The following is a 57,671-nucleotide window of genomic DNA, read 5'->3' on the forward strand; positions in this document are numbered from 1 at the left end:
GGTGGCCAGCCCCGAGGCGGTGGAGGCAAGGGGCTTTTGGTAGGCGAGCCAAATATAGGCCCAGATATTTAAGTTCATGAGGATGGTCAGCGGCCAGATCGCCTTTTTAAGCCCGGTCTTTTTTATCCATATCCCGCCGATCGAAGTCCCCGCGATCGCGCCGAACGCGCCGAGGAGCCCGGACAGCCATGAGAGCTGCCCTTTGGTGACCCCGAGTTCACGCATGAGAAAAGGCGTCCCCATGGAAAACAGGATTTCGTCCCCCACTTTGTAAAAGACGATGAAGACGAGGATGAGAATGAACCGGTCCTGTTTGCTGTAAGTGACGAACGCGCCATAAAATTTTCTCAGGATTCCAACCAGCGAAATATTTTCATCCGGCCTTTTGTGCTCGACGCGGGGGAGATGCCGTAAATGGAAAAGAGTGCAGCCAAGCATTGCCAGGCCGGCGCAACCGAATGCCCAGCCCCACGGTGCGTAGTTATTGCCGGGATATAATCTGGAGAACGCAAACGCGGCGGCAATTCCAACGAGCCCGCTCCTCGCAAGGATCATGGCGATCCGGTAGGCGAAAACGCGGTAGCCCGTGTATGCGGCCTGGTCAGACCGGTCGGGAAGGCCCTCCATGTAATAGCCGTCTATCGAAATGTCGTTCGTGGCGGAAAGGAACGCGAGAATGACAAATAAGAGCGCGATGAGTGCGATAAATCCCGCCGGCGAGCCCTGAGCCGGGATGATGAAATTGATAAAAGCGATAAGGGCGGTGAAGAGCGTAATGAGCGCCTGAACGCCGATCATCCAGCCGCGTTTAGTGCCCAAAATGTCAATGAAGGGGGCCCAGATGAATTTCACATTCCAGGGGATGCCGAGGAAATTAAGATACCCGATATACCGTTCTTTCATGCCGATGTCGGTAAAAAACACCGACGACATGAGCCGGATGATGCCGAAGGGAAGCCCTTCGGCGAAATAGGTGGTGAAACACCAGATCGAAGGTTTTGCAAGCGGGGATTCTTTCATATCGGTAAATAAAAATAGGGTCCGCCATGGCGGACCCCGTGAAAAATCGAGTACGGAATTCTACTACTTCGCGATGAAAATATCCGGCCACCGGTCGTTGCCGGTGTGGTAGGTCAGCCGCACCGCCTTGTCCTGCGGCGTGCCGATTTTCCAGATATAAATTTCATAATCATAAATATCGTGCTCCTGGCCGAGGATCGTGGCGCCCCATACCATCCACTGGCCGTCGGCGCTGATCTGCGGGAAATACTCATGGGAACGGCGGCCGGGCAGGTCCATGAACCTGAATTTCTTGTCCACGGCCAGGCCCGCCGGGATCGCCAGTGGCTTTCCATTGGCGTCAACGTCGATCTTCAGCTCCTCGGTGCTGCCGTTGCCCTGGCCTTCGTTCATGCGGATAACGGCCTTGTTGTCGGGGAACCACGAGATCTCGCAGCCGGCGCCGGTGGTGTACCATTCTTTTCTGTCAAAATTCCATATGCCGGTCTGGCGCGAGGTGCCGCGCAGGGTGATGGCGAGGCATTTGCCGTTCGGCGATAGTTCCGGCTGCTGCGCCCAGGTGTTCTTCTTGAACTGTTTCTCGGCGTCGAAAATCTCCTTTTCCTCTCCGGAGGCGAGGCACTTGATGAACACCTTCGACGCGCGCGCGAACACGATGGAGTCTCCGGTGGGCCGCCACGTTCCCCACACCGCGTTCTCCGCGACTTTTTTCTCGCCCGTGCCGTCGGGCTTGACGGTCCAGAGGTCCCATTTGTCGTTCTTCTCGGCGTCTTCCTCCGGGACCCAGCCCGATTTGCTGCGGCAGAAGAGAATGGCGGCGCCGTCGGGCGAGAAGCGCGGGAACCAGTCGACGTTGTTCGGCGTGTTGGTGACGGGTTTCTGGTCGGAGCCGTCGGCGTTCATGATCCAAATATCGTGCTTGGTGTTGGCGCGCGAGGTCGACCAGACGATCTTTCCGTTCAGCTTTCCCTTGAACGCATCGAGAAGCTTCTGCTCGTCGCCGGACGGCTTGGCCGGTGATCCGAGCGGCGCTTCCTGGGCAAGAAGCAGGGAAAAGGATGCGAGAACGCAGCCCGCGATGAAAAGTAATTTTTTATGCATGTGGACTCCTTTGAAGTGAGATATGGTGATTGGATTACCTGAAAATAATTGTCACTGAATTGGATTAAAAGATTCTTTCCACTGTTACTTTTAAACAACCATCAATCCTTAGAGTGTCATTCCCACGAAAGCGGGAAACAATATCCATAAAGTTACCCTTAATTACTTCATTTCCATAGGCTGCCACAACTGGCCGTAATCGTACAGGTCGCGGGCCACCATCATGTAAACGACGACCCGCTTCTTGTCGAGCATGTTTTTACGCGCGCGGTACCACTTGTCGCGCACGAGCGGCCCGCCGCCCCAGCTCGTGACGATGTCGACGGGAATGCCCGTGTTTGCGGCGATATGCGCGCCCACGCCCGCCGCTTTGCAATCGACAAGCTCGAACACGCCGGTGAAGCTGTCGCCGATGAGCATGACCGGCGAATCGGGGTTGTTCCCTTTGTAAAGAGTGCCGTCCGGGTTGTGAACCTGTCTGGCGCTAAGCTCCACCGCGGCGAACGCGGCCTTGTCCGCTTCGGCGAGCTTGTCCACGATGTCGCCCATCCGCGAGAATGTGGTGTCTTTCTCGGTGTATTTCACCGGAGTCTTCGACGCGTCGCCGTACCATGAAAATTGTTTTATGCGATCGGCGATGAGTTTCGCGGCGATCTCAAGACCGCGGTCTGTCCAGTGCGTGTCGTGCCTTTGGTATACCGCTTCCTTGAACTTTGCGTCGTCTTTTTTCGCGGCAAGAAACGCGGGCAGCAGGTCGATGACCTCGACGCCCGCGGCCTGAAGGTCCTTGAGAAATTTCCTGGAATAGGGATGGATGATGCCGTAAAGGTCTTTTGGTGTATTGTCAACCGGCAGTTTTTCGAAGTAGATGTCGGATTTATTAGGCACAGGTACGAAAATCAAGGAAATATTCTTGCTTTTGAGGAATTTGTTGAATTCCACAAGCTGCGGAATCGGATTCTTGTCTTTTGCCTGGAGCGACATGTCGCCGCTGTTGAGGTAGAGCGGCTCCCCGCTGAAAAACAGCCAGTTGTCTTTTCCCTTGAAGCCTTTCTGTGCGGGCGGCAGCGTCTTTGCAAATGCGAGCACCGCCCGGCGGAACGGCTCGTCTTTCTTTGCCCAGACGGCGTAATCGCCGAATGCTTTCGTCTCCTGATCGAACCTGGCGTTGTTTTCCCTGAAATTTGCCGACACCGAGGTGTCGATGCCCGCCGGCACCGCGGCCGCTTGCGGCTGATTTGCCGGCGCGGCAGTAGGCGCCGCCTGTTTTTCCGCAGGGAAATCCACCAGGAAAACGTTGTAAAGGATTTTTCCCAGGGGATTGCCTTTGATGACGACAAGCGGATTGTCCACGGTCAATCCTTTGAGCTCCTTCACCGCGCCCTTGTCCATGTCGGGCGTGGGCCATTTGGCCTGTCCGTTCATGTCAACCACGTCGGTGTTGAGCTTTGGATACCAGTAGGAGGCGAGCAGGTTCGCCCAGTCGATCACCTGTTCCTTTGTCAAGACCGTTTTTGAATAGTCGTTGCGGATGTAGCCAAGGGTTTTCTGAATGACGGCCTTATCAACCGAGCTGATGTTCAGCTTTGCGTATATTTCTTTGAACCCGTCCCTGTCCTCATCGAGTACCGTGGCGTCAAGGAATTTCACCCACGGCTTGAACTCGATCTTCATCCAGATCTGCGTCGAATCGCCGGAGCCGTGGAGGTAAACCGCCGCGATTTCCTGATAAGGCATGAAAACCGAAGGGTCGGCCCATTTTTCGGAGACGATTTTCGAGCCGAGCTTCGCGAGATCGTCGTTTTTCGTCACGTCCCAGAGTTTCGCCTGCAGCGGGTCCCAGGCCATGGGCAGGTCTTTTTCCTCATTGGTAAGCGGGGTTTTCGCAAGGGTCGCGCACACGTCGGTGACCGTGCCGCCAAAGGTGAGGCCTGCAAGGCCGATTTGCTTCGGCGGCCTTTTCGGGTTCACGGCCTGCGGGTCGAACCGAACGGGATTGGCGGTGTATGCGGCGTAATCGAGGTTGGCCAAAGTAGGCACGCTGATCCTGCGGATCATGGTGCGCGAGGTGATACGGTTGTATCCCTTGTTGACGGTTTCGAACGGGGCGGCGCTGACCGAGGTGATGAAAAAAGCAGCGGCGGCCATTAAAAAAACGACTTTTGACTGCATGAAAGAAATCCTTTTCTACTCGTTTGATGCCATGGCAAGCGGGACGTCCTTCCATCCCTCGTTTCCATACCGGAAGTCGCGCTCCACCACTTCCCATATGACAAGTTTTTTGCCCTTGAGCAGGTTCACCTTGCGCGCGAGCGATTCGCGCACGAGCGTCGAAGCGCCGCCGTCGCTCACGATGGTGGCGATGGGCTGCGAAAGCTCTTTCGCGAGGTGCGCGATCCAGCCGGCCGAGCGCGGCTCGTCGGTCTGGTAGATGCGCGAAAAGCTGTCGCCGATGAGCACGATCTGCGAATTCTTAGAATCGTCTTTGTAAAGGTGCCTGCCGGTCTCGGCCCCGGCGGCGTCGCGCTCAACCTGATATACCTGATAACAGCGGGTCTTTTCGGTGGCAAACGCCACCGAAAGATCGTTGACCTTGAACGCGGGAAGTGTGGTCATGACGCCCACGTCGCCGGTCCTGTCGATGAAGACCGAGTCGAGGACATATTCCGTCGTACCCGCCCGGTACCACGGATATCGCTTGATGCGGTCGGCCACGGTGCGGGCCGCGACCATGACCCCTCTCGCGCGCCAGTGCGTGTCTTTTGACAGATACATCGAGTCTCCGGCAGTGGAGTCATTTTTACGCTCTGCGAGAAAGGGGGTGAAAAGATCCACCGTCTCGATGCCGGCGGTGCGCAGGTCGCGGATGGCCCTACTCGAATTTCCTTGGGCAGCGGTCTGTGCCGGATTTGCATTTTGGGCGAGCATGTCGGGGTAGATGCTCGGTTTACCCGGAACCACGACCACCAAAAGGTCCACACCGAATTCCGCGAGCTGCTTTTTGAATTTGACGGCGGCCTGTATGGGGTTGTCGGAGACCACCTGGTCGTTGGGATCCACGATGATGGCGCGCTTGTCAAGAACATAGGGCCGGATCAGGTAATCGACGTCCTGTTTGTAAAAGAACCACGCGTTCCTGCCGAGAACGCCCTTTTCGCCGAGGTCACGGTACAGGGCATACCGGAGGAAGAACATGATCGGCCGCGCCCACGTCGTGTAGATCGAGGTGTTTTCGATTTCCTTTTCATAAGGCCGCAGATACTTCGCGTCCCAGAAAATCACCGGCAGGTTTTTAACGACCAGCAGCGCTTTTACTGCAGCCGACGGTTTTCGGTACCGCGCGGCAACTTGCGCGGTGAACGCCCTGGCTTCCGAGCAGAAGCGCGCCGATGCCGCGCGGTCGCCGTTGCGCAGGCTTAACAGAAGAGAATCAAACGGCTTTGCGTAACGATCGATTTCCTGAACGGATTTCGAGGACTGGCTGGCCTTGACATGGCGGTTGAACGTCGAAACGGTCTTTTGTAATTCCGCAACGTCAACCATGGCCTCGTCGGCCTGTGCTTGGGGCCGCTGCGAGTCCCATGCCGCGCCGCTGTCGACGCCGGCCGATGGAATCTCGGCGGCCATCGAATCAACCCGCGCCTGAATTCGGCCGATGAGCCGGTTCATTGTCTCCGCGCGTTTGACCGGAGTGATGAAGGTGTCTTTGAACAGGTCAAGCACCTGGATGCGTTGGCCGGTCGTTTTTTCCACTATGGCCTGCGAAACGGGCACGGCGAAAATGAGGAACAGAAAGATCGTGCTGAAGATGGCGGCTGCTTTTTTCATGGTTTGTTTCCCTCCGCCTTAAAACTGAAAGTACAGGAAGGGACTGTACGTTTGCGTGAACATGCCGAGTATGGCGTACAGGAAAATGATCATGCAGATGATGAGCTTGCCGGGTGTAATGCCCTTTGCAATCCAGTTGTACGCCTGCATGGGCTGCCATACCAGCGCGGCGCAGATCAGCATTTCAAAGATGTGGCGCGTGGAAAAGATTTCCGCGCTCAAAAGCGGCGCCGATGCGGCGCCGGACACGACGCCGGTCATGGCGCCCCAGTACAGCAGCGCCTGGTGGAACGACGGCGCGCGGAACTGCACCCAGCCGAAAAGTATGATGACAAAGGTGAATGCGACCTGCGTCCAGCCCGGCGCCCAGGAATATGCGGTCTTCTTGTTGAGCACGCGCTCGTAAATAAGGAACGCGCCTTGGTAAATTCCCCACAATACGAAGGTCATGCTCGCGCCGTGCCACAGGCCGCACAGGAAAAAGGCGAACCCGAGGTTGAAATAGGTGCGGGCCGTGCCCTTGCGGTTCCCGCCGAGCGGGATGTACAGATAATCCATGATAAAGGACGACAGGGTCATGTGCCACCGTTTCCAGAAAATTGAAATGCTTTTGGAGAGATAGGGCGCATTGAAATTTTTCGGGAATTCTATGCCCATCATGCGTGCGAGCCCCACGGCCATGTCCGAGTAACCGCAGAAGTCGAAATATATTTGGAACGAATACGCGATCACGCCCCACCACGCGTTGAGCATGCCGGGAGCATCAGCGCCGAACGCCGCGTCCGCGATACCGGCCGCCGGGTCGGCAAGAAGGATTTTTTTGGCGAACCCGAGCATGAAAATCGCGGTGCCGCTGGCGAACTTTTCCCACGAATGGGTGCGCACCATCAATTGGTCCGCGACCGACTGGTACCGGATGATGGGGCCCGCGATCAGGTGGGGGTACAGGCCGAGAAAGCACGAGAACGCGCCGAAGGTGGGCGCCTGTTTTGCGTCGCCTTTGTAAACGTCGATCACGTAGCTCAGCGCCACGAACGTGTAAAACGAAATGCCCGAGGGCAGAAGCACCTTGAGAATATGGAACAGGTGCGTGGGCCCGCCGCAGACGTGGATAAGGCCGTTGAGTCCGCCCATGAAGAACATGTAATACTTGAAAAAGCCGAGGAGCAGGAGATCGGTGACAATGGCGAACACCAGCGCGGTCTTTCGCCGCTGTTTCGTGGCGTCGGGTTTGACGATGATTTCGGCGCATAAATAATCTTTATAGGAGGTGATGAACAGGAGAAGCGTGAACCACGGCACGAGCCAGCCGTAAAACACGTAGCTCATGATCGTGATCCACATGTTCTTGAGATAGAAATTCTTCCACTTGAACGGCAGGGCGAAATAAACCGTCAGAAAAATGGGCAGAAAATAAAACAGAAAGATGTGCGATGAAAAGACCATGCTCGGTTCTCCTGTGAGGCCCCTTCGAAGGTGCTGTGGTTACTGTACTATATCGGCCCGTACGGCATAGTATTTGTTAAGGTCCGAATCCTGGTACTCATCCTCAACGTTGTCCTTCCAGATTTTGTCGATGGGTGTGATGAGCCAGAGTTTGTGCTTTGCACCCACTTCCATTTTTTCCACGGTCCCCGAAACGTTCTTTTTCATGGCGTCCTTGATCTGGGAACGGGGGATGAGCGGGTTGTAATGGCCCACCAGGATGTCCTGCGCCTTGTACGAACCCTTCACCACGCTGAGCACCCGGTATTTCATGATGTAAACGTAGTTATAAAGGTCGTTGGAGGCAAACTTGCCCGGGATCTCGGTGATGCGCGCGACAACGATGAGTGTATCGGATTTTGCAGGAGCACCCTTTGCGGCCGCTTGCTTCGGGGCCGGCGCTGTTTTCTGCACCGATGGAGCTGCCGCCTTTTCCTGTTCTGCCGGGGCGCTTTTCGCGGGCTTGGCCGTGGTCTTTTGCGCCGCAGCGGAATCGGTCTGGCCGCATGCGGAAACGACAAGAAAAACGCCGATCAACGCAGCGCAGATATATACAAGTACGCGTTTCATGAAAACCTCCTATAAAAAAGTGACAAAGTGACAAATTCCGGATAGAATAATGATGTTAATCATCCAGGCTAATTGACAAAGAACTTAATGCTATGATTTGTCATTCCCACGAAAGCGGGAATCTATTTCCTTTGCCGACTGGACTCCCGCGTTCGCGGGAGTGACATTGTTTTATTTTCCTATAATCAAATATCAATCAATAGACCTTAAAATTATGAATTTATTAACTTATTGACGCGTAACCCGTCAACCATTTCTTCTCGGAAACACCCTGGGCAATTGCTCGGTAACTTTTTTAGGCGCATACCCAAGGTCTTTCATCGCATCCGCCGGATCAAGATTGGCATCCTGGATTATCCCCGCGATCACCTGCCATTTGAGCGGCGGATCGCGCATGACAACCTTCATCATCGCCGCGATCATCTTGCACAGCCACACCGGAAGGCGCACCACCGGCTTGCGCTCCATGTCCATCAGCCTCAGGCAGAGCCGCGTGAAATCGATCATGCTCACGGCCTCTCCGCCGCTGAGGTTGTAAATTTTTCCGAACGTTTTCTTGCTGCCGCAAGCGGCGAGCAGGCCAGCATTGACATCCTCAACATACACCGGCCGCTTGAGCGCGGCGCCGCTGCCGATGAACGGTACCGCCGGGAATTTTTTCAGGTACTCGAGGTACAGGTCGAATTCCTGGCCGCCTTTTTCGCCGTACACCAGCGTGGGCCTGAGCATGGTGTAATCAAGCCCCGAGTTTTTAACAATCTCCTCCGCCGCCCGTTTGGAGAGCGAATAGGGCGTTGGGGCCGGGTAAGTGACTGATGCCGACGACACGTAAATGAAATGCCCGACCTTTGCCTTTACCGCTTCGTCGACAATGTTTCTTGTGCCTTCAACGTTTATCTTTTGAAAGACCGCTTCATCCCTTGAAATGATGACCGCCGCAAGGTGCAGCACCGTGTCAACGCCGTCGCAGACCGCGGCGAGGCCGGCCCTGTCGGCGATGTCCGCATGCCTGATGTCGGCGGCAGTGTCCTTGACGCGTGCGACAAACGGGTCGCCCGGCATGCACAGCACGCGAACTTTTTTCCCCTGGTGCGCGAGCATGCGCACCAGCACGCTCCCCATAGCGCCCGTGCCGCCGGTGACGAGTATCATCGCGGTTTGTACCTTCCTGCAAGATACCGTGCCATGACCCCGAGCACGCTCATGCCGTATTCCACCGGCCGCAGGTACGAAACCTCGTCGGCGTACCGTGTGGGGATCGGCATTTCGGCGATCGACAGTCCGGCAGCCCGGCCGAGCGCGATCAGTTCAATGTCGCACTCGAAACCGGCGCTCAGGCGGTCGAACGGCAGCGTTTCAAGCGCCTTTCTGCCATAGCAGAGCATGCCGCTGTGATAATCCGTGAGCGAAAGCCCGAAAACGATATTTTCAAAGAACGTCAAAGTCTTTCCCGCAAAATATTTGTACCGCGGCATGCCTCCGGAAAGCGCGGTGCCCGGAGCGATGCGCGAGCCCTGCATGATGTCGATGTTGTTTGCCGCCATTTTCCCGATGAACCCCGGGATCGCCTCCGGAGGATACTGGCCGTCGGCGTGGAGGCATACCGCGTAATCGCAGGCGTCCCCCTTGCAGCGTGAGAGTCCTTCGCGCACGGCCTTGCCGTATCCGCGGTTCCACGAGAAGTGAACCGGCCGCACCTTGGGATTCTCATGTGACAATTGTTCGATGACGGCGGCGGTGCCGTCGTTCGAGCCGTCGTTGACGATCCACAGGTGCGCGATGTCGTTCCACAGCTCCCGGGGAATGCGGGCGGCCACGCCTTCGAGGTGGCGCTCGGCGTTGAAAGCCGGCATAAAAATGGAAATTTTCTTACCACTCAGATTGCCTCCCTCACCGCGTGGGCGTTTGCGTATTCCTTGATGTAAAATGCCATGGCGGTGCGCAGCGCCTTGTCAAGAGGAACTGCCGGCTCCCATCCCAGCAGCGTTTTCGCGAGCGTGATGTCCGGGACGCGGCGGTCGGAATCCTCGTAGCCCTCGCCGTAAAATTCGGACGAGGTCACGTCCTGGGTGACATACGGGAAATCGGCGGACTCCGGGAGCAGTTCCCGGTACAGCGCGATCATGGTGCCGGCAAGGCCCGCGATGGTGGTCTCGTTTCTGGGATTGCCGACATTGAAAACGCGGCCTTTTGCGCTGTCGGGATGAGCAAGGATGGCCATCACCGCGCCGACCGCGTCCTCGATGGCGGTAAAGCAGCGGCGGTTTCTCCCGCCGTCAACGAGCTTGAGCGGCTTTTGCGACAACAGCGCCTCCATGAAGCACGCCAGCACGCGCGGCACGCCCTCGCCGTCGATGCCGGGCAGAAAGTCCATGCGCGGCCCGATAAAGTTGAACGGACGCACGACGGTGTAGGCGAGGCCGCGCTCGAACCCGTACCCGTATATCGCGCGCTCGAGCAGCTGCTTTGCGCAGGCATAGGTCCAGCGTTGCGCGTGTATAGGCCCGAGCACGAAAGGGGTGGTTTCCTCTTTGAAAACGTCGGTGCCGGAATTAAAGGGCACATTCGCCTGGTGGGAGACCGTGGTGCCGTACACCTCGCACGTGGAAAAATGGATGAGCCATTTCTTCAACGCTGCGCAGCGGTCGACGATTTCAAGCGGGCGCGTAAAATTGCTCCTGATTACCTCGAGGGGGATCGTGTTGTAGAGGGACGGGTTGCACAATGCGACAAGGGAGATCACCGCGTCGCTTTTTTTGATGTACTCCTCGACGCCCGCCGGGGACTCGATGTTGATGTTCGCATAGGTAAATTTCGGATTGGCGAGGTGTTCGGAGATTTTCGATGGACTCCTGTCTATGCCGTAGATAAGCCAATCCGTGGTGCCGAGGATGCGCTCGACAAGGTGCGATCCGATGAACCCGCCGCAGCCGAGGATGCAGACCGTGCGGGGGAAAGCGGGGTATGTCGTCATGATAAAGAACCTCCGGCTCCTTTAGTTCGCAACGGTAAATACGCCGCTGAGGTCCTTATACTGGTCATTGCTGTATTGGCGGACTTTGACGATGCAGGTTGAACTTGGATAGGAGGAGGAGAAGTCATATCCTGTTTCCGATCCGACAATCCACTGGTACGACAAGGCGGCGGATATCGAGATGGAACCCGCGCCGATGATTTCGTTGTATGATTTGCCGTTGTCGGTCGAAAGCATCACCTCAACCGATGAAACCTGCACCGGGCATGCACGCCAGGCAAGCGTCACCGAGTCGCCCACATGAACGGTCTGGCCGCCAAGCGCATTGGTGAGAATGATGAACTTTTCATGAATATACCCCGAGAGCCCCGCATTGTACGCTCCGGCATTGTCCTCTACTTTGATTTGAAAGCTGTCCGAAGGCCATAGGGTGGGCAGGACCACTTTTGCTTCGGTCGAATTCACCGGAATGACCACCGCGAATTGCTGCCAGGTGCTTGAGGTCAAATGATAATTATAAGAAATGACCGGGTTTGCAACTGACTGGGTCCATTGAACGGGGGTCGTGTCTCCTGCGAGAAGCTTTGCGCCGTCTGCGGGAGACGTGATCGCAATCGCCTGTTTGGACTGGGTTGGGCCTGAGCCGCAGTGTGGAACCAAAAGCAGCGTTCCGCACAGCGCGGTAGTTGACAGAAGCAGCGTTGACAGTTTCATGAGAGTTTCCTTTCGGATGTCAGAAAAGGGTTGTTTTTGTTCCTATGAAAACGCTCCACCGGTGAAGAATGTCGTGGAAGTCCGGCGCGTTCCATTGTGCCATTGGTTTTGAATCGAACGGGTTGGCTGCCTGCGCGTTTGTGGCCGAAGCGGTCTTGCTGTGAATGGGGACATACGCGGCCACGAAAACCGGGAAATTGGGGCGGGAGAACTCAAGGCCGTAGCAGAGTGTCGCGGTCCATGCCTGATTATCCGGGTCTGGCGTCGGATTATAGGTGGTCGCATCGAATCCGGGAATCCATGAGACGCCAAGCGGCGCGGAAAACATCAGTCCGAAAGAATGAACAAATCCCGCTAATTCCTTTGTCCCGTAAAACCCGGAAAGAGTGATGCTGGGAGGGAAATAAGCGCCAAGATCGTTCTCGCCGAAGGGTTTGAAATAGTACTTGAATCTGTTCTTCTGGTCTGCCGAAAGAAGATTCCAGGCCTCGGCGTTGTTGTACAACGGGAAATAGGAATTCTTCCCGGAAAAATTAACCGCAAAGGGATGCGAGTACATGGCATCCACCAACAGCAGCGCCTTGTCGATATCCACGGTATAGCCGAGGTCCAGCGTCAGGCTGTAAACGCCCATTCCCAGCTGCAGGTTGGTGGGAAGATATTGCGGCGACTTGTCGGTGCCCACGGTCATCGCGTAATCTCCCGTGGGAATCGAGAGCGTAAAGTCGTACGAGAATTCACCCGACACGCCGAACGCGTTCTGGAAATCGATGCGGATGTCGCCCATGCCGTTGTTGATCACGCCTGTTCTCTCGTCAGCGGCGGTGGTGGGCTGCATCGATCCGTCTTTCGCCAGCACGGGGACCGTGAGCGCCAGAATGCTCGTGTAAGTGGGATGGAAGCTCAGACGGGTTTCGAGGGAGTTGGTCATGGATTTCTTCGTGGCCGTCGAGGAATACATTTCCTGAACGTCAAGCAGCCCGCCGGTCACGTTGGTGCCGATCCATTTTGCGGTCGCGCCGCCAGCACCGCCCGATCCGCCGGCCCCGCACCCGCCTACGCAGGCCCAGGGTGTTGCCATAACGAATGAAGGTGCCTGCTGACGTGAGCGGATCGTTAATGATATGATGACAGCGGCAGCAAGACCGCCAACAAGAGCGAAGATTGCGATGTGCCGGTTCTGCTGTCTCATGATGCACCTCCGGCGAAAAACACATAGGGAGTTGACGACCAATTGACTTGGAATTCTTTGGGTATATTGAGCCGGAATGCCTTTCCGGTGGATATTTGCACAAGATAAATGTCATAGTTGACCTGGTCTTGCGATGCGAGCGCGGCAAAATAATCGGGATTGTTCGACCATTCCGGGCACTGCCATTCGACTACCGACGCATCCAAGACAGTGTTGACGTTGAATGCGTTCACCAACGAATTGCTTTTGTCCACAATGAAAACCATCTTGTGTTCGCCTACGGACGTGGTAGGAAAGTTGTTTATATTTTGCGGGCCCGGAAAATTTAGGAACATCATCCGGTCTGTTAAAATCGAGTCGGTCGAAATTGAAGGATTGCAGGTCTGCACGCCGCTGTTGATGGCATGGAGTGATGAATCTGAAAAATCATAAATGTAAGCACCGGCGTATCCGGTACATAAGTAACGGCCGTCTTTTGATATGCCACCGTAAAACGGAAGATGCACCAACGTATCCGGCAACCCGATTTTTTGCCCGTTGATTGCATTGACCTGTTGTTTGTAGGTTACATAAGACGAATCTGAGGTGAGGGAACCGGTCAAGATTCCTGTTATGTTGGCATACGTGACCCAAAGATTTCCCTGCGGGTCTTTATAAAAATGAGGATCGCTTCCGGGACTTGCAACGAGAATGGGGACCGCCGCAGGATCGAGCTGCTGGACGTAGGCTTCGCATTGAGCGCCCTGGAAAACATAGTAGGCCACCAGTTTTCCGTCAGGCGACGGCATCGGGCTGTTTGCATACCAGTCTTCACGGCCAACAGGTTTTTTCATTTGAATGGGAGTCGGGTTCGAGTCCGAGAAATTTACATAATAGAGGGTCGGCGTCATCTCGCCTTGAATGGACCAGTTGTAAAGGAGAATCACGTCTTTCAAGCCGCAGAATTTGGCCAGGCTGTCACCGGAAATAAACCCTCGTTTTGGCGGCGGGGGAGCAGGAACAATAAATTGCGTCGGCTTGTACAGCCATCCGTTGTCGCACGAAACCAGCAGTTGGCATAGTGCAACGGCAGGAATAAATAATAGTAATTTTTTCATCAATACTCCTTTTATTGATGTCTGCTAAGCGGTTAAAATAACTTATTCCTGTTCATTATATTATAGTTTGCTGTTTAAATTCCCGCACTTTTCAATATTTATTAATACAGAATGGATGGAATAAATTGCATTTTCATGCCCAATAAATTAAAACATTTATTCTGCCGCAAGGATGTTTATTTTCTTCCTCAGGGTAAGGAAGAATTGTCACCATTTGATTTCTTTATCTTGTTGAATTAAATGATTATTATAAAGATTCCGGTAGGGTGAAAAAACCAATTCTGATCGTGCCGGCTTCCCTGCAAATTTCTCACGGATTTTATTTAATAAACGTTTTCGGCGCACGGCAAGTTATTTTTCCTTCACCTATGAGCACGGTCATTCCCTCCAAGAAACTTATCGCCAATACTTTTTCGAAAAGGGCGTCGCGATATGGTGAAACGGCCTTTGTTCAGCGCCGTATTCTTCAGCTTTTGATTGGTTTGATAAAAGAAAATCTGCCGTTTGACCTTCCGCTACTTGATGCGGGCTGCGGTTCAGGTCCGCTTGGAACGATGTTGCAGTATGAGAAGCTTCCCTTGACGCTTTTTCATGCTGATTTGGCGTTCAATACGCTGGCAAAGCTCCGAACCGGCCGGCCATTGGCCGTCCAATCGGACGTTGAAGCTCTGCCGTATAAAAACGCCGTGTTCGGCGGTGCCGTTTCGTCCTCCGTGTTCCAGTGGCTTGACAATACGGAAGAAGCGGCCACGGAGCTGCGTCGCGTGCTTGTTGACGATGGCGTCCTGTACTTCTCCGTGTACCTTGAAAACTCTTTTTCCCAATTGGTTGCCCTGCGCCGGAAACGGGGATTGAGCATTCCGGTGCGGCTGTTCAGCAGGGATGAGTTTGAAAATCTGCTCACGGCCGTAGGGTTCGCCAGCATAAAAACCGAAATTATTCGCGAGCAATACTATTTTTCTTCGGGCCGTGACGTCATTAGATTTTTGAGCGACTCAGGCAGCACGGCGGTGTCGGGAAAACATCTTGGCAGAACGGAATTGTTTTCGCTCTGCGGCGAATACGAAGACACCTTTTCCACCGCCCACGGCGTGCCGCTTACCGTGCATGTTGCGCTGGGAACCGCGCGCAAAGGTAGATGACAGGATGGAAAAAACAGCCAGGGGCTTCTTCGTAACCGGCACCGGAACCGATGTGGGCAAAACGTTTGTCTGCCGCCTGCTCGCGCGGGAGCTTTTGAAAAAAATGCCGGTCTCGTATATGAAACCCATTCAAACCGGATGCACGACAAAAAAAGGCAGCCTCATCGCGCCGGATTTTGAGTACGTAAAAAGAAGCGGCGCATTGGAAACTGGTGATGACAACCTTCACGTTCCTTACCGCTTCAGGCCGGCCTGTTCGCCGCATCTGGCCGCCGGAATCGATAATGAAAAAATATCGCTGTCCCGGGTTGACAAATGCTTGACAAAAATTTGCATGCTTCCGGGCATGAAAAACGGCTGTGTGCTTGTTGAAGGCGCTGGCGGCGTGCTGGTGCCGCTTGGTGGATCCATGAGCATGATCCATCTGATAAAACGCCTTAATTTGCCGGTACTCCTTGTTGCACTTCCGGAGCTTGGCACGCTCAATCATACATTTCTCACTTTGTGCGTCCTGCACAGCGCCGATGTGCTTGTTGCCGGCGTTGTCATGAATAACCGGGAAAACCGGTCGGAAGACTTCATTTACCGTGACAATTTGAAAACCGTGCGTAAAAACATCGGAAAAATTCCGTTTCTTGAAATCAAATATGGTGAAAAATCCATTAACAAGATTAATTCCTTTTGTAATGAGCTCACGAAAAAATACCTTTGACCACCTCTGGTTCCCGTTCACCTGCTCGCAGGACATCGAAAAGTTCCCGCCGCGGGTGATCGAGCGCGGACAGGGGGTCTATCTCTACGATGCCAAGGGGGAACGGTATCTCGACGCGATCGGCTCGTGGTGGGTCTCCAATCTCGGTCACGGCCATCCACGGATCACCGCGGCGGTGAAAAAGCAGCTTGATAAACTGGAACATGTGCTCATGGCCGGTTTTATCGCAAAGCCCGCGCTCGAGCTGTCACGCCTGCTGGCTCCGATGCTGCCGAAAGGCCTCACCCGCATTTTTTATTCAGACGACGGCTCGACCGCCGTGGAGGTCGCGCTTAAAATCGCCTTGCAATATTGGGCGGCACAAGGAAAACGCCGCGCGTTGTTTGTTTCCCTGGCCGGCGGATATCACGGCGATACGCTCGGCGCAATGTCGGTGGGAGACATACCCGCATATCATTCGCTGTTTCATGGAAGATTTAAATCCCAGTTGTACACCGATGCGCCGTATTGCTACCGGTGCCCGTGTGGAAAAATGAAAGAAACATGCGCCGCGGAATGCATGACGTCCTTGGAAAAAATCCTGGCCGCAAAAGGAGAATCGGTTGCCGCTTGCGTTTTTGAGCCGATGGTCCAAGGCGCGGCCGGCATGCGGATATATCCCGCAAAGGTTCTCAAAAGGATTGCGGCCTCATGCAAGAAATACGGCGTTCTCACCATTGCCGACGAAGTATTCACCGGTTTCGGAAGGACCGGAAAACTTTTTGCGTGCGAACACGCGGGCATTATTCCCGACGTCATGTGCCTGGCAAAAGGCCTCACCGGCGGCTACCTTCCCATGGCGGCCACGGTGACAAACGAGAAAATTTATGCGGCGTTTTGCGGGGATTTCAGGTCCGGCCGAGAACTTGCGCACGGGCATTCGTTTACCGGAAATCCCCTGGCCGCGGCAGCGGCCTGCGAAGCTTTGTCGATAATAAAGGAAGAAAAAATTCCTCAATCGCTCGTGTCAAAGGCCGCATTTTTCCGAAAAAAGCTGGAACTGTTTGATGAAATAGAAGAGGTCGGTGATATAAGGTCCATCGGAATGATAGCCGCGCTGGAGCTCGTTGCTGACAGAAAAACGAAAAAACCGCTGCCGGTGGGTAAACGGATACCATTCCGGATAGCGCAAAAAGCTCTTGATAAAGGGCTTCTCATCCGTCCGCTGGGGAATGTTTTATACTTTGTTCCTGCGTATATCATCACCGAAGATGAAATTGAATTCATGATGAGCGTCACCCAAAAATCAATCAAAGAGATATTAGGTGAGGAATTGGAAAAATAGTTTGAAGATGGCATTCCCGCGAAAGCGGGAATCTATTTAACGGAAGAATTTAGGAGACTGGACTCCCGTTTTCGCGGGAGTGACAATGATCGGAAATTTCCAAAGACACAAGCGGGATGCTAATGAACGATTCACCCATTTACGCTCGTCTCGATGCTGAACTTGAGGAAAGAAAGAAGAAAAATCTGTTCAGGACTCCCGGTGCGTCCGGCGAGGGCGTCCGGATCGATCTGTCAACCAATAGTTACCTGAATCTGCAGGATAATGCCGACGTCGCCTTGGAGGCGAAAAAACTCGCCGGTGAATGTCTTTCAGGAAACCTTGCTTCCAGAATCATCGAAACCCGCTCGCCGCTTTATAATAAACTGGAATCAGAATTGGCGCAATGGAAAAAAGCCGAAGCAGCTCTTGTTTTCAATTCTGGGTATGCCGCGAACCTCGGCATCGTACAATCTCTTTGCACGCGCGACACCGAGGTTTTCTGCGACAGGCTGAATCATGCGTCAATAATTGACGGAATAAGATTGTCGGGCGCGTTTCTTTCAAGATACGCCCATTGCGACATGGCCGACCTCAAGAAAAGGCTTGAATCGTCAAAGAAAAAAGAAAAACTCATTGTCAGCGATTCGGTGTTCTCCATGGACGGTGACGCGGCACCGCTGGCCGACATTTGCGAACTGGCAAAAAAATACCGTTGCATGGTGATGATCGACGAGGCGCATGCAACAGGCGTTTTCGGCGGGACGCTTGCCGGTTATGTTGAAGAATGCGGGGTCTCGGAGGACGTTGACGTGGTGATGGGGACCCTGAGCAAGGCGATCGCGGGACTCGGCGGATTTTTCGCAGGAAGCTCAATGCTGAAGGATTCCTTAGTCAATAACGCGCGCAGTTTGATTTATTCAACTGCCTTGCCGCAGTCGGTTCTCGCGCACAATCTCGCAGCAGTCTATTATATAAAAAAACATCCGGAAGTGGGAAAGGAACTTCTTGCAAAGGCCGAAAAATACCGCGAAGAAGTACAGTCCCTCGGATTTGACACCCTGAATTCATCAACCCACATCATTCCCTGCATTGTCGAAAACGAAAGTGACGCCATCGGTTTGTCGGCGTTCCTGATGAGGCGCGGCATAAAAGCCCCGGCCATCAGGCCGCCGACTGTTCCCGCGGGGACGGCGCGCATACGGTTCTCCGTTCATGTGGGGTGTTCGTCGGATGATCTTGCTTTTGCAATAAGTCAACTGAGTGAATGGAAGAAATCGCGTGGGTAAACCCTGGCTCGTGTTCGGCGGATGGGCGATTTCTCCGGAAATACTGAAACCGCTTTTCGGGGATGAAAGTTTCTATGTTGACATAAATAAGATTATGCCGTTATTATTTGATGGCGGCGAATTGAATTTGAACTGGACTGGCATTATCAAAAAAATGAATGAATGTTTGGCGATAGATGTCGCCGGGATTGTAGGATGGTCAACCGGTGCAATTATTGCCTGCGCATTGACTCAGTACGTCACCGTGAAAAGGCTTGTGCTTTTTTCCGCCACGCCCTCGTTTTGCAGAAGGGAAGGATTCAAGTACGGAATGAGAGCAACCGTCATCCGTTCAATGATATCCAAATTGCAGGAAAAGAATGATGGCGTTGTAAAGGATTTTTTAATACAATGCGGTTTGAATGATGATGAAACAAAGAATTCCCGGTATGATGATCAGACGCTGATAAAAGGATTGATGTTTCTTGAGCAGGTAAATCTGATTGGTGCCTTGAAGAAACTCGAATGTGCATGCCTTGTCATCCATGGAAGAGATGATAAAATCATACCCTCTCATGCTGGCGAGACGCTTGCGGGAATGATTGGCGCGGAATGTAAATTGGTTGACGGCGGACATGCGTTTTTTGCAAATCGGGTTGATGAGACAAAAAGGATGATTGGATGACTTCGTTTCAAAAAGCCCAGCACCTTTACAATAAAGCAATCGGCAGATCCATCGATGATGATGACCTGGATACCATCATCGCCTGGCCGGAAAGCGAAATCACGCTTCTTTTCGCCTGCGCCGATCTTGTCAGACGGAAATTCTTCAACGATATCGTCGATCCCTGCGCGCTCATGAACATCAAAGCGGGCGGGTGCGGCGAAGACTGCGCGTTCTGCGCGCAGTCGTCACATAACACGGCAAAGGTGGCTGTCAAAGACCTGGCGGACGCCGACGAAATCATTAAAAATTCCAAAGCCGCTTATGAAAGAAAACTTACCTTTTGCGTTGTGTCAAGCGGCAGACGGCTTTCCCGCGAAGAAGTGAAAATAGTCGCGGATGCCCTGAGAAAATGCAAAGGCGAGCTGCACGCGTCGCTCGGCATTCTTTCCGGAGAAGAATTTGTCCTGTTGAAAAATGCGGGGGTTTCGTGCTACAACCACAATCTCGAGACAAGCCGCAGGTTTTATCCCGAAATCGTGTCGACGCATGATTATAAAGACCGTATCAAGACGGTAAGGGCCGCAAAAAAGGCAGGTTTGTTTGTTTGCTGCGGCGGCATATTCGGCATGGGGGAGACCTGGGACGACCGCAAGGCCCTCTGCCGTGAGTTGCGGGCGTTGGATGTTGATACCATTCCGATAAATTTTTTCATGCCAATTCCCGGCACCCGTGTAAAACCGCCGCTGGAATCGCCGATTGAGTTTTTAAAAATCGTTTCCCTGTTCCGTCTTGCGCTTCCGGAAAAGACCATAAAAGTCTGCGGCGGCAGGGAACTGAACCTCGGTCCCATGCAGGCGCTCATGTTCTGCGCCGGCGCCAACGGGTATATTTCCGGCGATTATCTGACCACAAAAGGGGACAGCGTTGAATCTGATGATACAATGATCCAAAAATTACGGTTGAGGAAAAAACATTCGAAAAAATCATCGGATTGACTGAAAGGCATAGTTGATCATGGAGAATCAGCAAACACCCGTGTCGTTTAACTATACACGGCAGGACTCCTCAGGCCAGCCCGGTTCCGGGAAGAAACGCGGGGGAATTTTTGCAGTTCTGGCAGCGATCGGCGTCGTGCTTGTAAAATTCAAGTCCCTCGTTTTCGCGCTCAAGTTCGGAAAACTAGCCACTACCATCATATCCATGTTTGTCATGATCTGGGTCTATGCCACGCAGTTCGGATGGTGGTATGCCGCGGGATTCGTGCTGCTCATAGCAGTGCATGAAAGCGGCCATGTGTTGGCGGCGCGCGGGGCAGGGCTCAAGGTGTCAATGCCGATCTTCATTCCCTTCGTGGGGGCGTTTATTTCCATGAAACAGCAACCTACCAATGCGCGCACCGAAGCGATCGTCGCCTCGGGCGGACCTGTTTTGGGCAGCATCGGCGCCTTTTTCTGCCTGGCGCTCGGCATTGTTTATAAAAACAACCTGTTGCTGGCATTGGCCTATACGGGATGCCTGCTCAATCTTTTCAACCTTGTGCCGGTGCACCCGCTTGACGGAGGGAGAATCGTCACCGCCATTTCGCCGCTCATGTGGCTCATCGGTATTCCAGTGCTTTTATTTATCGCCTTGCGGTATCCTAATCCCCTTGTCGTACTTTTTGTTATTCTCGGAGCTTTTCAGGCATATCGTTTATGGAAGTCGCCGAACAAGGAGTATTTTGCCGTTTCAAAACAGACGCGCATCACTTTCGCCGCATTGTATTTCGGACTGATGATCGTCCTCGGGCTGGTCATGTCATGGATTCATGGCCTTCATTCGGCGCAGGGTGGATTGTAATGTTATAGAACCGCTGCCCTGAATTTGTTGGAGAAAAGCTGCCGATGCAGATGCCTGCAGCATCAAGAAAATCCGATTTGTTAAAAAGGAAATCCTGCTAAATAATTTCTGAATTAAAAAATCTTGAAATAAAACTTTACACATATTATTTTGTTTACCAGGTTTGTAAACAATATAAACATTCATCAATCGAAATTAATTTATGGCGTTCAAGCTCTCCACCAAATGCAGATATGGCACCCGCGCAATTGTCGAAATTGCAAAGGGTTATGGTAAAGTTCCGGTTAAAAGAAAAGATATTGCGAAATCACAAAGAATTTCCGAATCTTATCTGGAGAATATTCTCATTTCTTTAAAAAACAACGGTATGATAGACACCATCCGTGGTGCCCAGGGCGGGTATATGCTTAAGAAACCGCCGTCAGCAATCGTACTTTTCGACGTTGTGCAGGCACTCGAAGGATCGCTGGCGCCCGTGGAATGCCTTGAAAGGCAGTCCGCATGCAACAGAATCCCGCATTGCTCCACGAGAAATCTATGGAAAAACCTTATGGACGCACAGAAAAAAGTACTCCAATCCGTCACGCTTCAGAACCTTATTGATGGTGAGAAAACTGAAGAAGTGAATTTTTGCATTTAATGCCGATAGTGGAATAAAAAAAATTGGCATCTTTTTTGATGGTATGTGTTTAAAAAAAGGATTGACTGATGACCATAGTTCTGCAAAAAGACTATCATGCAAAAGCGGCCCTTGAACAGCGCCGTGTTTTGTGCATCGACCACGAACAGGCGCTCAAGGAAGACATCCGCGCGCTGCGCATCGGCATTCTCAACATCATGCCGCAGGCGGAACGGTATGAGTTCAGTCTTTTGTATCCGCTCGGCAGATCGGTGCTCCAGATCGAACCGATATGGATACGGCTGGCGACCCATACCTATACAAGCACCGACCAGTCGCATCTTGACAAACTGTATGTGCCGTTCGAGGACGCCGTCGCGCGCAACAAGCTCGACGGGCTGATCGTCACGGGCGCGCCGGTGGAAGAGATCCCCTTTGAGCAGGTCACCTACTGGAATGAAATTCTCCGCATCCTCCGCTACGCGCAGAGAAACATTGCGTCGACGCTGGGACTGTGCTGGGGCGGGCTCGCCATTGCCAAGTTTCTCGGCATGGAAAAGGTCGTGCTGCCCAATAAACAATTCGGCGTGTTCCAGACCTTCAATCTCGACCGCGACCACCGCGTCACCGGCGATATGGACGACGTGTTCTGGTGCCCGCAGAGCAGGCATTCCGGCATTCCCGACGCGGTGCTGGAAGCGGAGCGCGACAAGGGAAAAATCAAACTGCTCGCGCACTCAAAGGAAACAGGCTATGTGATTTTCGAGAGCAGCGACCAGCGGTTCCTCATGCACCTGGGACACCTCGAATACGAGCCCAGCAGGCTCATCGAGGAATACAAGCGCGACCTTGCCGCGGGCAGGACGGACGTGGAGTCGCCAAAGAATTTCGACCTCGAATCGCCGGTGAACACGTGGCGCGCGCACCGCAACGAATTTTTTTCCCAGTGGATAAAATTCATCCATGAAACGACCCAATATTAAAATAAGGAACAACGCCGTGAACAAAAAAAACGGAAAACAGCAGACGCAGGACGCACGGATGATCGAGTGGGTCAATACACGCGTGCCGCAGGTGGCCGACAAACTCGAGCGGAACGTTCTTTCAAGCTTTTATTCGCAGGAAGAAGAAGGCCTCGACCTTTCGGGTCGGACCGCCATCTACGAAGTGCTCAACGACATTCTTGCGGTGCTCTTTCCCGGATTCTACAGCAAAGACAAGGTCGAAAAAAAGGAAATGAACTTTTTCATCGGGGACAGGCTCCGCCACATCAGCCTGCGGCTCGGCAAAATCATTACCGAGATTTTAAAATACCACTGCAAAAAGAAGGATGATTGCGACGACTGCACGTGTGAAGAACAGGCGCAAAAGGCCCTCACCACCCTGGTCGAATCACTTCCGGAGATCCGTAAAATGTTGCTCGAGGACATCGAAGCGGCGTACGAGGGAGATCCCGCCGCGTCATGCCTGGAGGAGATAATCCTGAGCTACCCCTGCATCGAGGCGATCGCCACGTACCGCATCGCGCATCTCCTTTACAAACTCGACGTGCCGCTCGTTCCGCGCATCATGACCGAGCATGCCCATTCGAGGACCGGCATCGACATCCATCCGGGCGCGAAGATCGGGCCCCGGTTTTTCATCGACCACGGCACCGGCGTGGTGATCGGCGAGACCACCACCATCGGCAAGAACGTGCGGCTCTACCAGGGCGTCACCCTCGGCGCGCTGTCGCCGTTTGACAAAAAGGGACACCCGCAGCGCGGCGTCAAGCGGCATCCCGACATCCAGGACGAGGTGATCATTTACGCCAACGCCACGATCCTGGGCGGGAAAACGGTCATCGGCAAGGGCGCGGTGGTCGGCGGGAACTCGTGGATCACGAAATCGGTGCCGGCGGGCGCGGTGGTGTATAAGGATCAGGAATAAACCTTTATTCAATCCATTTGTAAAGTACCAAAGGCGAAATCGTGTACAAGTGAAGTTTGTTGTGTTTTCCGCTGGCGACAATCAGGTTTTTTACTTCTCGGATAAATTACCCCAGATTCATGCTCCACAAGATCCAGAGATGAGTTTTGGCCAGATTTGACAACTCTGCACATAAATACCTATCTTTACTAATAGTTGAAGGCGGAAAGAATTTTATACTATGACAAAGAATCGACTCTTCATGCTGGTGTTTATCTTTTTCATCACGGGATGTGTCGCCCGGTACACAATCCATATCCAGACTATTCCACCTGGAGATTATGGAATCTATATAAATAACAACCTACTTGGAAAAACATCTTCTTCCCGTGATACTGTGGTACATTCCGGAAATAACTTCATTTTATCTCCCGCTATACTCGAGTTAAAAGATGATATCTCATACGGCCGTCTCTGTATGGATTACAACGCGGCCGCAACGAAAATGGTGAATGTTTATTCCGTCAATTCTCGAACGGATGGAGATCTGCAAAATTATAACGTGACTTTTCTTTTTGACATTAGGCACGCACCGCACGCACTCAATGAGAAATTTTTTAATCCTTATAACAAAGATTTCTCTTTTATTATTAAGACACCGCCGGCAGGATCCGTGTATTCTTGTTTTTCAAATTTAAGTGTCTCTGATGACAATAGGCTCCGTCATGACGCGGACAGTTGCGATTTCAATCTGATGACAGCCTGCATCGATACCTTAGTGAATCGGCAAAATTATTCCTGGCTTTCCGTGGATAGCAACATTGAACATAAGATAACGGCCGGATTGGTCGGCAAACGGCCGGATGCAATTGACACGCTGCCCAATGGTGTTTATGACCAAGCCATTAGCCGAAATATCAAGTATATAGTAGTGTTTTATGGATATTCCTTTTTACAGCAGAGAAGACTCTTTACCGATGAGGTTGCGGCAGGCGTTGCACGCACCGCTTCGGTCATTTTTAGTATTGGGTTCCATGTTGCTCCGGACGGCGATAAGGTTGTAACGCTTTTGGATGCATATTGTTCCATTTTCTCCAGCAATCCGAACAAATGCATCTTTACGACGAAAGCAACGTTGCAAGACTACTACAACAATTATAGTAAGGAAGAGTTGACTTTGGCATTATACGATACGGTATTCTCAAGAATTGCCCCAATTTTTGCGAGATCTCAAAAAAAATAAAAGGAACCCACATAAAGACGTACACACGCCGTGGCTTTTCCGCCGAAATTAATTTATTACTTGCGGATGATTGGACGGCACATGATTGCTCACATCAATGGAAAAACTGAAACTGTAATTCAGGAAGTTTCGGTTGAAAAGCTGCTTTCCATGAAAAATATTGACCCGGCATGCGTCGTGGTCGAGGTGAATAAGAATATCGTCAAAAGGGAAAAATACGGTTCGGTAATCCTGAACGACGGCGACACGGTTGAAATATTGAAATTTGTCGGCGGCGGATAATAAAGAACATAGATTGCAGATTGACAAATGAAATCCCGTACCATAGAAATCAAATATGGACGATTTTCTTGAAATAGGCGGGAAGAAACTCCGTTCCCGTCTCATCACGGGGTCGGGCAAATACAGCGACGAGCGGATCATCGCCGACGTGGTTGCCGCCGCGCAATGCGATGTTGTCACCGTTGCACTGCGGCGCGTCGATTTTGAACACCACGGCGAAAGCGTGCTGCAATACGTTCCCAAGGGAAAAATCCTTCTTCCCAATACGTCGGGTGCGCGCACCGCCGGGGAGGCGGTGCGGCTTGCGCGGCTCGCGAGGGAAATGGGTTGCGGCAACTGGGTGAAAATAGAAGTGATCGAGGACCAGAAATACCTTCTGCCCGACAACATCGAAACGCTTAAGGCGACTGAAACGCTTGCCAAGGATGGGTTCGTGGTGCTGCCGTACGTATCGCCCGACCTACCGCTTGCACGAAAGCTGGTCACCGCGGGCGCCGCCGCGGTCATGCCGCTCGGCGCGCCCATAGGGAGCAACCGCGGCCTGCGCACGCTGGAACTCATAGAAATCCTCGTTGACGAAATAGAACTGCCGGTCATTGTTGATGCCGGCATCGGCAGGCCGTCGCATGCCGCGCATGCCATGGAAATCGGCGCCGCGGGGGTCCTACTGAATACTGCCATTGCGTCAAGCAACGATCCGGTGAAAATGGCGCACGCGTTCCGGTTGGCGGTGGAGGCGGGCAGGCTCGCGTTTCTGGCCGGATTGGGGAGCGTTTCGAAAACGGGAAGGGCATCGTCGCCGCTGACCGGATTTTTAAATGAATGAGACTGAAGAATTTATGTCCTTTTACGATGCCATCAAACGATACGCCGCTTTTGACTTCGCCGGATATAACGCATCGGTAACTCCGCAACAGATCGAATCAATCCTTGACAAAGACAAACTTGTCCCGCTGGATTATCTTGCGCTTTTGTCTGATGCCGCGTCCTCCTTTCTCGAACCAATGGCCCAACGGGCGCGTTCGCTCACGAAAAAGAACTTCGGCAACGTGATGTTCCTGTTCACTCCGCTTTACATATCAGACCATTGCGACAACGGCTGTCCTTACTGCTCGTTCGCCCGGCAGCACCGCATCGGCCGGAACCATCTCTCGTTTGAGAAAATCAGGGCGGAAGCCGGGACGATCGCCGCGACCGGCATGCGGCACCTCCTGGTGCTCACCGGCGAATCGCGCTCGATCGCGTCGCCCGAATACATCCGCGAGGCGGTGTCGATTCTCAGTGATTCTTTTTCGTCAGTCTCCATAGAAGTTTACCCGATGACGCAGGAGGAATATTCGGCGATGGTTGCATCCGGAGCCGACGGCCTTACCATGTATCAGGAAGTCTATAACGAGGCAAAATATCACGAACTGCACCGGGGAGGGCCAAAAGACAATTACCGTTTCAGGCTTGACGCGCCGGACCGGGCCGCATCCGCAGGCGTGCGCGCGGTTACCGTGGGCGCGCTCATGGGACTTTTTGAACCGAGGTCGGAGGCGTTTTTTACCGGGCTGCATGCGCAGTATATGCAGAAAACCCATCCTTCGGTGGAAACATCCGTTGCGTTTCCCAGGTTGCGGCCCATGGTCCGCGATTTTGAGCCTTATTGCAAGGTCAGCGACAGGCAATATGTGCAGCTATTGCTCGCCGCGAGATTGTTTTTACCGCGCTGCGGGATCACGGTTTCCACACGGGAATCAAAGCCGTTCCGCAACGCCATTGCGCCGCTCGGCGTCACGAAAATGTCCGCCGGCGTTTCAACGGCGGTGGGCGGCCATGCCGCCGGTGCGGTGTCAACGCCGCAGTTCGACATCGCCGACGTCCGTTCGCTCGAAGAGATGAAAAAAGACCTTGTCGCGCTCGGCTTCCAGCCCGTGTTGCAGGACTGGAATTCCGGTTTTCTTGCTTTGAGGGAGAAATAGCAAACAATTGCTGGATTTAATGCGCCCGTAATTTATCTTTTAATCATCCTTAAAAAAGGACGCGCATATGGAATACAACAAGGAAAAGGTTGACGAGATGGCCCTTGCCCTTCTGCATCTGACGTCATTCAGTTCCGATGCCGGCGTGCGGGCGTGGAAAGGCCTTGAATGGGACACCATGGAGCGCCTGTTCAACAAGGGGTATATCAGCAATCCCAAAAGCAAGTCGAAGTCCGTGCTGCTCACCGAGCAGGGCGCCAAATTGTCCGAGGAGATGTTTAAAAAATACTGTTGCTGATTTCTCCGTCTTAAGAACACGGCTGCCTGCCCTCCGGAAGAACCGCGATGCACCTGAAAAAAGTAGTCCTGCTCAGGGATAAATTCCCCGAAAAACAATGCTATCCTTTTAATCTGGCCGTGTTCCACAATACGCCGTTCCTCGAATTTTCCACACCCGTTACTTTTTTCGTGGGAGAAAACGCGACCGGAAAGTCCACGCTCATGCACGCAATGGCGAAACACTGCGGGATATACATCTGGGGCGAGGACACGGGCAGGGACCGCTGCGAGCACAACCCGTATGAACGGGAATTCTTCAACTACGTCGATATCGAATGGACACAGGGGAGGGTGCCGGGCTCGTTTTTCGGCTCTGACCTTTTCCGGAATTATGCCCACATCATCGACGAATGGGCGTCCATGGACCCGGGCCTGCTCGACTACTTCGGCGGTAAGTCGTTGGTGAGCCAGTCGCACGGACAGTCCATCCTTTCGTTCTTCACCGCGTGCTTCAAGGTGAAGGGCGTGTACTTCCTTGACGAACCGGAAACAGGGCTGTCGCCGGCGAGCCAGCTCAAATTGCTGGCGCTGCTGTCTGCGTCGGCCGGCCAGGGACATGCCCAGTTTATTGTCGCCACGCATTCGCCGATACTCCTTTCGTGCCCCGGCGCGGTAGTGTACTGCTTTGACGGGAAGGCGATAGTAAAGGGTGACTATAAGGATTCCGAACATTACAAGGTGTATAGGGAATTTTTTAACAGATAAAGACAGCAGCCGTCCCCAGCTCGTAATATTTCATCCACTTCCAACTCATTTTTTATTAATTCCCCTCGATCAACCTTAAAGTTTTATCATGGACGGTCAGCCCTCCATAATGGGATAATTACATATATGTTACACTGGTCGTTTCAAATATCCCCGGCCTGCTGACTGACATGAAAGGGGCGTTCCATGAAGACTCATGTGCGTTTTTTTGCGGTGACGGCATTCTGCAGCGCGTTGGTTTTTCTTTGCTGTACATCCGAAACGACTTCTCCCGGCGGCCCCATACCGGGAAGCACCTCCAATGGATATTATATCCTTACGAGCCCTCTTGCCGGTTCGTCGTACCAGCTCAATACCACCTTGCCCATCAGGTGGTCGTGGAGCGGGACCGTTTCGGGGATCAATGTCAGCATAGCACTCTACGAAGGGGATAACTTCGTTCGTACCATAACGGCTTCAACCGTCAACAACGGCACCTACAACTGGTCGATATATTCCGTTCCATCGGGCATCAATTATCACATCAGAATTACCGATATGCAGGATACCACCAAATATGATATGGGCGGTTATTTTAGGATCACCTCCATTTACAACGGGACCATCGCCGTGGCGTTACCCCAAACGGGGACAATCGCGAAAATGGATTCCACCCTCACCATACGATGGGTGACCAGCGGGAGCATCGGCAATTACGTGAGGATAGAACTGTACAACGATTCCGTTTTGTCCAATACGGTGGTCAGTTCGATAGTGGACTCGGGTGAATACATCTGGTATGCCATGACCGCGTCCGCGGGCACTGGCTCAAAATACAGGATCAGGGTCTCGAGCGCCTATGATCCGGGCATTTACGGCGAAAGCGGCTACTTCACGGTTCTGTCCCAGTATTCCGGGACCTATGCGGTGACAAGTCCTGACTCCCTGACCACCTGGGCGGCCGGAAGCACCTACACGATTCAATGGACCACCACAGGCAATCCCGGACCCTATGTAATCATCAGGCTGTGCAACGACACCGCGACTGTTTCCACGCTGGCGAGCTACCTTTCCAACAGCGGGACGCTGAGCTGGAACATCCCTGCTTCACTGAGCACGGCCGGCACCTATCGCATCAAGATCATTTCATACAGCGACGCCGGGATTTACACCTACAGCAAGCCGTTCACCATCGCGGGCATACCGGCGGATGCCTTTGAGCCGGACAACAGGCGGGACCAGGCGAACATCATTACGACCGACGGCACCATTCAGAATCATACGCTCACGATGAATGACACGGATTGGGTGAAGTTTTCCGCGGACAGCGGCGCAATTTACATAATAAGAAATGCCGGAACGGCATATTCGAGGGACTCATTGTTTTACGGAACCGAAACGGTCTCACAATTGTCGTTCTATAACATTTCGGGCTCCACGAACCAGCAGTACGTTTGCACACGAAGCGGTACGTATTATTTGAAAATAATTCCCTATTACACAGCTTTATATTTCGGCGATTACCAGCTGTCGGTATCAAAATTTGATTCCACCACAATGCTGAAATTCACCAATCCGTCTTCCACCTCGGTGTTTGCCGCGGGTTCCAGCTATATCCTTTCGTGGACCGCCGACAGCGCCGTGATGGGCGATTACATAGCCCTGTATCTGTATATTGGAAATAGCCTCATCACATCGATAAGCACCTATCTGAGCAATTCTGGTACCTACACATGGTATGTGCCGTCGGGTCTCGGTTCGGGTTCGGCATACCGGATACGAATGGTCAGTTACAACAATCCTTCCATTTACGGGTACAGCGCGAATTTTTCCATCAGCGGCCTTGCGGCCGACAGCTATGAATTCGACAACACGCGCGACTCGGCAAAGGCAATTTCAGTTACCGGCGTTGTGCAGAACAGGTCGGTAACGCTGGGCGACACCGACTGGGTGAAATTCTCCGCGGACAGCGGCGCGTATTATATCATAAGAAACGTGGGCCAGGCTTATACCCGCGATTTCCTGTTTCAGGGGACCAATGCAAACTCGCTGACCTCCTTTTACGGCGGGAATACCAGCAGCTTTCCGACCCTGCGGTGGACGTGTCCTGCGACCGGTGTGTATTATCTACAGATTGCGCCGTACTCTTCCTCATATACCGGCACCTATCAGCTTTTGGTAATGAAGTCCGATTCGACGTCACTTGCAAATTTTTCGAGCCCGGTTTCCGGCACAACCTGGGCCAGTGGCTCAACCTACAACCTTTCGTGGGATCCGGACAGCGCCCTGTACGGAGCATATGTCTATCTTTATTTGTACAGCGGCGGCGCGCAGGTGCTGCGCATCGCCACTTCCATCGCCAACAGCGGAAGCTACAGTTGGACGATTCCGGCCGGGATAGCGAGCGCCGCCAATTACCAGATAAGGATGGTGAATTATTCCGATCCGTCTATCGGCGGGTTCAGCCAGAATTTTACGATAAGCGGATTGGCCGCGGATTCCTATGAACCCGATAATTCAAAGCAGCAGGCAAAAACCATCCCGGTTGACGGGACCGCGCAGACCCGCTCGCTGACGCTCGCGGACACCGACTGGGTGAGCTTCACCGCGCAGAAGGGGATGATCTATCTTGTCAAGGGATCCGCCGCTTCAAGTTTCTACCTGTATTTGTACCAGGACACCGGCACGGTTCTGCTTACGTCAACCTACAGCGCGTCTCCGACGATACCGTGGACCTGCCCGGCATCGGGCACCTATTATGTCCGGACGTTTTGTTCGTCGGGCTACCTTGCCAGTTACAATCTTTGGATCAAGGAATATTCTTCTTACAATATGGCGACATTCATCAATCCGACGCATAACTCCACCTGGTCCACCGGCTCCGCCTATACGATACAATGGACGCCGGACACCGCCCTGTTCGGAACGTATGTCCGCTTGTACCTGTGTCGCGACACCGTGCCGGTCCAAACCATTACGACCCTGGCGGCCAACCTGACCGGCAGTTACCAGTGTACGCCGCTTGCCGGTCTCGCGACCGATACGGTTTACCGCATAAGAATAACCAGCTCGCTCAATTCCCAGATCACGGGCCTCAGCGCGCAATTCACGATCAGCGGCGTTCCCTCTGACGTGTACGAGCCGGACAACGTGATTTCACAGGCGCACACCATCGCGCTGAATGCAACGCCGGAACTCCACACGCTTTCGCTTGCGGACAGCGACTGGTGCAAATTCAGCGCCGCCGCCGACATGATGTATGCGATAAAGACGCTAGGCGGAATTTATCCGAAGATAGAGTTGTTTTCGGCCGACGGCAGTACTTCCGTTGCGACGGCCAACAGCACCGGCACCGATTCGAACGCCGTAATGTACTGGATGTGCCAGACGTCAGGTGATTACGCATTCAAGATTTCAAGCGCGCGCACCGGCCCGTATCAGGTTTCGGTCACTTCCTATGACTCCACGCAGTACCGGTTTTCGGTGACCTCGCCGTCTTCAGGCGCGCAAGTGAAGCAGGATTCGGTCACGGTGGTGCAGTGGTCCAGCCCGGTCCCTATCGGAGGATACGTTGACCTGTTTCTCTACGACAATGCGAACGGCGTGGCCACGATCGATGCGAACGTCCCGAATACCGGCTCGTACAGCTGGGCGGTATTCTCGACAAAGTATTCAGCGGGAAATAATTATTATATCAAGGTTATAAGCAGATACGGCTCGAATATTTTCGGCCAAAGCCAGACGTTCTCGATTGTGCCGTAACAGAACGGTATCATGCGCGCGGGCCTTGCCGATTTTTATATTTATAGCAATACCGCCCGGAAAGGCGGATGCTGTTACCTATAAAACAAAGGAGTGTTGTATATGTCACATGCCCAGGATTCGAGAAAAGAACAGAAAAAACAGCCTCAAAAGTCATTGAAGGAAAAACGGCTCGAAAAGCAGGCGAAAAAGGCGGCCAAGTATGGAACACCCCCGATAACCCCAACGACGTTCTGATATCCTGCCCGTAACGCCGGCGGGGTCTCATTGCCTCCGCCGGCAGGGTTTCTCACGCTTACTCACGCACGTCAAGCACCCCCGTGGAAACAATCCAATTCATCACCGACCGCGATATCTATTCAAAAGTGGTGCTTGAAGAAATCCCGAAGTCCAAACGGTTCGTGTGGATCGGCACCTCGGATCTTAAGGACCTCTACGTTTCGAAAAAAGGCCGCATGGTGCCGTTTCTTGAAGTGCTTTCCGATTGCGCCAAGCGGGGCGTGGAGATACGCCTCATCCACGCCAAGGAGCCGGGACGGGCCTTCCGCGCCGACTTCGACAAGTACCCGGCGCTTATTGACGGAATGGAACGGATCCTGTGTCCGCGTGTGCATTTCAAGTGCGTGGTGATCGACGGTGCCGTCGCCTACATGGGCAGCGCGAACCTTACGGGCGCGGGCATGGGCGCCAAGGCGGACGTACGTCGCAATTTTGAAATGGGGATAATGACGACTGATAAGAAAATCATCAAACAGATCATGGAAGAGTTCGACGGCATATGGATGGGGAATCATTGCGCCTCATGCGACAGAAAACAGTATTGCGCGGATTACAAGGACCTTTTATGAAAAAAACCCTCCTGGCGGCTTTGGCGATATTTGTCGCCACCGTGCCGGCCTTTTCCACTGATTACTTTGAAAAGGCCGGTGACATCGGCCAGTACGCCATCCCTGCAGCCGGGCTCGGTGTCGCACTTGTGAAGAAAGACTGGAAAGGATGCCTGCAGCTCACGTACGCGTTTGCCGCGGCCATGGCCGTCACCTACGGCCTCAAATACACGGTCCGCGAGACACGCCCGGACGGCGGGGACCAGTCTTTCCCATCCGGCCACACATCGGCCGCGTGCTGCGGCGCAGCGTTTATCGATATGCGTTACGGCCATGCATGGGGCCTGCCCGCCTACGCTGCGGCGTCGCTGGTGGGGTGGAGCAGGATAGAGTCGAACCAGCATTATCCATTGGATGTGCTTGCCGGCGCGGCGATAGGGATTTTAAGCAATGTGATATTCACAAGAAGCAAGGCCAGCAACGTGAAGATCGCGCCGGTTGCCGGCAATGGGTCCTACGGCGCCATTATGATTTACAAATGGTAATGGAGAGGTAAAATCATGGACGCGGTTCCAGTTATTTCAACCAGCAATGCGTTGTTTGAACGCGTTCAGCAGCTCGTCGGCAAGAAAAAAAACGCCGGATTCAACGACGCCGTCCTCATGCAGCCGGCCACCGCGCTCGACGTGCTCAACATGGAAATGCCCGAGCTGGTGTTCATTGATTTTTCAGACAAGAACTTCAGCGCGTTCTCGCTCATGGACGGCATCATGGCCGACCCCTGGATCTTCCACTGCGGCATCATCGCGCTGTACGGCGACTACGCCGAGCTTGAGCGGCTCGACGCGATCAAGGGCGCCAACATCATCGTGGCGATCATGGACAACGAGCTTGAGCGGCACCTGCCCAAAATCATGGACATCGTGAGCGGCAACCGGCGCATTCTGTTTCAGCGCGAGCTCGGCGTCGACCTCGTGTGGAATATCTCGGGCTCGTTCAAGCTGAAGAACGATCCGCTCGAAGCGAGCTGCTATGCCAACCTTATCAGCAATTTTCTGTGCAACGCGCTCAGGATCGGGCTGGAGGAAAAACCGGTCTGCACCCTGGCCATTTTCGAGATGCTCATGAACGCCATCGAGCACGGCAACTGCGGCATAAACTACGGCGAAAAATCGCAATGGCTCGAAGCCGGGAAGCCGATCCAGGATCTCATAAGGCAGAAATGCAAAGACCCGACCGTTGACAAAAAGCGCGTCACGTTCGAGTACGCGTTCCTTCCCGAATGCGCCCGGTTCTTTATCGCCGACGAGGGCGGAGGGTTTGACTGGCGCAGGTTCGTTGACGGCATCCATAAAACCGGCGAACTCGAGCTGCACGGCAGGGGAATCTCCATTGCAAAAAGCCTGATGCGCAACCTGCAGTACAACGAGACCGGCACCGAGGTGAGCTTTGAAATCGCATACCCGAAAAACGTGAGCGCGGTCACGCCGGCGCTGTTCAAATCGATCAGCGCGAAAAACGTGCGTCCCGGCCAGGTGATATTCCGCTACGGGGAGCCGGGCGACTCCATGTATTACATTGTCAAGGGACAATACGACGTGGTCGTGAACGGCAAGACCGTGTCCAGCCTTTCGGCCGACGACGTATTCCTGGGTGAGATGTCGTTTCTGCTCAACAACCGGAGGAGCGCAACGGTAAAGGCGAGATCGGCGGGAACGATCATACCGATATCAAAGAACGATTTCATCGAGGCGGTGAAACGGAAGCCGTATTATGCCTTGTTCTTGTCAAAGCTGCTGGCGCAGAGGATACAGCGGTTCAATCAAAGGGCGTTTAACTTGTAGGATAATATTCCTGGGGATGTTTTAATGAGTTTTGACGCAACCATGCACTTGCAAACAGAAATTCTTATCCAAAAATTTGTTGAATACATCAACGCATCGCACCGAGAGCCTGGGGATGAATGGCTGATACCGGAAGCATTACGATTAGGAATGGATGAATATGGGTACTATGATTGGAAAATACAGAAAAAGCAAATCAGCCACGGCATTGAAATTGAAGGCGGCCCAGTGTGCCGGCCGCTTCCCGAGGATTTTATTTACCTGTTTGAGCATTATTATTTTCCGGGATTCGACCTGAAGCGCATGTTCCTGTTCGGCAATACTCCGGACAACAAAACACCATTTGATTGGACACACTGCCTCGCGGATGGTTTGGCACGGAAGGCATGGGAAAAAAGAGGGCTCATTCAGATTGGCAGACCGGAACAATATAACATCGATTCGATATGTCTTGATACAAAAGCAAAAAAGACAAAATTCGGACACCCGTTGATCCGGGTTTTTCGTGAAGATATCTTATTGGACAGAAGAAAATGGAACATTGATCATTTTGCAGAATCGTTTCGCGTGGTTTTGGTTGAAAGTGTAAATGAATGATTTTCGTTTCCCCTCATTGCAGCATCAATGAAGATGAATTGTCCTTCTCGTTTGTCCGCTCAGGCGGGCCGGGCGGACAGAACGTGAACAAGGTGTCCACCGCGGCGCAGCTGCGGTTTGATGTCAGCGCATCTCCCAACCTTTCCGCTGAGGTAAAGAAAAGACTTGTCAAGCTTGCAGGTTCCCGCATCAATAATGACGGCATTCTCCACATTTCCGCAAGCAGGTTTAGAACGCAGGAGAGAAATAAGGCGGACGCGGTTGATCGGCTGGTGATGTTGATCAGGAAGGCGCTGGTCGAGCCTAAAAAGCGGAAAAAGACAAGGCCGACGTTCGCGTCAAAGGGAAAACGAGTTGAGAAAAAGAGAAGGCATGGGGAAAAGAAGAGGAACAGGGGAGCGGGGAATTGGGAGATGGAAATTTGAAAGCTTGAGTTTTGGATCAAAGTGTGATAAGCTATTTCAAGTAACGATGCATCTTGAAACGCCTTTTATGAATTCGGAAAAGATCGCCATGAATTACTATGCCCCCACCGAATCCACCCTCGTCGCGCGCCGCCGCAAAACAGGCCGCAAAGTCCTGAAATTTTTTCTCATCAGCGCCGGGCTTATCCTGCTCATCCTGGTTGGGATGGGCGAATGGATTTACTTCTCGGTATTTTTTAGCCGCTCGCCTCATGACTATTCCGGCGCGCATCCCTTTAAATCGGCAAATGCAAGGGCGGAATATCTTGCGTTTGAGGATGGCATGGCCAAAACCTGGCCGGTGCATTCCGAGGAACGGCTGGCGCAGACGTCGTTCGGGCAAACGTTCATGCGCGTCAGCGGTCCGGCCGATGGCCGGCCGCTGATGCTGCTGCCCGGCGGTGGCTGCAATTCCCTCATATGGCACGCGAACATTCAGGCGCTCTCGCAGAAATACCGGACCTACGCGCTGGACAATATTTATGATTACGGCAGAAGTGTTTACACCCGGGAAATGAAGACCGGCGCCGATTTCAGCGCATGGCTCAATGAACTGTTTGACACGCTGAGGCTCGGCAATAATGTCAGGATCGCCGGATATTCGTATGGAGGATGGGTCGCCAGCCAGTATGCGCTCCGTCATCCGGAAAGGGTCTCTCATGTCGTGCTCATCGCGCCTGTGTGCACGGTGTTGCCTTTGTCAAACGATTACATTATAAAAATGCTCACCACCCTGATTCCCGTGCGTTATTTCAAGTCTAAGATCATGTACTGGTGCTGGGCCGACCTGGCCCAAATGGGCGACACCGGTGTGCAGCTGGTGGAGGACCGGATAGACTTTTATCAAATGGCGCTGAAATGCTTCAAGTTCAAGCAGCCTCCAAACCCCACGGTGCTTTCCGATGAGGAATTGCAGCGGCTGAAGATGCCCGTGCTTTTCTTAGTCGGCAATCACGAAACCGTGTATGACGCGAAGATCGCGGTTGACCGGCTGAGAAGAGTGAATCCGAAAATCAATGCCGAAATGATTATGAACACCGGCCATGATTTGATGTTCACGCATACGGATGCGGTGAACCGGAAGGTGCTCGCGTTCCTCGACACTGAGCCTGTTAAGGAAATTGTCGGCGCGCCTGAGCCTCCAAAAATCCACAAGCAGGTTGTCAAACGAAAGAAAATGAGGACGCACAGCAATTAGTATTTTATAAGTAAGCCTATCTTTATTTTCTGTGTATTCTTTGTATCTGTGGCAGATCTTTTTGATGCCTCAAGGTCGGCGCTGATGGGGACGAGAAAAACGAGATCGGCAGTTAACTTATGTCCAGCGTTAGGTGGACCGGAGGGTGAGCGAGGCGAACAGCCGAGCCCGGAGGGAGACCGCCCCGAGCCTTAGTCTTGACGCAGGCGAGGGGAACACCCTGATCATTATAGTTTTATAAAAACAGAAAACCTGAGGGGAGATATTTTCATGCCCGTCGCAAAGAACGTCAAAGACATCATGGCCAATTCCTCGTTCATCCGCAAGATGTTCGAGCTCGGCACGCAGCTCAAGAAGCAGCACGGCGAGAAAAACGTGTGCGATTTCACGCTCGGCAATCCCGACCTTGAGCCGCCGCCGGCCTTTCAGAAGGCGCTTTCCGACGCGGTACGCCAGAAAATTTCGCTCAAGCACGGGTACATGGCGAATGCCGGGTATGCGGACACGCGCCAGGCCGTGGCGGACTATGTGTCCAAGGAACAGGGCGCAACAATATCCATGGACAACGTGATAATGACCTGCGGCGCGGGAGGCGGGCTGAATGTCGCGCTCAAGACCATTCTCAACCCCGGCGACACCGTCATCGTCAATGTTCCGTATTTCGTCGAATACAATTTCTACATCCGCAACCATGGCGGCGAAATGGTTCTGGTAAATACGAAGGACGATTTCGACCTCGACGTTAAAGCCATCGAGAAGGCGATTGACAAACGCACCGCAGGCGTTCTTATCAATTCGCCCAACAACCCGACGGGAAAGGTGTACCCTGAAAAAACCATCAGGGAACTGGGAAGGATGCTCGAACGAAAGAGCGCGGAAACCGGCCGGGCGATATACCTGCTGAGCGACGAGCCGTACCGGAAAATCGTGTATGACGGGCTTGCCGTGCCGCCGCTGTTCAGTAACTACAAGAATTGCATCGTCGTGAATTCATATTCAAAGGATCTTTCGATCCCGGGCGAGCGTCTCGGATACATCGCGGTGCATCCCGAAGCTGAAGACGTGCAGAACCTGCTCGACGGCATGATCCTCTGCAACAGGATTTTGGGCTTTGTCAACGCGCCCGCGCTCATGCAGCGCGTGGTGAAAAACCTGCAGGGAACCTGCGTGGACATCTCCCGCTACCAGAAACGCCGCGACCTTTTGTGCGACGGCCTCAAGAAACTGGGATACGATTTCACCATGCCCGGCGGCACGTTCTACCTTTTCCCCAAGGCGCCCGGCGGCAACGATGTCGAATTCGTCAAGGTGCTGCAGGAAAAACTCGTGCTCACTGTTCCCGGTACCGGCTTCGGCGCGCCCGGTTATTTCCGCATCGTGTTCTGCGTGGCGGAGGAGGCGATCGAGCGGGCCATGCCGGGGTTCGAATACGCGATAAAAAAGTGCGCGTAAGTCAACCAAATATTCTGCAGGATAAAAATCCAGATACCGGAACCCGACCGTAAGGGAGGATTTTGGTAGGCTGAATGAACGTAACAATTCAAACTCGTACTCGTAAATAAATTACTTCACAAACGTTTCCAGTTTCATCCCGTCAAGAGAAACGTCATCCAGCCAGAGGTTTATGGTATCCCCCGGATTGTTCTGCGGCGTGTATGCGGTAAAGTAAATGATCTGGACCGTCGGCGCAACCTGCGCCCAGGTGATGCCCTGCTGAGCGGCCGGGCAGCTTGACGGGAGCTTCACTGAATCCACAGGCACGATGACCTTTGTCCATGCGGCGGGGAGCGGCAGCACATAAGCAAATTGCTGAAAGGTGTTTCCATTGATCGAGTCCATCATCCTCGAATAGAATCTGATCTCAACCGTCCCCGTGCCCCTCGCCATGAACGAAAGCGAAGTGAGGCTGGACAAATCGTAATTCGTTGAGTCCTTTCCAAGGAAGAACCCCATGAGCGCCCACGGGTCCGCGCTTTGCGGGTCGAGCGCGTACACAGCGTGCAGGCTCTGGCCTGCGTACGCCTCCGCGCCCGAAACAACGCCGAGGCTGATGGTGGATTGGCTTCCCGAGGCGCTGTCGTTGACATCATACCACCATCCGCCGCCGATCAGCCTGCCCAGATTGGTGACAAAACCGCCGACGGTGAAATCGTCGACCAGAATGCGGTTGACAGGTGCTACTATTGTCTGTCCGGTGACCGAAGCGCCCGCGTTCATCTGCACCGATGCCGCAAGGCAGCGCTGCTGGCCGCCGCCTGTCTCGGTGCCGGAGATCATCGCGTAGGCGCCCTCCGCCGCGGCAAAACTAAAGCTTTTGTCGGCATTCACCGGTGCCTGGTATCCGCTTCCGGACAACAGCAGGAGCTGTGCCGTGCCTGCGTCGGGTTGAACCGTACCGGAAAGCGTGGCGTAGGATTTGAGATTGAATTTGTAAGTCGTGTCTTTTGCGCTGTCGTACTGTTCATTGAATTTTCGCGCAAGAAGGCCCTCGTCCTTGCTGTCGATCTGGATGTTCCATGCGCCGGAAGCGGGCGGTTTGATGGAGAAAACTCCGGATTTGTCGCAGGTCGCGCTGTCGAGGACTACGGATTTTCCGGTTACCACATCGCTGAGCCAGTTGGCGTCGTCGATGATCTTCACTTTCGCGCCCGGCACCGGTATGTCGGCGCTGGAATGAACGACGCCGGCGACGGTTCTTGTGTTCGGATAATCCGTCCCGCCCGCCACGTTGGCGGTGCAGCCGGCCAGCAATACGCCGGTGAGTGACGCGGTGAGAATACAAAGGATCAATTTGGCCTGGTTACTCATTGGTTTCCCCGTTCTTCCACCCGGGTGTACCGATATTCATGACCGGAAACAGCTGGATGTTCAGCGAAACTATCCTGTCAACAGCGCCTTTCAATTCCTCATGGTCAAGCAATTCCCTGCGCAGGGCGTCGATTTTCGCGCACAGATCGTCGTAGGTTTTCTTGCTCACGCCCTTCAGCGCCATTGAAACATGACGCCGGTCTTTCGGCATTTCCTCCATGGCGTGGATCGCCGCCTCTATGAGCGTACGCTTCACGTCGTTCACCACCGGGTGAGGCATGTCCTGGTAGGAGATGGCGTTCTGTTCCGCAGGCAGGTAGACGCCGGAGGCTTCATCATGCACGATCATGCCCCATTTCACGAGCTTGGCAAGGGCCTGTTCCGCCTCGTGCGTCGACAGCTTGAGGTTGATCAGCGCGCGCGTGATTTCCTTTGGCGAAGCTATTGCGCCTTTACAGACGATAAACTCTCGGATGACGGGATACCGCCACGACGCGAAATATTCCATGGTGCGGTTTTCGAGCATCGTGGAAAGGTTTTCTTTCCGGAGCAGCGCGAGGCCTTCGAAAACCGGTTTTTTGTCCGCCGGCGTTTTGCACAATTCTTTCCGGACCAGCAGCCGGAAATATTCTTTTTCATCGCCGCGCAATTCGAGCGCCTTGATGAAACCCGCGATGTGGCTGCGGCCGATTTTTTTTCTGCGCGCTATGACGTCGGAGAGGAACGCGGCGCTCTTGATACCGGCGCGGTCCAGGAATTCCCGCTGGGTAAAGCCGAACCGCTTGGCGTACGAATACCAGTCGCGGAGAAAATCAACATGATCTTCATAGACGAAAACGGGGGTGTTGAGGCGGTTTTTCTTCATGAGATATTTTACCGGATAAATATAAGCTAATTAACAAAAAAAATCAAATAGATTAGTATTAATAATTTATAAGACATTGATTTATAATGGCAAATAAAATTGATAATTTTTAATTATGGGTGTACGGCTTTCGCTCGAAGAATGGATGTTTTCCTATCGGATTAGCAAGTTTTATCATTTCCTCGACGCTGATTGTTCCTTTTGTAAATTTTTTTTACCTTACAATCCAATCCTGTACTTTTCCTTTTAAAGCGAGTATTTTTATTCCTTATGGAAAACGCGCCTCACGGGCCGAACGTCGCATGAGGGAACCTGCCGGAAAGGGAACGCGATGAGCATCGCCATCGTTGCAAAAAATCTCGCGAAGAAATTCGACGATTTCACCGCCGTGAACGGCATTTCGTTCGAAATCGAGGAAGGCGAGTGTTTCGGTTTTCTGGGACCGAACGGCGCGGGCAAGACGACGACCGTTAAAATGGTGCACTGCGTTTCGCCGGTAACCTCGGGAAGCGTGACCGTTTTCGGTGAAGCGTCGGGTCTTGACAACAGGAAAATCAAGATGATGACCGGCGTCATACCGCAGGAGATCAACCTGGACTCGGGCCTCACGGTGTACGAAAACCTCATGGTGTTCTCGAAGTTCTTCGACATCCCGTCCGACGAGGCGAAAAAAAGGATCGAGGAGCTCCTCGGGTTCGTCGAGCTCGAGGCGAAAAAGAAAAGCAGGATCGACGAGCTTTCCACGGGCATGAAGCGCCGGCTCCTCATCGCGCGGGCGCTGCTCAACAAGCCCCGGCTGATCATCGCGGACGAGCCGACCACGGGCCTTGACCCGCAGGCGCGGCACCTCATCTGGCAGCGCCTCCGCCAGCTCAAGAGCCAGGGCGTTACGCTCATCCTCACCACGCAGTACATGGAGGAGGCCGAGCAGCTCTGCGACCGGCTGGTGGTCATGTATGAAGGCCGCATCCTTAAACTGGGTTCGCCGCGCCAGTTGGTGCAGGATGAGATCGGCAAGGAAGTGGTCGAAATACGCATTCCGGCTGAAGAGGATGAAAAGCTGATGAAGGTGGCGTCCGATTGCAGCTGCGGCCATGAACGGGCGGGCGACACCCTTTACATTTACTGCCGTGACGGACACGAGCTGGTGAAAAAAATCATTGAGCTCAATCTGCCCAATGTCAGGAACCGGCCCGCGACGTTGGAGGACGTTTTTCTCAAGTTGACGGGAAGAAGCCTGATCGACTAGGCCCGTTTCTCTAAAAGAAAGCAAGCCATGAATTTATCCTACAGAATTTATTTTGTCCTTTTACGGAACATCATTTCTTATAAACGGTTTATTCTCCCCACGTTCCTTATCAGCCTGGGACAGCCGCTGTTTTATCTGGTCACCTTCGGCATCGGCATGGGCGCCTACATGGGCTACATCGGCGGCAAACCCTACCTGCAGTTTCTTGTTCCGGGCGTTCTCATTTCGTCGGTGATGCTGTCGTCGACCTTCGAATGCCTGTACGACACGTTTGTCAAAATGGTACACGAAAGGGTGTATGATTCCCTGATCGCAACCCCGGTGTCGGCCGAGGACGTGGTTGCCGGCGACGTTGCCTGGGGCGCCTTGCGCGGCCTGATGAGCGGTGTGCTCATGCTCATCGTGTCCATGATCATGGGCGTGTTACCGGCGTCGGTCATGAATGTGCTGCTGCTGTTGCTCGTCATGGTGTTTGTGGGCGTCCTGTTCAGCTCGCTCGCCATGATCGTGACGTCGTTCGCGCCCAACTTCGATTTCTTCAACTATTACACCGAGCTTATCATAACGCCCATGCTGTTTTTCTCCGGCGTGTTTTTCCCCCTCGACAAATTTCCCGAGTGGCTCAAGGTGGTCGCGCTGTTCATGCCGCTCACGCACGCGGTAAACATATCCCGTGCAGCGTATTCCGGTGAAATGACGGCGGGTCTGGGATGGAACTTTCTCGTGCTTCTGGTGCTGGAAATCGCAGCGTTTATAATTGGCACCAGGTTGATGAAGAGAAGATTGATAAAATAAGAATGAACGACCTGCATCACCGAATCGATTCCTGCGCTCAACTGATGACCACCCTGTTTTTTCCTTCACTTTTTGCTTTATACAACCGTTGGTCCGCGAGCGCCAATAGTTTGTAGATGTCGGATGCCTCATTAAAACTGGCAAAACCGATGCTGACCGTAATGTGGACCGAGCTTGCCTTGTCAAGATACACCTGGTGGTCTGCAATAAGTTTTCGGATTTTATCAACTGCAAAAATAGCGCCCTCACGAGGTGTCGCGGTAAAGAGGATGACGAATTCCTCTCCGCCGTAACGGCACAGGATGTCCCTCTCAAAGAGCGCTGATTTTATAATTTTAGCCACTTCCGAAAGGACCGTATCTCCTTCCAGGTGCCCGTAGGTATCATTGATTTGCTTGAAATCGTCCAGATCGAGCATCGCGAGGCCGAAATTCACATCTTGCGGAGACCGGTATTTGATGTGGCTCGCGTTGCGCTTGATTTCAATGTCGAGGTATTTGTTGAAGAATCTCCGGTTGTAGGTACCGGTCAGTTCGTCGAGCTCTGAAATTTCCTCCAGCTTTTTCTTCAACCGGTCGTTTTCCTTGACGGTGAAGAGTGATAAAAAGGCAAGCGAAAATACAACAGTCACCACGTTGAATATTCCGATGCCGCCGAGAACGGGGGAAGCAACCGGAATAACTAAAAATCCCTTGCCGGTTGCAATAAACAGGGAAATGAAACAAGCGGAAATGAATATCACCTCAAGAATTTTCATCGCCAATTTAAGGGAATAGGAATTGAATACTATCACCACGGAAGCCATGAGATAAAGGCCGAAATAACTGGTCCAGCCTAAAAGAATGGATGCGACCGTGGAATGGAGAACGATCTCCGCTATCGAAAGCTGCAGCGGCATCAGATAATGTTTTTGTTTAAGGAGATAAAAGTTAAAGAGATAAAGGCAGCATATAATAAAATTGAAAATCCAAAGAAGTCGGATATGCAGTAAGGCAAACACCACGCAAAGAAGGGCGTGGATGGTAAAGCAAAGGAGAAAAAAAATCCGGAGCAAAACCTGCTTTCGATGCTGCTCCGCAACACTTTCAAACATAGTGCCCCTCTTGCCAGCCCGTGTATTAAAAATTATACAGTTTAACCCGGGTTGATGTCAACCGGTGGAACGGTCGCGCGATGTCGTTGCTTGCGTGCTTTGGAAATAATAGGGGCCAAATGATTTTTTATCGGTAAAAGGCCTTACGGGTAAAACCACAGGTTTATAAGTTAACCGGAATAAAAAGACGTCGGGAATCGCGAAAAGCGGCTGAAGGCTCTGCGGGTGCATGAAAGAGGCGACTGCGGGTCCGCGTGCACCTCTTTCACCATTTTTGACCTTATAAAATCACCTTGTTCACCGGATACTCCACAATCCCCGACGCCCCGGCTCTCTTTAAGAGGGGAATGATCCGTTTAATCTCGCCGACGCGGATTATGGTCTCCACAGCGCACCATTTCTGGTCGGACAGGGTGGAAACAGTGGGGTTGTGCAGCGCCGGAAGCACCTTGAGCACGCGGGCAAGGTCGTTTTTCTTCACGTTGCATTTGAGCCCTGCGTAATTTTCCGCATTGAGCGTGCCCTGCAACAGGATAGTGATGTTTTCCAGTTTGCGGCGTTTCTGCTCGTTTTCCCACGCGGTCCTGTTTGCAATCAGCAGGGTGCAGGTTTCCAGCAGCGTATCGATGATGCGGAGACGGTTCGCGCGAAGCGACGAGCCTGTTTCCGTTAGGTCAACGATCGCGTCCACGAGCCGCGGCGGCTTCACCTCGGTCGCGCCCCAGGAAAATTCCACGTCAACGGGAATTTTCCTGTTTTTGAAATACCGTTTGGTCGTGGCCACCAGCTCCGTGGCGATGCGCTTTCCCCGGAGGTCGGAAGGCTTCCTGAACGGTGAATTTTCCGAAACCGCAAGTACCCATGCGCACCGCTGGCGCGACGATTTGCTGTATTCGAGCTCGCACACGCGCACGACCTTGGCGTTGTTCTCAACTGTCCAGTCGAGGCCGGTGATGCCCGCGTCGAGGATGCCCTGCTCCACGTAGCGCGGGATCTCCTGCGGCCGCATCAGAATCAGGTCGAGTTCGGGATCGTCGGACGTGGGAAAATACGAGCGCTCATCCGCGCGGATGTGGATGTCGGCCTTCTGGAACAGTTCGATGGTCGGTTTCTGAAGGCTGCCTTTGGGAAGGCCCAGAGAGAGTTTCATAATGGTTCCTTGTATTATTTGTCAATTATACAATAGTGATGTGATTGCGAGGAGTGAGTGCGACGAACCAATCCGCCTAACTATGATCTAAATCCGGGAGATTGCTTCGCTTCGCTCGCAATGACCTGGCAATTCTTTTTCCCTGAATTCCAATAATATTTTCTTATTTGCCCAGTTGATCTTTAAACGCCTTTGTCAATTGCGGCAGGATCTCCAGCGCGTCGCCGACAATGCCGAGGTTCGCTATCTGGAAAATATCTGCGCCGGGGTCCTTGTTGATCGCAATGATGTATTCCGACGACTGCATCCCCGCCATGTGTTGAACCGATCCCGATATGCCGCAGGCGATGTACAGCTTGGGGCACACGGTCTTTCCGGTCTGTCCCACCTGGTGTGCGTAGGGGATCCATCCCGCGTCCACCGCGGCGCGGCTCGCGCCGACCGCCCCGCCGAGCACCTCGGCGAGCTCCTTGAGCAGCGCCAGGTTTTTCGGGTCCTGCATGCCGCGGCCGCCCGACACGATGATGTCCGCCTCGGCGATGTTCTTCGTTGATTCAACTTCCTTGACGACATTGACGATTTTTGTCCTGATGCAGAGACACGCGTCGTCGACGGTATTGACGACCACCTCGCCGGTGCGTCCGTCGTTTTTCTGCGCCTGTTTCATCACCTTGTGGCGCACGGTGGCTATCTGCGGCCGGTGATGCGGGCAGATGATGGTTGCCATGAGGTTGCCGCCGAACGCGGGCCGGGTTCCGAGCAGCAGGCGTTTTTCGGTGTCTATTTCAAGCTTTGTGCAATCGGCGGTGAGACCGCCCCATACGCGCGCCGCGACCTTGGGAACGAACGATCTGCCGATGGCCGTCGCACCGGCAAGCACGATGCTTGGTTTCTCATTGCCGATGAATTCTGCGACAAGCTGGCCGTAGCCGTCGTCCTGAAAGTTCTTCAGCTTTTCGCTGTCGTAATACACCACCTTGTCCGCGCCGAATTTAACAAGGTCTTCAGCCTGCTTGCTCATGCCGGAACCCAGGAGCACGGCAACGAGCTTTTCTCCGAGCCGGTCCGCGAGCTTTCTTCCCTCACCGAGCATCTCGTAAGATACGCCCGCCACCGCGCCATCGCGCTGCTCGATAAACACCGCGACGTTTTTATAATCGGCGGTGCTGGCCGCACGCGCGGACACTTCTTTGGTGATGGTGATCGCCCGGTATTTCTTGCACGCTTCGACGCAGGCCGCGCAGAGGTTGCATTTCGCAAGGTCAATCACCGCTTTTTTGCCGGTGACGGTTATTGCACTCTGGCTGCATGCGCGCACGCACAACGAGCACCCGATGCATTTTTCTATATCGACAGTTATTCCCATATGTTTGCGGTATCCTTACCGGACAACGCCGAGCTCCATAATCGTGTTCTTGATTTTCGCGACCATTTCGGGCGTTTCGCCGCTTACCTTTTCGCCGCCCGATTTTCTCTGCGGCACGAACGAGCGAAGCACCTGTGTGGGGCTGCCCTTGAGGCCGATTTTTTCCATGTCCGGCTTGAGTGCCGCGGCGTTCAGCGTGGTGACGGTTGTTTTTTTTGCGCGCATCTTGCCCTTGAGCGACGCCATGCGCGGCACGTTGATTTCCTTGACAACCGTGATAAGGCCGGGGAGGGGCATCTCCACCACTTCGTACCCGTCCTCCATCATGCGTTCCACGCGGATCTGCGATTCGGAAATTTCCTCCACCTTGCGCACCCAGGCCACGAACGGCATGCCGAGCATTTCCGCGACGCCGGGCCCCACCTGGGCCGTATCGCCGTCGATCGCCTGCTTGCCGCAGATGACAAGATCAACCTTGCCCAGTGATTTTATCCCGAGCGAGAGCGTGTAGGAGGTTGCCCAGGTGTCTGATCCGGCAAATGCCCTGTCTGTGATAAGATATGCCTCGTCGGCGCCGAGCGCTACCGCGCTCTTGAGCGCTTCTTGGGCCTGCGGCGGCCCCATCGTGATCACCTTGACCGTCCCGCCTCCCAGCCGCTCCTTGATGCGCAGTGCCTCTTCAATGGCAAACTCGTCGAACGGGTTGACAATCGCCTCAACGCCGTCGCGAATGAGCGTTCCGGTGTCCGGGTTGATCTTCACCTGCGTGGTGCCGGGGACCTGCTTGATGCACACGACGATGTTCACTGACCGGTCTCCTCAAATTTACAGATAATAATTATCCTGGCGAAATAAATTAAAAATATACTTTGTGAGAGGGAAGGGAGGCAATGAATGGCGGAGGGGAAATAGGATGATAAACCATGGAAAAGCTATTCTACATACCTGGATTCCCTCCGCTGCATCTTGATCCTGTCTTTTTCAATTTCATGGTCGTATCCGAGCAGGTGAAACATGCCGTGCACAAAAAGCCGTAAAACCTCATTGTTATAGGCAACACGATATTCCTTCGCCTGCGTCTTTGCTCTCTGCAATGAGATGTAGATTTCGCCGAACAGATCGTTTTCGTCGTAATTGAACGACATCACGTCGGTCGCCCGGTTTCTGTTGAGGAACATTGCGTTGAGTTTTTTAATTTTCCGGTTCGAATATAAAATGACGTGGGTTTTTTTTTCTAACGGCAGTTTTTCATTTTTATAGATGCGTTTTGCAACGGATATCATCGCTTTTTCCGGGCAGGGGAGCGATTTGCAATCATGGAAAATAAGCACAGGAAGCTTGGCGAGTGATTTGGCTGTTCGAGAAAGTGATCTCATTAAATTTTGTGACTGCCTTTGTGTAGAATTGCCGCGAAAGCGGGAATGCATTCCTAAATAATAAAGAACATGGATCCCCGATCAGGTCGGGGATGACAAAATACTGGATGATTCTTTATAACATTCGTTGGGAATATTTTCAAGATTCTCTTACATAATATACAAAAAGCATCTTCCAATGTGACGCATCAATACTTCGACGGTGTATCAAGTTAAATACTATTTTTATCCCATCACATAAAAAATGATTCAATAACCTCTATGAAAATTTTCCACGCATTAAAATTATCGGTCATATCTTTTATCACCATCTTCGCTCTTGCAATCCCCTGCAAGGCAATGCTCCTCATTCCCATGGACGATTCCCAGACCGACCATCTCAAGGCGTACGGCCTGACGTATAAAATGCTCAAGGCCGGCGCCAAGGTGTATTGGCTGCTCAATTACCGGTGCGGCTCCTTTATCACCGACGACTCGCGCGAGTTCGAACTCAAGGCGCGCATGGACGGCATCGAGGTGAAAACCGTAACGCCTGTCGAGTGGGCGAACATTCTTGACATTATCGAAAACAGCAACATGGAAAAGGTGACGCTGGAAAAGGCGCCGCGCATCGCGGTGTACACGCCGCCCTATGCGCCGCCGTGGGACGACGCGGTGACGCTGGCCCTTAATTACGCCGATATCCCCTTTGACAAGGTCTACGACAAAGAGGTTCTGGCCGGCAAGCTTTCGGAGTACGACTGGCTGCACCTGCACCACGAGGACTTCACCGGGCAGTACAGCAAATTCTACCTGTCGTTCCATAATGCGCCGTGGTACCAGACGCAGAAAATGGATCTCGAAAAACTGGCGCACGAACTCGGCTTCAAGAAAGTGTCAGACTGCAAGAAGGCGGTGAGCCTTGCCATCAGAAAATATGTTGAAAAAGGAGGATTCCTTTTTGCTATGTGCTGCGCCACCAATACGCTCGACATCGCGCTTGCCGCGCTGGGCACCGACATCGTCGGCGACGTGTACGACGGCGACGGCATCGACCCGAATTATGCCGCAAAATTGAATTTCAACAACTGCCTGGCGTTTGAGAATTTTACGATCCAGACCGATCCCATGGAAACGTATTTCGACAATATTGACATGAACCTGGTTAATTCTCCCATGCGCCTGCCGGCGCTCGATTTCACCCTGTTCGAGTTCAGCGCAAAACTCGACCCGGTGCCCACCATGCTCGTGCAGGACCACCGCCAGACCATCCATGGATTCTACGGCCTCTGCACATCGTTCAATAAAAAGGTGATCAAAAAGAGCATTGTGATACTGGGATATGTTCCCGGGACCAATTGCGTCAATTACCTTCACGGTGTGGTCGGCAAAGGACAGTTCGCCTTTTACGGCGGCCATGATCCCGAGGATTACGAGCACCCGGTCGGCGGCAAGCCCACCGACCTGCGCATGCACAAAACATCTCCCGGTTACCGCCTCATCCTCAACAACGTCCTTTTTCCCGCCGCGGAAAAGAAGGAAAAGAAAACGTGAAATCCGTGTTTTTCAAGCGGAATGTCTTTTCCTGGTGCATGTACGATTGGGCGAACTCCGCGTTTGCCGTTGTGGTGCTCACGGCGTTTTTTCCCATTCTTTTTAAAACCTTTTGGGACAATGGCGCGGATCCGGCCCTCAACACGGCGCGGCTCGGCATGGGAGATTCGATCTCGGGGCTGATCGTGGCGCTGCTTTCGCCGGTTCTGGGTGCCCTGGCTGATGCCGGAAGGGCAAAGAAGAAATTCTTGATTTTTTTCATGGTGATCGGCACTTTCATGACCGGAACGGTTTGTTTTGTCGGAAGCGGCGCATGGCAGGCGGCGATTGCGCTGTTCATTGTCGCCAATATCGGGTTTGCATGCGGGAATCTTTTCTACGACTCGCTTCTTGTCGATGTCGCGTGCGAAAACGAAATGGACTACATTTCATCTCTTGGCTACGCCACTGGATACGTGGGCGGAGGCCTTCTTTTTCTTATTGACATGCTGATGGTGAAATACTGGCAATCGTTCGGTTTTCAAAACCAGGCCGCTGCCGCCCGAGCGGGATTTTTGTGCGTTGCGGCGTGGTGGCTCGTGTTCTCGGTCCCGATACTTTTATTTGTAAGGGAACAAGGATCATCATCGAAGCAAGGGTTCGCGCCTGTCGTTGCCGACGGCATCAAGCGGCTCATGGCAACAAGCGTGAAGATCGCACGCAACAGGCTCCTTATTTTGTTTATCGTTGCATTCTGGCTGTACATGGATGGCGTTTATACCGTGATTACCATGTCAGTCAATTTCGGTTTGTCCATCGGCATCTCTTCCGACACGCTCATGATGACGATTCTGCTCGTCCAGTTCGTTGCTTTTCCCGCATCTATTGGTTTCGGAAGGCTCGCCCGCGCCATCGGAAGCGGAAGGTCGATTTTTATCGGTATCGCAGCGTACATCGCGATATGTTCCATTGGATTTTTTATACTCCGCAACGCCGTTCAGTTCATCGTGCTTGCTTGCCTTGTGGGAATGGTCCAAGGCGGCGTGCAGGCGCTCTCGCGGTCCTACTTTGCCAAGATCGTTCCTGCTGAAGATGCCGCCGAATACTTCGGGTTTCTCAATCTCATCAGCAGGTTCTCCATCGTGCTCGGCCCGGTGCTCGTCGGCGGGACGACGTTGCTGTGCCGCCGGATGGGCGCGGGTGATTTCCCGTCCCAGCGTATCGGTATGTCGTCCATCATTATATTATTTGCCGCCGGAGGGTTTCTTCTGGTGCTTGCGGAACGGGAACGCTCCCGGAAGGCGGCAGCGTGAAACGGCGCGATTTGAGCGGCATCGAGACCAATTTCGAGGTCAGGAGCCATGACGCAGATATTCCGCTTGATGAATACAACAAACTTCCGAAAAATCCCCTGTACATCATTCTCGACAACCTCAGGAGCGCGTTCAACGTCGGCGCCATTTTCCGGCTCTGCGACGCCATGCGCGCGAGCGGGCTTTATTTGTGCGGCTATACCGCGTTTCCGCCCCACAAGAAGCTTGAAAAAACTTCGCTTGGTACCATTGCATATGTGCCATGGAAGAAGTTCGACTCGGCACAAGACGCCGTTGAATTTCTGAAAGAGCGAGGAGTGCCGGTATGGGCGGCCGAGACCACCTCAAAATCGAAACCCTATGATGCCGTTGAATACCCGGAAGAACTCGGCATTATATTTGGCAACGAGGCGCTCGGCGTAAGCAGGGAAGTCCTGGGGGTGTGCGAGGAGATCGTGGAAATTCCGGTGTTCGGTTTTAAAAATTCCCTCAACGTTGCGACATCATGCGCGGTGATCGGCAGCAAGTTTCTGGAAGCGTTGCGAAAAAAAAACCGCCGGGTCCGTTAGAACCAGGCGGCAATTTCTTGCCCTCATCTCTTGTTCAATTCTCAGTTGAAATACTTCGGCGCCCTGAAGCTGAAGCGCTTCTCGTCGCGGATCTTTTTCCGGCGCGAAGCGTTTATCTTCCTTTTTCTTTCTTCGCTGGGCTTTTCGTAATGGCGGTATTTCTTAATGTCGGAAAGAATCCCGGCCCGTTCGCATGTCTTGGTAAAACGGCGCAGGGCTTTTTCAAAAGGCTCGTCTTCCCTTAAAATGATGCCGTTCATTGCTGTATCACCTACTTTCGTCTGTAAAATGTTTTGGATTGATTAAAAATACGTTTTTTATAAAAGGAAAGCAAGGCTGGCATTGCATCAGTCCAGGCCTTTTCGCCTGCGCGCCAGCCATTCCAAGGTAAAAAGGGACAGGATGATTGAAAGCAGGACCCATCCCTGCCTCAGTTCCAGGTTTTGGGTGACCGTTGCGCGCCTGCCGAGAGAATTCGCCGCATACACCTGAAGAACGGCTTTGGGTTCCGCCGATGAGAGCGGGAGGGCGAATTCATCGAGCAGAACGGTATTCTGGCCGGCCACCGACAATTCCTGCCTGTTAACGCTCACGTAGAAGGAATCGGAGCAGTGGCGTTGGACCTGGCCGGGCGCCATGCTGCAGGTGTAATGGTAGGCTCCTGCGGCCAGCGGGGGAAGCACAAATGAGGCTTTGTCCCGCTGGACAAGTCCCGTGAGATTGTAAAGGGAATCGAGAATTTTCTTCCCGCCCGAATCCACGACGCACCGGACGGCGAAACTGTTCTTGGCGGCGGGTGACTCGATGAATGGCCCGCCGCGGGAGAAATCCGGCGGAAGCAGCGCGGAGAAGGGCAGCGAATCGTTTTCGTACAGCTCGGCGGCGCTGGGATACACCGCAAGGTTCTCGCGGAGGTTTTCAAGAAGCTGGTTCTTGACAAACGCGGCTATGAACTGCATCATGGCGGGTGTTTCGCTTTCTCTCGCGACCGACAACGGCAAAAAATCCGCGCGCCATAGCCCGCGGCCGGCCACGGCAATGGCGCTGCGGCCCTTAAAACTTCCCACGGTAATAAAAGGAATGGTATCAGGAGGTTTATTCCTGCTGTTTTCATCCTGAACAAGGCTCGCCAGTGCCACGCGGCTGTGCACAAGGAACGGAGGAATGCACACCTGGATCTGCGATGGGGGCGCCAGGGTTGCCGAAATGATCCGGTTTGCAAGGGTATCATACGGGCTTGTAGAAATGAGAGAGAATGAGGCGGGTGCCATGTCAACGCGGCTGGAGCAGGGAAGCGCGCCAAGAAACACGACTATGCCTTTCGGGTGCAAGGATGCAAACGCTTGAGACGTGCTTTCGTTGAAGTCAAACAGAAACAGGGCGTCGTATTCCTTTGATTCCGGTCCGGCGATGCGCCATTGCGCGTCGTTTTCGAGGGCAAGCGTGAGAAAACGCCTGTCTAAAAGCGGAGAAATCGAAATGATCTTCGCGCGCAACTGCTGGGGAATGACCGTCTGGGTAAAGAAAAGGTCTGTACGCAAGGAATCGGCGGCATTGCAGGCCGAAACAGCGTAAACGGACCTGCCCTGACGTGAAGTTGGAAGCCTGAACGTCACCGTATCCGAAAAATAACCTGAATCGACCTTGATGGAACGTTGTGCAACAGGAGACACGCCTTGTCTGCACGATAATTGGATCTGTTGCTGTTTCGAGAAGAATCCATGGACCTGAAGGACCGCGGCGGCCGGCGAGTCAAGCGGTACGCTCTCACGGCTGCTGATAAGGTCGGATTGCAAAAAGGGCAAAGGAGACGCGGGCGGCAGTTTAAGGTAATAGCAGGATTTTTCCTGCAAAATGCCTTTGGGGGAAGAAAGGTTTGAAAGATTGCCGTCCGAGACAATCAAGACAACCTGTGCATCGTGGATCGCTTTTTCCGTAATCGCAGCCGGGAGAAAGCTATGCAAATCGGAAAAACCGGGTATCCTTGACAAGGAAGAACCACGCAACGAGTCTCCGAAAAAATAAAATTTGAACGCAAGAGATGCTGGCGAGGCCTGTTGTAACGAATCGAGCATGCGCAGAAACGGAAGAACCGAAGAACGCGGATCGAACAGCCGCATGCTCATGGATGCGTCCACGAGCACGGGAACGGCCGGACGCTTTGTGTCGAGCCGTTCGAATTTCAACACCGGTTCGAAGAAAGCGCACAGCAGCGCGGCCGCAAGCAGGAAACGCACGCAGATAAAAAATGCGGCGGGAACGGCTTTTCTGCGGCCCAGATAAAATGCCGCGGCAAGGGCGAACCCGGCCGTCATAAGCAATATAAGAACCGTTAAGGCCATGATCGCTCCGTTCTTACGGAATGGTCAGGATTGCCTGCGCGGCAGGGGCTTGACAAGAAGGGTATTTCGTTTCCAATGAAGATCATCCTGCTTGGGATAATCGGTGGTAAAATGCAGGCCCCTGCTCTCGCGCCGCCGGAGCGCGGACAGGACGATGAGCTTCGCGCAGGTCACGACGTTGCGAAGTTCCAGCAGTCGCGGCGTTATTTTCGTGCGTTTGTAGAAATTTTCGGTCTCCTTTTCCAGAAACTGTATCCTCCGCAGCGCTCGTTCCAGCCGAAGGTTGGAACGCACGATTCCCACGTAATCCCACATCACCGACTGTACCTCGGTGACGTTGTGCGACAGCAGCACCCATTCTTCATTGTCAATAGTGCCGCGGTCGTCCCACGGCGGGATGCGACGGCTATCGAGGCGCTCCATGCCCCCCGCATTCGCGGTGGCGAAATCCGCGGCGCGGCGGGAGTACACGAGCGCCTCGAGGAGCGAATTTGACGCGAGCCTGTTCGCGCCGTGCAAACCGGTGCAGGAGACTTCGCCGCATGCGAACAGCCGGGCTATGGTGCTCTGCCCGTTTTCGTCGACCTTCACCCCGCCGCACAGGTAATGGGCGGCGGGCACCACGGGAATGAGGTCGGTGGTGATGTTGATGCCGTAGTCAAGGCAGCGCCGGTAGATCACCGGAAAATTGCGGCGCACGGCCGCCGCCGGTATGTGCCGTATGTCAAGAAACACGCAGCTGTCGCCCGATTTCTTCATCTCGTTGTCGATGGCGCGCGCCACGATGTCGCGCGGGGCAAGCGATTTCAGGGGGTGATACTGGTCCATGAACTTGCGGCCCCTTTTGTCTTTAAGCACGGCGCCGAATCCCCGGAGCGCCTCCGAAATGAGAAAGGAGTCGGCCCCTTCATGGTACAGCGTGGTGGGGTGGAACTGTATGAACTCCATGTTCTCGATGCAGGCGCCCGCGCGGTACGCCATGGCGACGCCGTCGCCCGTGGCGATTTCAGGATTGGTGGTGTGCAGATAGGTCCGGCCGCACCCGCCGGTCGAAAGACAGGTGATTTTCGCCTGCACGGCGAAGATGGCGCGTTTCGTCGTGTCAAGCACGTACGCGCCGAAGCAGGTGTTGGGTCCGCGCGAGCCTTTGATGTAATGGTTGGTGATCAGCTCCACCGCATAATGGTTTTCGTACAGCGTGACGTTGGGGTGTCTTCTGAGCTGGCGCAGCAGTGACTCTTCAACGGCCCGGCCCGTGAAATCGTGCGCATGAACGATCCGGTTTACCGAATGGCCACCCTCGCGTCCGAGATCAAGGTGAAATGCGGCCTTTGATTTCCTGGATCTTGAGAAGCTGGTTCCCCAGTTTATGAGTTCGGCAATGCGGGCCGGCCCTTCTTCCACGATGATCCTTACCGCCTTTTCGTCGCACAGTCCGGCGCCCGCCACGAGCGTGTCGCAAATGTGGCTCTCGAAGCTGTCACCTGGGTCGAGAACGCAGGCAATGCCGCCCTGCGCGTAGTTGGTATTGGATTCGCTGTCCGATTTTTTCGTGATCATGATGACGGTGCCGGCCCGCGCCGCGCGTATGGCAAAGCTCAGACCGCCGATGCCGCTGCCGATGACGAGAAAATCGCACGACGTTTTCATGAGGGGAAAACCCGCGTGTCAAATGGACACTGACGTGGGGCCGGAATGCGGCTGCCGCGCTTTTTGGCCAAGGTAGCCGCCGTGGTGCCTGAGGCCGAACTGCTCTTTGGAGAACTTTCTTTTTTCCATAAGGACGAGCGCGATCGCGTCGCCCAGAGCGAGCATTACCGCGGTGCTGGCCGTGGGCGTGAGGCCGAGCCGGCATGGTTCGGTGATTTCCCCCATGCTGATCACCACGTTGCACAATTTGCGGATGGTTGAGTCGGGGTGCGAGGTGATGCCGATCATGGCATGGATGCCAAGGCCTGCCGCCCGCTCGAGCATCTCGATGACCTCGCGGGTCTTGCCGCTCGTGGAAAACGCCAGAATCACATCGCCTTTGTCAAGCAACCCCAGGTCGCCGTGCGCGGCCTCGCCGGGATGCAGAAAACAGGCGGGGGTTCCGGTGGAACACAGGGTGCCTGCGACCTTTTGGGCAATGTCTCCGGCTTTACCCATGCCGGTGGTGACGACTTTGTTTTTGCAGTGAAACAGGATGTCAACGGCCTTGGTAAAATGGGTGTCGAGGGGAATGTTGAGTATGGCCGCCGCTTCGGCGGAGAGGATTTCGCGGGCGCGTCTGAGCATGACGTTCATGAAAGAAAATTCCTTTTAATAAACCCATTGATCTGGAAAGTTTCTTTCCTAAGAAAATATGGATCAATAAAATATAATTACTTCCAATTTTAGTTGATGCGTTTATTTGCTGGGAGCAGATGATAAAAAGATAAGTTAAACATAAAAACAATTAAAAACGAGAAATAAAGGGAGAAGGAAGGCGAAAATGAAGACGATTGCAGTGAAGACCTATTACGCCAACGGTCTTAACACTTCCTCGATCTTTTCAATTCGTTGTTTTAACTTTTCATCAGCTTCCACGTCCGCCTCGATTTTCTTGCATGCGTGGATGACCGTCGAATAATCCCGGCCCCCGAAATCCAGACCGATGGTGCGCAAGGACTGTTTGGTCCATTTTTTACACAAATACATCGCTATGGAGCGGGGGAGTGAAACGTCGCGTTTGCGCGAGTGGGCGGTAAGCTGGTTGGGGCTGATAGCGAAAGATTCAGCGACTTTCTGCTGAATAAAGTGCACGTTGATCCGCTGATCTTTCCTGGAAATAATGTCACCGCAGATTTCTTGCGCAACCTGCAGGTTGATATCTTTTCCTGTAAAAGAAGAGGAAGCGATGAGTTTGATAAGGATTCCTTCCAGTTCACGCACATTGGATGTTATATGGCCGGCGATGAACTGAATGACCTCATCAGGAAGAAGGAGACCATCTGTTTCGGCTTTTTTCCTTAAAATCGCCATTCTTGTTTCTAGGTTCGGGGGCTGAATATCAGCAATGAGGCCGCCCATAAATCTATTGATGATGTGTTCCATCATGTCGGTTATCTTGTCGGGCGGTCTGTCCGAGGAAAGGATAATCTGTTTCTTTTCCAGAAGCAACCTGTTGAAAATCCTGAAGAATTCTTTTTGGGTGCCGGGTTTTCCGCCCAGAAAATGGATATCGTCTATTAGCAATAGATCGACATCGTTGAATTTTTTATAAAATGATGTGGAATCCTTTTTATCGATCACATAATTAATATATTGAGTGGTGAATTCCTCGCTTGTCATGTAAATGATGCAATCAGCGGTTTCCTCTGTTTGGGCAAAATGCCCGATCGCCTGAAGAAGGTGGGTTTTTCCCAAACCTGTTCCGCCGTAAATCACCAGGGGGTTAAATGTCGTTTTACCTGGAGCCTCGGCAACAGCAAGTGCCGCAGCATGCGCCATTCGGTTACAGTCTCCGACAATATATTTATTAAAGGTATAATTTGGATGAAATTGACCTTTTCTTTCGACTGCTTGCGGAATTTTTTTTATTTGGGCTTCGGTAATTGTTTCTGAAAGCGGTGTAACGATTTTCCAGTCTTTTACAGTAGGAATGAAAGTGATAGATTTAAAAGTAATTGCGCACTCAAGAAGCATTGCCTTGATGAGCGAGGAAAAATGCTGTTCCATGAAATCCGCGAAAAACTGGTTGGGAACCTGGATGTTCGCATGGCCGTCGGGGGACAAGAAAAGATCTGTTGTCCTGAACCATGTTTCAAAGGTGGATGGGGAAATTTCTTTCTGTATTTTCTGAAGGCATTGCTGCCATGGAGAACTGGTTGAGAAGTCGGAAGATAGCTCATTCATCAACATGTTATCAACACCATTGTTTCTTTACAAAATGGTTATAGTCAACATGGAAATTAAAGATGGAAAAATTGGAATTTTTTGGAAAACTATATTGTTTAATACGCTTAATATCAGTTAGTTGCAATTTATTTCTCAAGTATATTGTTAAGCATGTAAGATTTTTATCAACTGGTTGTCAACAGACTTTCAACCGATTGTCAACATGCGGTTGTCCACATAAAAAAAGTTTGGTTCTTTAAAAACAATATAATATTCAATGACATGATGTCAAAGGATTTTTTTTTACTCTATTTGTAATGATGTTGTAACATTTTCATGTCAATTGACCATTTGAAAAAAATGCTATTCTGTAAATGGGGAACCTCTTTGTCTATTGTCAAAAACGGCTGCTGGCAGGAAGTAAACTCCGCACTTCGGCTCTCCCTGCAAATGCGGCAGTTTCCGGCGTGGGCTTTGACGGGGCGCGAGACCTTGTTTTACTTCATGCTATTTTACAAACAGTCTGAATTTAGCACTATGTAAAGAAACGATTTTGCAAACGGATATGGAAAAACATTCCTGAAAGCCTTTGAAAAAAAGTTATTTTTTTCTTGCCTCCGGGGCTATTGGCGTTTCAAAAAGCGATAGCCGATCCAGATTCTATGGATGAAAAGATCACGGAAAGTGGTGCTTATCCCCAAATCGTAACCGCCGAAAAATGGATAGGCATCT

The 57,671-nt window shown here is 52.9% G+C and carries 55 protein-coding genes (2 of these 55 only partly in view); 30 read left to right on the plus strand and 25 right to left on the minus strand.

Features of this window, described 5'->3' with window-relative positions:
• The 12 genes from VLX68_01785 to VLX68_01840 all read right to left on the minus strand — a co-directional run.
• Nucleotides 1–1,020: the 5' portion of an MFS transporter gene (locus tag VLX68_01785; protein ID HUI90952.1), read on the minus strand. 285 nt of this gene lie to the left of the window's left edge; only the first 1,020 of its 1,305 coding nucleotides appear in the window; its start codon is at nt 1,018–1,020; the stop codon falls past the left edge of the window.
• Between the two features lie 63 nt (nt 1,021–1,083).
• Nucleotides 1,084–2,121, minus strand: a complete 1,038-nt coding sequence (locus VLX68_01790; protein HUI90953.1) for a hypothetical protein — start codon at nt 2,119–2,121, stop codon at nt 1,084–1,086.
• 162 nt (nt 2,122–2,283) lie between these two features.
• Nucleotides 2,284–4,293, minus strand: coding sequence for a hypothetical protein (locus VLX68_01795; GenBank protein ID HUI90954.1), 2,010 nt, complete (start codon nt 4,291–4,293; stop codon nt 2,284–2,286).
• Nucleotides 4,294–4,308: 15 nt separating this feature from the next.
• Complete coding sequence (locus tag VLX68_01800; GenBank protein HUI90955.1) at nt 4,309–5,949, minus strand: hypothetical protein; 1,641 nt, start codon at nt 5,947–5,949, stop codon at nt 4,309–4,311.
• Between the two features lie 18 nt (nt 5,950–5,967).
• Nucleotides 5,968–7,395 (minus strand): MBOAT family O-acyltransferase, encoded by a 1,428-nt coding sequence (locus VLX68_01805; GenBank protein HUI90956.1) that lies wholly within the window; start codon nt 7,393–7,395, stop codon nt 5,968–5,970.
• A gap of 39 nt (nt 7,396–7,434) precedes the next feature.
• Nucleotides 7,435–8,004, minus strand: coding sequence for a hypothetical protein (locus tag VLX68_01810; GenBank protein ID HUI90957.1), 570 nt, complete (start codon nt 8,002–8,004; stop codon nt 7,435–7,437).
• Between the two features lie 246 nt (nt 8,005–8,250).
• Nucleotides 8,251–9,156 carry an NAD-dependent epimerase/dehydratase family protein gene (locus VLX68_01815; protein HUI90958.1) on the minus strand — a complete coding sequence of 302 codons (906 nt, stop codon included), beginning with the start codon at nt 9,154–9,156 and terminating at the stop codon, nt 8,251–8,253.
• Entirely contained in the window at nt 9,153–9,857 is a 705-nt protein-coding gene (locus tag VLX68_01820; protein HUI90959.1) for a glycosyltransferase family 2 protein, read from the minus strand. Before VLX68_01820 ends, VLX68_01815 begins: the two co-directional genes overlap by 4 nt.
• Nucleotides 9,858–9,880: 23 nt before the next feature.
• Complete coding sequence (locus VLX68_01825) at nt 9,881–10,978, minus strand: bifunctional UDP-4-keto-pentose/UDP-xylose synthase (protein ID HUI90960.1); 1,098 nt, start codon at nt 10,976–10,978, stop codon at nt 9,881–9,883.
• Nucleotides 10,979–10,999: 21 nt separating this feature from the next.
• Nucleotides 11,000–11,692: a hypothetical protein gene (locus tag VLX68_01830; GenBank protein ID HUI90961.1), complete on the minus strand. Its 693-nt coding sequence runs from the start codon at nt 11,690–11,692 to the stop codon at nt 11,000–11,002.
• 19 nt (nt 11,693–11,711) lie between these two features.
• Nucleotides 11,712–12,884, minus strand: a complete 1,173-nt coding sequence (locus VLX68_01835) for a hypothetical protein (GenBank protein ID HUI90962.1) — start codon at nt 12,882–12,884, stop codon at nt 11,712–11,714.
• Nucleotides 12,881–13,981, minus strand: a complete 1,101-nt coding sequence (locus VLX68_01840) for a hypothetical protein (protein HUI90963.1) — start codon at nt 13,979–13,981, stop codon at nt 12,881–12,883. The genes VLX68_01835 and VLX68_01840 overlap by 4 nt, the downstream gene beginning before the upstream one ends.
• A gap of 368 nt (nt 13,982–14,349) precedes the next feature.
• Here VLX68_01840 and VLX68_01845 point away from each other — a divergent pair, with 368 nt between their 5' ends.
• The 25 genes from VLX68_01845 (at nt 14,350) to VLX68_01965 (ending at nt 38,095) form a co-directional block, all read left to right on the plus strand.
• The gene (locus VLX68_01845) at nt 14,350–15,123 is read left to right on the plus strand and encodes a methyltransferase domain-containing protein (protein ID HUI90964.1); all 774 of its coding nucleotides are present in this window, start codon (nt 14,350–14,352) and stop codon (nt 15,121–15,123) included.
• Between the two features lie 4 nt (nt 15,124–15,127).
• Nucleotides 15,128–15,835 carry a dethiobiotin synthase gene (bioD, locus tag VLX68_01850; GenBank protein HUI90965.1) on the plus strand — a complete coding sequence of 236 codons (708 nt, stop codon included), beginning with the start codon at nt 15,128–15,130 and terminating at the stop codon, nt 15,833–15,835.
• The gene (bioA, locus tag VLX68_01855) at nt 15,810–17,159 is read left to right on the plus strand and encodes an adenosylmethionine--8-amino-7-oxononanoate transaminase (protein ID HUI90966.1); all 1,350 of its coding nucleotides are present in this window, start codon (nt 15,810–15,812) and stop codon (nt 17,157–17,159) included. The genes bioD and bioA overlap by 26 nt, the downstream gene beginning before the upstream one ends.
• Nucleotides 17,160–17,281: 122 nt before the next feature.
• The gene (locus VLX68_01860) at nt 17,282–18,427 is read left to right on the plus strand and encodes an 8-amino-7-oxononanoate synthase (protein HUI90967.1); all 1,146 of its coding nucleotides are present in this window, start codon (nt 17,282–17,284) and stop codon (nt 18,425–18,427) included.
• Nucleotides 18,420–19,091, plus strand: coding sequence for an alpha/beta hydrolase (locus VLX68_01865; protein HUI90968.1), 672 nt, complete (start codon nt 18,420–18,422; stop codon nt 19,089–19,091). The genes VLX68_01860 and VLX68_01865 overlap by 8 nt, the downstream gene beginning before the upstream one ends.
• Nucleotides 19,088–20,068, plus strand: coding sequence for a biotin synthase BioB (bioB, locus tag VLX68_01870; protein ID HUI90969.1), 981 nt, complete (start codon nt 19,088–19,090; stop codon nt 20,066–20,068). The genes VLX68_01865 and bioB overlap by 4 nt, the downstream gene beginning before the upstream one ends.
• Before the next feature lie 19 nt (nt 20,069–20,087).
• Nucleotides 20,088–20,912 carry a site-2 protease family protein gene (locus VLX68_01875; protein HUI90970.1) on the plus strand — a complete coding sequence of 275 codons (825 nt, stop codon included), beginning with the start codon at nt 20,088–20,090 and terminating at the stop codon, nt 20,910–20,912.
• A 202-nt stretch (nt 20,913–21,114) separates the two neighbouring features.
• Entirely contained in the window at nt 21,115–21,552 is a 438-nt protein-coding gene (locus tag VLX68_01880; GenBank protein HUI90971.1) for an Rrf2 family transcriptional regulator, read from the plus strand.
• Nucleotides 21,553–21,620: 68 nt separating this feature from the next.
• Nucleotides 21,621–22,514 (plus strand): homoserine O-succinyltransferase, encoded by an 894-nt coding sequence (locus VLX68_01885; GenBank protein ID HUI90972.1) that lies wholly within the window; start codon nt 21,621–21,623, stop codon nt 22,512–22,514.
• Nucleotides 22,515–22,530: 16 nt separating this feature from the next.
• Nucleotides 22,531–23,460: a serine O-acetyltransferase EpsC gene (epsC, locus tag VLX68_01890; GenBank protein HUI90973.1), complete on the plus strand. Its 930-nt coding sequence runs from the start codon at nt 22,531–22,533 to the stop codon at nt 23,458–23,460.
• Between the two features lie 241 nt (nt 23,461–23,701).
• The gene (locus VLX68_01895) at nt 23,702–24,682 is read left to right on the plus strand and encodes a hypothetical protein (protein HUI90974.1); all 981 of its coding nucleotides are present in this window, start codon (nt 23,702–23,704) and stop codon (nt 24,680–24,682) included.
• An 81-nt stretch (nt 24,683–24,763) separates the two neighbouring features.
• Nucleotides 24,764–24,964, plus strand: a complete 201-nt coding sequence (gene thiS / locus VLX68_01900) for a sulfur carrier protein ThiS (protein HUI90975.1) — start codon at nt 24,764–24,766, stop codon at nt 24,962–24,964.
• A gap of 55 nt (nt 24,965–25,019) precedes the next feature.
• Nucleotides 25,020–25,790 carry a thiazole synthase gene (locus VLX68_01905; GenBank protein ID HUI90976.1) on the plus strand — a complete coding sequence of 257 codons (771 nt, stop codon included), beginning with the start codon at nt 25,020–25,022 and terminating at the stop codon, nt 25,788–25,790.
• Nucleotides 25,791–25,803: 13 nt separating this feature from the next.
• The gene (thiH, locus tag VLX68_01910; protein HUI90977.1) at nt 25,804–26,928 is read left to right on the plus strand and encodes a 2-iminoacetate synthase ThiH; all 1,125 of its coding nucleotides are present in this window, start codon (nt 25,804–25,806) and stop codon (nt 26,926–26,928) included.
• A gap of 67 nt (nt 26,929–26,995) precedes the next feature.
• Complete coding sequence (locus VLX68_01915) at nt 26,996–27,226, plus strand: DUF6429 family protein (protein HUI90978.1); 231 nt, start codon at nt 26,996–26,998, stop codon at nt 27,224–27,226.
• A 47-nt stretch (nt 27,227–27,273) separates the two neighbouring features.
• The gene (locus VLX68_01920) at nt 27,274–27,972 is read left to right on the plus strand and encodes an AAA family ATPase (protein HUI90979.1); all 699 of its coding nucleotides are present in this window, start codon (nt 27,274–27,276) and stop codon (nt 27,970–27,972) included.
• Nucleotides 27,973–28,158: 186 nt separating this feature from the next.
• Nucleotides 28,159–31,713, plus strand: a complete 3,555-nt coding sequence (locus VLX68_01925) for a Ser-Thr-rich GPI-anchored membrane family protein (GenBank protein ID HUI90980.1) — start codon at nt 28,159–28,161, stop codon at nt 31,711–31,713.
• Nucleotides 31,714–31,815: 102 nt separating this feature from the next.
• Nucleotides 31,816–31,950 carry a hypothetical protein gene (locus VLX68_01930; GenBank protein ID HUI90981.1) on the plus strand — a complete coding sequence of 45 codons (135 nt, stop codon included), beginning with the start codon at nt 31,816–31,818 and terminating at the stop codon, nt 31,948–31,950.
• A gap of 83 nt (nt 31,951–32,033) precedes the next feature.
• Nucleotides 32,034–32,561, plus strand: a complete 528-nt coding sequence (locus VLX68_01935) for a phospholipase D family protein (protein ID HUI90982.1) — start codon at nt 32,034–32,036, stop codon at nt 32,559–32,561.
• The gene (locus tag VLX68_01940) at nt 32,558–33,085 is read left to right on the plus strand and encodes a phosphatase PAP2 family protein (GenBank protein ID HUI90983.1); all 528 of its coding nucleotides are present in this window, start codon (nt 32,558–32,560) and stop codon (nt 33,083–33,085) included. The genes VLX68_01935 and VLX68_01940 overlap by 4 nt, the downstream gene beginning before the upstream one ends.
• A 15-nt stretch (nt 33,086–33,100) precedes the next feature.
• On the plus strand, nt 33,101–34,384 hold the full coding sequence (locus tag VLX68_01945; protein ID HUI90984.1) for a cyclic nucleotide-binding domain-containing protein: 1,284 nt from the start codon (nt 33,101–33,103) through the stop codon (nt 34,382–34,384).
• A 24-nt stretch (nt 34,385–34,408) separates the two neighbouring features.
• Nucleotides 34,409–34,981, plus strand: a complete 573-nt coding sequence (locus VLX68_01950) for a hypothetical protein (GenBank protein HUI90985.1) — start codon at nt 34,409–34,411, stop codon at nt 34,979–34,981.
• Complete coding sequence (arfB, locus tag VLX68_01955) at nt 34,978–35,406, plus strand: alternative ribosome rescue aminoacyl-tRNA hydrolase ArfB (GenBank protein ID HUI90986.1); 429 nt, start codon at nt 34,978–34,980, stop codon at nt 35,404–35,406. The genes VLX68_01950 and arfB overlap by 4 nt, the downstream gene beginning before the upstream one ends.
• Before the next feature lie 67 nt (nt 35,407–35,473).
• A complete protein-coding gene (locus VLX68_01960; protein ID HUI90987.1) occupies nt 35,474–36,643 on the plus strand; it encodes an alpha/beta hydrolase in 1,170 nt (389 codons plus the stop codon).
• 270 nt (nt 36,644–36,913) lie between these two features.
• Nucleotides 36,914–38,095 carry a pyridoxal phosphate-dependent aminotransferase gene (locus tag VLX68_01965; protein HUI90988.1) on the plus strand — a complete coding sequence of 394 codons (1,182 nt, stop codon included), beginning with the start codon at nt 36,914–36,916 and terminating at the stop codon, nt 38,093–38,095.
• A gap of 111 nt (nt 38,096–38,206) precedes the next feature.
• Here the strand turns inward: VLX68_01965 and VLX68_01970 are convergent, their stop codons facing one another.
• Together VLX68_01970 and VLX68_01975 are read right to left on the minus strand one after the other, a co-directional pair.
• Nucleotides 38,207–39,451, minus strand: a complete 1,245-nt coding sequence (locus VLX68_01970; protein ID HUI90989.1) for a hypothetical protein — start codon at nt 39,449–39,451, stop codon at nt 38,207–38,209.
• Nucleotides 39,444–40,316 carry a TIGR02147 family protein gene (locus VLX68_01975; GenBank protein ID HUI90990.1) on the minus strand — a complete coding sequence of 291 codons (873 nt, stop codon included), beginning with the start codon at nt 40,314–40,316 and terminating at the stop codon, nt 39,444–39,446. Before VLX68_01975 ends, VLX68_01970 begins: the two co-directional genes overlap by 8 nt.
• A 331-nt stretch (nt 40,317–40,647) precedes the next feature.
• On the opposite strand from VLX68_01975, the gene VLX68_01980 reads away from it, so the two are divergent.
• Nucleotides 40,648–41,565: an ATP-binding cassette domain-containing protein gene (locus tag VLX68_01980; GenBank protein ID HUI90991.1), complete on the plus strand. Its 918-nt coding sequence runs from the start codon at nt 40,648–40,650 to the stop codon at nt 41,563–41,565.
• Nucleotides 41,566–41,592: 27 nt separating this feature from the next.
• Nucleotides 41,593–42,360: an ABC transporter permease gene (locus tag VLX68_01985; protein ID HUI90992.1), complete on the plus strand. Its 768-nt coding sequence runs from the start codon at nt 41,593–41,595 to the stop codon at nt 42,358–42,360.
• 37 nt (nt 42,361–42,397) lie between these two features.
• On the opposite strand, the gene VLX68_01990 is transcribed toward VLX68_01985, so the two are convergent.
• From VLX68_01990 to ybeY, 5 genes are all read right to left on the minus strand, one after another.
• On the minus strand, nt 42,398–43,258 hold the full coding sequence (locus VLX68_01990) for a GGDEF domain-containing protein (protein ID HUI90993.1): 861 nt from the start codon (nt 43,256–43,258) through the stop codon (nt 42,398–42,400).
• A 475-nt stretch (nt 43,259–43,733) separates the two neighbouring features.
• Nucleotides 43,734–44,603, minus strand: a complete 870-nt coding sequence (gene hisG, locus VLX68_01995) for an ATP phosphoribosyltransferase (protein HUI90994.1) — start codon at nt 44,601–44,603, stop codon at nt 43,734–43,736.
• Nucleotides 44,604–44,766: 163 nt separating this feature from the next.
• A complete protein-coding gene (locus VLX68_02000) occupies nt 44,767–45,969 on the minus strand; it encodes an electron transfer flavoprotein subunit alpha (GenBank protein HUI90995.1) in 1,203 nt (400 codons plus the stop codon).
• Between the two features lie 15 nt (nt 45,970–45,984).
• On the minus strand, nt 45,985–46,776 hold the full coding sequence (locus tag VLX68_02005) for an electron transfer flavoprotein subunit beta/FixA family protein (protein HUI90996.1): 792 nt from the start codon (nt 46,774–46,776) through the stop codon (nt 45,985–45,987).
• A gap of 125 nt (nt 46,777–46,901) precedes the next feature.
• Nucleotides 46,902–47,252 (minus strand): rRNA maturation RNase YbeY, encoded by a 351-nt coding sequence (ybeY, locus tag VLX68_02010; protein HUI90997.1) that lies wholly within the window; start codon nt 47,250–47,252, stop codon nt 46,902–46,904.
• Nucleotides 47,253–47,606: 354 nt separating this feature from the next.
• Here ybeY and VLX68_02015 point away from each other — a divergent pair, with 354 nt between their 5' ends.
• Genes VLX68_02015 through VLX68_02025 form a run of 3 tightly spaced genes read left to right on the plus strand, consistent with a single transcriptional unit; the run spans nt 47,607 to nt 50,739 of the window.
• Nucleotides 47,607–48,878: a hypothetical protein gene (locus VLX68_02015; protein ID HUI90998.1), complete on the plus strand. Its 1,272-nt coding sequence runs from the start codon at nt 47,607–47,609 to the stop codon at nt 48,876–48,878.
• The gene (locus VLX68_02020) at nt 48,875–50,170 is read left to right on the plus strand and encodes an MFS transporter (GenBank protein HUI90999.1); all 1,296 of its coding nucleotides are present in this window, start codon (nt 48,875–48,877) and stop codon (nt 50,168–50,170) included. The genes VLX68_02015 and VLX68_02020 overlap by 4 nt, the downstream gene beginning before the upstream one ends.
• The gene (locus tag VLX68_02025; GenBank protein HUI91000.1) at nt 50,167–50,739 is read left to right on the plus strand and encodes an RNA methyltransferase; all 573 of its coding nucleotides are present in this window, start codon (nt 50,167–50,169) and stop codon (nt 50,737–50,739) included. The genes VLX68_02020 and VLX68_02025 overlap by 4 nt, the downstream gene beginning before the upstream one ends.
• Before the next feature lie 41 nt (nt 50,740–50,780).
• Here the strand turns inward: VLX68_02025 and rpsU are convergent, their stop codons facing one another.
• The 6 genes from rpsU to VLX68_02055 form a co-directional block, all read right to left on the minus strand.
• Entirely contained in the window at nt 50,781–50,999 is a 219-nt protein-coding gene (gene rpsU, locus VLX68_02030) for a 30S ribosomal protein S21 (GenBank protein HUI91001.1), read from the minus strand.
• Nucleotides 51,000–51,086: 87 nt separating this feature from the next.
• A complete protein-coding gene (locus VLX68_02035) occupies nt 51,087–53,081 on the minus strand; it encodes a hypothetical protein (protein ID HUI91002.1) in 1,995 nt (664 codons plus the stop codon).
• 24 nt (nt 53,082–53,105) lie between these two features.
• Nucleotides 53,106–54,731, minus strand: a complete 1,626-nt coding sequence (gene nadB, locus VLX68_02040) for an L-aspartate oxidase (GenBank protein ID HUI91003.1) — start codon at nt 54,729–54,731, stop codon at nt 53,106–53,108.
• 18 nt (nt 54,732–54,749) lie between these two features.
• Nucleotides 54,750–55,367, minus strand: a complete 618-nt coding sequence (locus tag VLX68_02045) for an SIS domain-containing protein (GenBank protein HUI91004.1) — start codon at nt 55,365–55,367, stop codon at nt 54,750–54,752.
• A 213-nt stretch (nt 55,368–55,580) separates the two neighbouring features.
• Entirely contained in the window at nt 55,581–56,957 is a 1,377-nt protein-coding gene (dnaA, locus tag VLX68_02050; protein ID HUI91005.1) for a chromosomal replication initiator protein DnaA, read from the minus strand.
• Nucleotides 56,958–57,562: 605 nt separating this feature from the next.
• A protein-coding gene (locus tag VLX68_02055) for a hypothetical protein (protein HUI91006.1) crosses the window boundary here: on the minus strand, nt 57,563–57,671 show its 3' portion. It continues 866 nt past the right edge of the window; the window shows 109 of its 975 coding nt (coding positions 867–975); its start codon lies off the right edge, out of view; the stop codon is at nt 57,563–57,565.

The organism is Chitinivibrionales bacterium, from assembly GCA_035516255.1.
In the GTDB taxonomy this organism is placed as follows: domain Bacteria; phylum Fibrobacterota; class Chitinivibrionia; order Chitinivibrionales; family FEN-1185; genus FEN-1185.

Coding starts and splice junctions, on each gene's coding strand:
- VLX68_01790 (HUI90953.1), bottom strand. CDS start 2,121: ATGCATAAAAAATTACTTTTCATCGCGGGCTGCGTTCTCGCATCCTTT.
- VLX68_01795 (HUI90954.1), bottom strand. CDS start 4,293: ATGCAGTCAAAAGTCGTTTTTTTAATGGCCGCCGCTGCTTTTTTCATC.
- VLX68_01800 (HUI90955.1), bottom strand. CDS start 5,949: ATGAAAAAAGCAGCCGCCATCTTCAGCACGATCTTTCTGTTCCTCATT.
- VLX68_01805 (HUI90956.1), bottom strand. CDS start 7,395: ATGGTCTTTTCATCGCACATCTTTCTGTTTTATTTTCTGCCCATTTTT.
- VLX68_01810 (HUI90957.1), bottom strand. CDS start 8,004: ATGAAACGCGTACTTGTATATATCTGCGCTGCGTTGATCGGCGTTTTT.
- VLX68_01815 (HUI90958.1), bottom strand. CDS start 9,156: ATGATACTCGTCACCGGCGGCACGGGCGCTATGGGGAGCGTGCTGGTG.
- VLX68_01820 (HUI90959.1), bottom strand. CDS start 9,857: ATGCCGGCTTTCAACGCCGAGCGCCACCTCGAAGGCGTGGCCGCCCGC.
- VLX68_01825 (HUI90960.1), bottom strand. CDS start 10,978: ATGACGACATACCCCGCTTTCCCCCGCACGGTCTGCATCCTCGGCTGC.
- VLX68_01830 (HUI90961.1), bottom strand. CDS start 11,692: ATGAAACTGTCAACGCTGCTTCTGTCAACTACCGCGCTGTGCGGAACG.
- VLX68_01835 (HUI90962.1), bottom strand. CDS start 12,884: ATGAGACAGCAGAACCGGCACATCGCAATCTTCGCTCTTGTTGGCGGT.
- VLX68_01840 (HUI90963.1), bottom strand. CDS start 13,981: ATGAAAAAATTACTATTATTTATTCCTGCCGTTGCACTATGCCAACTG.
- VLX68_01845 (HUI90964.1), top strand. CDS start 14,350: ATGAGCACGGTCATTCCCTCCAAGAAACTTATCGCCAATACTTTTTCG.
- bioD (HUI90965.1), top strand. CDS start 15,128: ATGGAAAAAACAGCCAGGGGCTTCTTCGTAACCGGCACCGGAACCGAT.
- bioA (HUI90966.1), top strand. CDS start 15,810: ATGAGCTCACGAAAAAATACCTTTGACCACCTCTGGTTCCCGTTCACC.
- VLX68_01860 (HUI90967.1), top strand. CDS start 17,282: ATGAACGATTCACCCATTTACGCTCGTCTCGATGCTGAACTTGAGGAA.
- bioB (HUI90969.1), top strand. CDS start 19,088: ATGACTTCGTTTCAAAAAGCCCAGCACCTTTACAATAAAGCAATCGGC.
- VLX68_01875 (HUI90970.1), top strand. CDS start 20,088: ATGGAGAATCAGCAAACACCCGTGTCGTTTAACTATACACGGCAGGAC.
- VLX68_01880 (HUI90971.1), top strand. CDS start 21,115: ATGGCGTTCAAGCTCTCCACCAAATGCAGATATGGCACCCGCGCAATT.
- VLX68_01885 (HUI90972.1), top strand. CDS start 21,621: ATGACCATAGTTCTGCAAAAAGACTATCATGCAAAAGCGGCCCTTGAA.
- VLX68_01895 (HUI90974.1), top strand. CDS start 23,702: ATGCTGGTGTTTATCTTTTTCATCACGGGATGTGTCGCCCGGTACACA.
- thiS (HUI90975.1), top strand. CDS start 24,764: ATGATTGCTCACATCAATGGAAAAACTGAAACTGTAATTCAGGAAGTT.
- VLX68_01905 (HUI90976.1), top strand. CDS start 25,020: ATGGACGATTTTCTTGAAATAGGCGGGAAGAAACTCCGTTCCCGTCTC.
- thiH (HUI90977.1), top strand. CDS start 25,804: ATGTCCTTTTACGATGCCATCAAACGATACGCCGCTTTTGACTTCGCC.
- VLX68_01915 (HUI90978.1), top strand. CDS start 26,996: ATGGAATACAACAAGGAAAAGGTTGACGAGATGGCCCTTGCCCTTCTG.
- VLX68_01920 (HUI90979.1), top strand. CDS start 27,274: ATGCACCTGAAAAAAGTAGTCCTGCTCAGGGATAAATTCCCCGAAAAA.
- VLX68_01925 (HUI90980.1), top strand. CDS start 28,159: ATGAAGACTCATGTGCGTTTTTTTGCGGTGACGGCATTCTGCAGCGCG.
- VLX68_01930 (HUI90981.1), top strand. CDS start 31,816: ATGTCACATGCCCAGGATTCGAGAAAAGAACAGAAAAAACAGCCTCAA.
- VLX68_01940 (HUI90983.1), top strand. CDS start 32,558: ATGAAAAAAACCCTCCTGGCGGCTTTGGCGATATTTGTCGCCACCGTG.
- VLX68_01945 (HUI90984.1), top strand. CDS start 33,101: ATGGACGCGGTTCCAGTTATTTCAACCAGCAATGCGTTGTTTGAACGC.
- VLX68_01950 (HUI90985.1), top strand. CDS start 34,409: ATGAGTTTTGACGCAACCATGCACTTGCAAACAGAAATTCTTATCCAA.
- arfB (HUI90986.1), top strand. CDS start 34,978: ATGATTTTCGTTTCCCCTCATTGCAGCATCAATGAAGATGAATTGTCC.
- VLX68_01960 (HUI90987.1), top strand. CDS start 35,474: ATGAATTCGGAAAAGATCGCCATGAATTACTATGCCCCCACCGAATCC.
- VLX68_01965 (HUI90988.1), top strand. CDS start 36,914: ATGCCCGTCGCAAAGAACGTCAAAGACATCATGGCCAATTCCTCGTTC.
- VLX68_01970 (HUI90989.1), bottom strand. CDS start 39,451: ATGAGTAACCAGGCCAAATTGATCCTTTGTATTCTCACCGCGTCACTC.
- VLX68_01975 (HUI90990.1), bottom strand. CDS start 40,316: ATGAAGAAAAACCGCCTCAACACCCCCGTTTTCGTCTATGAAGATCAT.
- VLX68_01980 (HUI90991.1), top strand. CDS start 40,648: ATGAGCATCGCCATCGTTGCAAAAAATCTCGCGAAGAAATTCGACGAT.
- VLX68_01985 (HUI90992.1), top strand. CDS start 41,593: ATGAATTTATCCTACAGAATTTATTTTGTCCTTTTACGGAACATCATT.
- VLX68_01990 (HUI90993.1), bottom strand. CDS start 43,258: ATGCCGCTGCAGCTTTCGATAGCGGAGATCGTTCTCCATTCCACGGTC.
- hisG (HUI90994.1), bottom strand. CDS start 44,603: ATGAAACTCTCTCTGGGCCTTCCCAAAGGCAGCCTTCAGAAACCGACC.
- VLX68_02000 (HUI90995.1), bottom strand. CDS start 45,969: ATGGGAATAACTGTCGATATAGAAAAATGCATCGGGTGCTCGTTGTGC.
- ybeY (HUI90997.1), bottom strand. CDS start 47,252: ATGATATCCGTTGCAAAACGCATCTATAAAAATGAAAAACTGCCGTTA.
- VLX68_02015 (HUI90998.1), top strand. CDS start 47,607: ATGAAAATTTTCCACGCATTAAAATTATCGGTCATATCTTTTATCACC.
- rpsU (HUI91001.1), bottom strand. CDS start 50,999: ATGAACGGCATCATTTTAAGGGAAGACGAGCCTTTTGAAAAAGCCCTG.
- VLX68_02035 (HUI91002.1), bottom strand. CDS start 53,081: ATGGCCTTAACGGTTCTTATATTGCTTATGACGGCCGGGTTCGCCCTT.
- nadB (HUI91003.1), bottom strand. CDS start 54,731: ATGAAAACGTCGTGCGATTTTCTCGTCATCGGCAGCGGCATCGGCGGT.
- VLX68_02045 (HUI91004.1), bottom strand. CDS start 55,367: ATGAACGTCATGCTCAGACGCGCCCGCGAAATCCTCTCCGCCGAAGCG.
- dnaA (HUI91005.1), bottom strand. CDS start 56,957: ATGAATGAGCTATCTTCCGACTTCTCAACCAGTTCTCCATGGCAGCAA.